Origin of the sequence: Pseudomonas sp. TMW22091, assembly GCF_022496705.1 — a bacterium.
GTDB lineage: Bacteria > Pseudomonadota > Gammaproteobacteria > Pseudomonadales > Pseudomonadaceae > Aquipseudomonas > Aquipseudomonas saxonica.
Window position 1 is genome coordinate 1 of sequence record NZ_SCFI01000010.1, and the last position, 57,671, is coordinate 57,671.

Genomic DNA, 57,671 nt, shown 5'->3' on the forward strand with positions numbered 1-57,671 from the left:
ACCTTGACCTTGACCTTGACCTTGACCTTGACCTTGACCTTGACCTTGACCTTGACCTTGACCTTGACCTTGACCTTGACCTTGACCTTGACCTTGACCTTGACCTTGACCTTGACCTTGACCTTGACCTTGATCTTGATCTGCAGCCCCGTCGGGAGGCCGAGTGGAGGTTCTGCGCAGTGGGTCGACCGGCATGGATGCCGGGAGAGCTGCGATCGGGCCATGGATGGCCCGTCGCAGCGTGCCCACGGAGCGGGACCGGAGCGAGGGAACTTGAGCGCAGCGAAAGCCGTACGCAGGGGCAAGGCCTTTTTGGGTACTTTTGTGGCTGTTTGACAAAAGTGCCTCGCTGTAAAAGCGAAACCTTTAGTTCAGCTAGACACATTTAATGGATATGTACTCGAAGCTTTTAATTGGCCTGCGTGCATATCCATTTGATGTATTAAATCTTTCTACGGGTTCCGCCCTTACGGCGGCTCACTTTTGGCAAACAGCCCCAAAAGTAAGCAAAAGGTCCTTGCCCCTGCGTACGGCCCTCGCTTCGCTCAGGTGTCCCTCACTCCGGTCCCGCTCCGTGGGCACGCTGCGACGGGCCATCCATGGCCCGATCGCAGCTCTCCCGGCATCCATGCCGGTCGACCCACTCCGCGAAACCTCCACTCGGCCTCCCGACGGGGCGGCAGATCAACATCAAAAGCCAGATCAAAAGCAGATCAAAAGCAGATCACAACCTTGCTGGCGAGGAACGAGGGTTGCGATCGGTTTGGTGCGCCACTGCTTAGTTGACCTGCATTTGCGGGCGGTGTTTGACACGACGTTTGATAAAGACAGCAATCACAATCAGCACCAATGCCAGCACTGTGAAGAAGATGGTATTGAACCAAGGGAACGGTTCTTCGCGGCTGGTGGTGGCTTCAATCGACGTCACGTTAGGGAACACCGAGAAAATCTTGATGCGCCAGCCGTAATAACGAATCAGCGCCAATTGCTCGGCATCACGGGAATAACCCTGAGCCTTGGCCTGAATGTCAGCCGAGTCGAACTTGAAGTACCAAGGGAACGACCAGCCCGTGTCTTCGTTGCGGTACACCATGACTTTTTTGGTCACCGGGTCTTCGGTGTTGATGAAGTACACATCCCGAGTCGGCCCGTCGGCCGGGTTTTCTGCGTTGATGACGCCATTGTGATCGACCCGTTTGACTTCAACTCCCGTCACCATCACGACATCGTGTTGAGGAAGAAAGTAAAACAGCCCAAGCCCGACAGCGCCCACTGCTAGCAGGACCACGCCCAGAATGATGCCCTTGAGCCATTTCATGCCATCACCACGTACATATCGAAATTTCCTGATTACTGATAATTGAACTCATCGCGCCGAATTCGGTAGCGGGCACTTTGCCCAACGCTGCGTTTGGACGCGCAGGGTGACCAGACGGCAGACCGCCCAAATCCCGGCGGATCTTATCGCAGCCTGTGCCAGCGACTACAAGTTCCGGGTATGTCTCCTACATAATTTGTATCAGTTTAGGGGGCTTTGGACGGTTCAGTGCACGATTTGCGCAAGAAACGCCTTGGCCCGCGGGCTTTTCGGTGCGTTGAAAAACGCTTCGGGGGGGGAGTCTTCGATAATCATGCCGCCATCAAGGAACAACACCCGCTCCGCCACTTGCCGGGCAAAGCCCATTTCGTGGGTCACGCACAACATGGTCATGCCGCTGCCAGCCAGTTTGACCATCACGTCCAGTACTTCGCTGACCATTTCCGGGTCCAGCGCCGAGGTCGGCTCGTCAAACAGCATGATTTTTGGCTCCATGCACAGGGCGCGGGCAATGGCCACGCGCTGTTGCTGGCCGCCAGAGAGCTGACTCGGGTACTTGTGTGCCTGGCTGGCAATACCGACTTTATTGAGAAAGTGATCAGCCAGTTCTATGGCCTTTTTGCGCGACAGCCCACGCACTGACATGGGCGCCAGGATGCAGTTGTCGAGCACGCTCATGTGGGGGAACAGGTTGAAGTGCTGAAACACCATGCCAATTTCGCTGCGCACGTGTGCCGCTTCACGGTTGGTCTGCGACAGATCCGTGTTGTTGACCAGAATGCGACCTTTTTCAGCAATTTCCAGCCGGTTGATACAGCGGATCAGTGTCGACTTACCCGACCCTGACGGGCCGCAGAGCACGATTCGTTCGCCTTCATGCACTTTAAGGTCGATGCCCTTAAGCACATGAAAGGCGCTGTAGTACTTGTTCAGGCCTGCAATATCCACCACGACCTTGCGGCTGTCAGTGACCAGAGACACGGGGTTATGAACGTAAGCGGGTTGAGCCTGCATGGTGCGTCTCCAATGATCAGTAAAAGCGCTCGGCGCTGTAAGGCGTCGGGTCAGTGAACGGGTATTCGCCGGTCATCATTTCGGCCAGCAGACGGCCACTTATCGGGCCCAGGGTCAAACCGTGGTGGGCGTGACCAAAGTTGAACCACAGGCCTTTATGCCGGCTGCCTGGGCCAATCACCGGGCACATGTCCGGCAGGCATGGACGGCGGCCCAGCCACGGTTGTGCATCCACGCGTTCGCCCAGCGGGTACAAGTGACGGGCCCGTTCTTCGCAGCGGCGCAGCTGGATTTCATTAATCGGGTCATCACTGTCGGCAAACTCGATCCCGGTGGTCAGGCGTATACCGCCCACCATCGGTGCCAGTACATATCCGCCGACCGAATCCAGAATCGGGTGCTGCATGCGCTGGCCGTCCTTGGCTGCGTAGTGCATGTGATAGCCGCGCTTGATCGCCAATGGTATGGAGTAACCCAGCGGCTCGAAGATGTCCCGGGCTTGTGGGCCGAGCGCGACCACCACTTCATTGCCGACTATCAGCCCTTTATCGCTTTCGACCTGCCATTGCCCGGCGGTCTGGCGCAGGCTGGCGGCATTGCCGATCACAAAGGTGCCACCGCGCTGCTTGAACAATTGGGCATAGCCACGGGTGAGACCGCCCGGGTCGCTGACGGTTTTGGGGTCGAGCCAGTGAATGGCGCCGATCACATCGCTGTGCAAACCGGGTTCCAGCGCGTGCACTTGCTGTTGATTGAGCACGCACCAGTTCAGGTCGAATTCGCTCAAGGCCTGTGCATCCGCCTGGGCCTTGTCGAAGTCGGCCTGGGTGCGATAGACCTCGATCCAGCCGCTGTCCTGAATCAAATGCGTCATCCCGGCCGGCTCTGCCAGCAGGTCATGCTCACTCACGCAGCGTTCAATCAGCGGCAGCATGGCGGCGGTGGCTTTGGCCAGTCCTCGGGGGGACGAGTGTTGCCAGTAGTTCATCAGCCAGGTTGCCGCTTTGGGCAGGTGCTTGAAGCTGTAGCGCACATCCGATTGCTGATTGAGGCCGTAGCGCAGCAGTCGTGTGATCTCTCGGGGGAACGAGTAGGGGATCACGCTGGCGCGTTCGATCAGCCCGGCATTGCCGTGACTGGTGCCGCTGCCCGGCTGTGCGCGGTCTAGCAAGACCACGTTACGGCCGCGCGCCTGCAGGTGCAGCGCGGTACTGACGCCCACGATGCCGGCGCCCAGAACGAGAGTGTCACAGTGCATAGTCACTTCCTTAAAACGGTGGGCCGACGAGGCAGCCAGGCTTACTGCAAGTGGCGGCCGAGGCGGCCTTCAATCAGTTTCAGGCTGCGCCGCACGACTTCCACGATCAGTAGGTAGAGCACGGCGGCCCACAGGTACACCTGAAAGTCGAAACTGCGCGAGAAGACCATTTTGGTCACGCCCATCAAATCGTAAATGGTGACCAGGGAGGCAATGGCACTGGCCTTGATCATCAAGATCAGTTCGTTGCCCAGTGGGCCGATGGCCACCAGCAGCGATTGCGGCAGGATGATTTTGCGAAAGGTAGTCCAGCGCGACAGGTTCAATGCCTTGCAGGCTTCGCGCTGGCCTTGGGCTACCGACAGAATGCTGCCGCGCAGAATTTCAGCCTGATACGCCGCTGTATTCAGGGTGAACGCCAGCAAGGTGCAGAACCACGCATCGCGGAAAAACCACCACAAGCCAATGTCTTGCCACAACCCTTTGAATGAGCCCAGCCCGTAATACAGCAGAAACAACTGCGCCAGCAGCGGCGAGCCACGGAAGAAATACACATAGGCGCCGGTAAAATTGCGCACAAATCGATTGCTCGACAAGCGCCCCAGGGCAATCAGCAACCCGAGCAGCGCCCCCAGGGTGAATGAAATCGCTACCAGCTTGAGGGTGACCAGCATGCCGTCGATAAAACGCGGGCCGTAGCGTTCGAGCAACTCGGGGCTGAGAAAGAGGTTTTGCAGTTCCGTCAGGCTCATGGCTGCACGCTCCGTACATGGCGGTTGAAATAGCGCTCAAGAAAGGCGAACAGACGCCCCGAAATCGCTGAGAAGAACAGGTAGATGAAGCACGCCACGCTATAAAACAGCATCGGGTCTTTGGTCACGCTAACGGCCAGATTGGTTTGGCGCATCAGGTCGACCAGCGCGATGGTGGACACCAGCGACGTGTCCTTGAGCAGCGACAGCCAGTTATTCGACAGGCCGGGCAGGGCGATACGGGCCAATTGCGGCAGCACCACCTTGCGAAAGGTCGTGAACTTCGACAGGCCCAGCGCCGAGGCCGCTTCAAACTGGCCCTTGGGAATGGTTTTGAATGCCCCCAGCCAGATTTCACTGGAGAAGGCGGCAAACACCAGACTGAACGCAATCATCGCTGCGACAAAGGTATTGATCGTGAACTGCGCGTCATAGCCCATGAGCGCAAGGATTTTCTGCGCGGCGATCTGGCAGCCGTAATAAATGATCAGCAGCGTCAACAGTTCCGGCAGGCCGCGAAAGACCGTGGAAAAGGTCGTCGCCCATGCGCGCATCCAGCGATTTTTAGAGCGTGCGGCGATGGCCACGATCAGCCCCAGCGGCAAACCGATGGGCAGGCAGCTCAACGCCAGCGCAATGGTCACCAACGAGCCGGCCAGCAACGCCGAGCCCCAACCGCCACTGGCAAAGGAGAGTAATGAGAGTTGATCGAGCATGCTCGAATCCCCGGGCAAAAATGGGCCGATTTCAGCCGCTGCGCACGGTGCGTGCGCAGGGCAGAGTGAGAGGCAGGCAAGCCCTCACGCGAGGGCGGGTGACTCAGTAAATGTCGAAGTCGAAGTACTGGCTGGAAATCTTTTTATAGGTGCCATCGGCCACGATTTCGTCCAGTGCCTTGTTGAAACGCTCGCGCAGCGCGTTGTCTTGTTGGCGCACGGCAATCGCTGCGTCGGCCATGGTGCCGTCGACGTCACCAATGATTTTGCAGCAGTCCTTGCCGGTTTTATTGACCCATTCCAGCAACGGGAATTTATCGGCAATCACCACGTCGACCCGCTCGTTGGCCAGCTCGCTATTGGCCTCATCCAGGGTCGGATAGAGCTTGAGGTCGGCATCCTTGTAATGCTCTTCGGCATAGATGCTTTGCGTTGCGGCACTTTGCGCGCCCACGGTTTTACCCTTGAAGTCGGACTGGGCATCGGTGATGGACGAGTCCTTGGGTACGGCGATGGACAGCGGCGTGCGGTAATAGTGGTTGGTGAAGGCGATTTTCTTTTTGCGTTCTTCGTTGACGATCATCGACGCGACAATGGCGTCATATTTCTTGGCCATCAGCCCGGCAATGATTCCGTCCCAGTCTTGAGCCACGATCGTGCACTCGGCGTTCATGCGCTGGCACACGGCCTTGGCAATGTCGACATCGAAGCCGTGCAGGTTGTTGTCTGAGTCAACGTAGTTGAAAGGAGGGTAGGCGCCTTCCGTGGCGATTGTCAGTTTCTCGGCCTGCGCGTTGGACGCGAAAGCAGCAACCATTGCACATGCACTGGCAAAGCGAATGACGTTGTTCATCTAGCACCTCGTTTTATTGTTTTGAGCCGGGTGAGGAGGTGTAGCCCACGAACTCGTTGTGCAAGGCCGCGGTTGCCTCAAGACGTTTTTCGACGTCCGGTCCCAGTTGTTTGCAGACTTCGTTGATCAGCAGGTGCACCAGCGACAGCATGGCTGCGGTGGATTCCCAGAACAGATTGAATTCGGTGGGCACGCGAAACACTTCATCGGCGTTTTGCTCGGCCCAGTCACAGAACGTGTCGGTAATCAGCGTGACGGCAATACCGGCCTCGCGCGCCTTGCGGCATAACAGCTGGGCGTGGCGCGAATAGCGGCGGGCTTCGAACACCACCAGTGCGCAGTCCTCGGGCGGGCATAGCAGCACATCGGCGTAATGCCCGGCGGCGCCATCTACCCGTTGCACGCCATCGCGCAGGTATTGCAGCAAATGCACCATGGCGTCGGCGATGCCGCGCTCGGTCTGAAAGCCTGCGACAAATACCCTGCGTCGTGTGGCCAGGCGCTGGCTGACGGTTTGCCATTGCGGGGTCAGGCTATATTCGTAGACCTTGACCAGCGCCGCCACTTCCAGCTCAAAGCTGCGCGGCAGACCTTGGGGGCCATGACTGGACTGCTGACGGAATTCCTGCAAGCGATCACCGACCAGCCAGGGGCCATCGCCGAGGTCATCTTTAAGGTCGTTTTTGAGGTCTTTGAAATGGCTGTAGCCCAACGCCCGGCAGAAACGCCCGACACTGGACTCGCTGACACCCAGTTTGGTGGCGATGTCGGCGGCGGTCTGAAAGGGCAGCTCGTAAAGATTGGCCAGCATATAACTGGCAATCGCCCGACCCGAAGGTGCGGCGGTTGACAGGCTGCTTTCAAGGCGTTGTTTAATCGACTGGCTCACGGCTGCTTCCTGTTGTTGTATCAGCGCGTTGCAGAAAGTGAAGGTTTTCTGTCATTAAGTCAACAATTGACAGATAACTGTCACAACAGGATAGTTGGCCTCGACGTTGCACCCCGATAAAAACAATTCCATTGGAGCGCCACCATGTCCCATCCCGCCACCTCATCGCTGACCCTTGGCGAACTGACTGCCCTGTTGCAAAAGATCTTTGAACGCCACGGTACCTCTGCTGCGGTGGCACAGGTGTTGGCGGACAACTGCGCACGGGCGCAGCGCGACGGCTCCTACAGTCATGGGGTATTCCGCATTCCCGGTTATTTGTCGTCTTTGGCCAGTCACTGGGTGGATGGTCAAGCGGTGCCGGTGGTTGAGGACGTGGCGAGTGGTTTTGTGCGGGTAGACGCGGCCAATGGTTTTGCCCAGCCTGCGTTGGCGGCGGCCCGAGGGTTGCTGGTGGAAAAGGCCCGCAGTGCCGGTATTGCCGTATTGGCGATACGCAACTCCCATCACTTCGCGGCGTTATGGCCCGACGTTGAGCCGTTCGCCGAAGAGGGGCTGGTGGCGTTGAGCGTGGTTAACAGCATGACCTGCGTGGTGCCCCATGGCGCCTCCAAACCGTTATTCGGGACCAACCCGATTGCTTTTGCCGCACCGCGTGCGGGCGGCTCGCCCATCGTTTTTGATTTGGCCACCAGTGCGATTGCCCACGGCGACGTGCAAATTGCTGCGCGCAAGGGCCATGCGTTGCCTGCAGGTATGGGTGTTGATAAACACGGCGCGGCGACTGAAAACCCCAAAGAAATCCTGGACGGCGGAGCCTTACTGCCATTTGGGGGGCACAAGGGCTCGGCGCTGTCGATGATGGTGGAACTGCTGGCGGCTGCGTTGACGGGCGGCAACTTCTCGTTTGAGTTTGACTGGTCGAAACACCCTGGGGCGCAGACGCCCTGGACGGGGCAATTATTAATTGTGATCGACCCGAGCAAATCCGCGGGCAACAACTTTGCCGAGCGCAGTGCTGAACTGGTGCGTCAGATGCAGGGTGTGGGGCTTGAGCGTATGCCGGGTGATCGACGCTTTATAGAGCGGGCCAAATCCTTGAGCGACGGCATTGTGTTGGGGGAAGAAGAACTGGCCAAGTTGCGTGCGTTGGCGTGACGAGCGGCGCGGGCGCTTTTTTGGTGCTTGCTGCACTGTAATTGAACAAAAGCCCACGTTAGTGGCCCTGTTTTTTGAGGGTCTTGGGGCCCTTGTCGCAGCCCCGCTCCTTAGAAGAGCAAGAGCGTAAGCGAGCGTTTGATCTGCTTTTGATCTGGCTTTTGATCTGCTTTTGATCTGCTTTTGATCTGGCTTTTGATCTGCCGCCCCTTCGGGAGGCCGAGAGGAGGTTTCGCGGAGTGGGTCGACCGGCATGGATGCCGGGAGAGCTGCGATCGGGCCATGGATGGCCCGTCGCAGCGTGCCCACGGAGCGGGACCGGAGCGAGGGGCACCTGAGCGCAGCGAGGGCCGTACGCGGGGGCAAGGCCTTTTTGCTTACTTTTGTGGCTGTTTGACAAAAGTGAGCCGCCGTAAGGGCGGAACCCGTAGAAAGCCGTGATACACCTAATGGATATGTACGCAGGCCAATTAAAAGCTACGAGTACATATCCATTACATGCTTTTAACTGGAATAAAGGTTTCGCCCTTACGGCGAGTTCCTTTTGGCAAACAGCCGAGTGTCGGACCATCCCAAAAGGAACCAAAAGGTCCTTGCCCTACCATACGGCCGAGCTCGCCTAGGCTCGCCCGGTGCCTTCACTCCGGCACTGTTATGGGGGCACGCCGCGACGGGCCATCCTTGGCCCGATCGCGGCTGGCTCGGCGTCCTGCCTCGCCACCCCCATAACAGCACCTGCGTTCAGCCTCCTGTGATGGGCCTCAGCGTTGGCTCCCACTGTTTCGGTGGCAGCAGTGAGATTGTTCTGAAGCTAAAAGCTAAAAGCTAAAAGCTAAATTGGCACGTCTCCTGCTAGCAAATAACCCGAGTAGAAGCGGTCAGCACACATCTCACACTGTGCCGGGCATTGCTCTTGTGACTTCGGTTACACACCCGTGATACGGGTGCCTGAACCTGGCGATCAGTCGGCTCGGGAGAGTGGTCCAGCGGCCGGTTTAAACCTTTCTCCGCACCACCCCTCAAGCCTCCTGCTTCCCGGTCTTATCCGTGTAGTGCTTTTGCAGGAGCAGTGCCCATGACCCGTGCTCGAACCTCATATTGGCAAGCCTTGCCTTTAACCTTGCTGCTCACCCCTCTGGCTCAGGCCAATGACTCAATCGTGCTGCTTACCTCTTGGTATGCCCAAGCCGAGCACGGCGGTTTTTATCAGGCTGTGGCCGAAGGCCTGTATGCCAAACAGGGCTTGGACGTGTCCATCCGCATGGGCGGCCCGCAAGTCAACGGCATGCAGTTGCTGCTCAGCAAGCAGGCCGATGTCATCCTCAATTACGATCTGCAAGTGCTCAAAAGCCAAGAGCAGCAATTGCCTGTGGTCGCTGTGGCCGCCGCTTTTCAGGGCGAGCCGCAAGGCTTGATGGCGCATGCCGATGTGCAGGATTTAACTCAGCTCAAGGGTAAGCACATTCTTGTTTCAACCTCGGGGCAGCAGACTTGGTGGCCTTGGCTAAAGCAAAAATACGGCCTGGAGGAGTCACAGGCCAAACCTTATACCTTCAACTTGCAACCATTTCTGAACGATCCCAATACCGCCCAGCAAGCCTACGCCAGCTCAGAGTTGTTTCAGGGGCGCCAAGCTGATCCGGGGGCTCACTTTCTATTATTTGCTGAGGCGGGCTATCCCCCCTATGGCTCAACACTGGTGACGCGTTCCGATGTAATCGAGCAACGGCCCGAGGTCTTGCAACGCTTTATTCAGGCCTCAATGCAAGGCTGGCGCAGTTACCTGGCCAACCCGGCACCGGGTAACGCGCTGATTAAACAGGCCAACCCGAATATGAGTGATGAGTTGCTCGACTGGGGGGTGGCCACGCTTAAGCAATACCGGCTGGTTGACGGCGGTGATGCGCAAACCCAAGGCATTGGTGTGATGACCGATGCACGCTGGCAGGCCACCCGCGATTTTATGGTCGAGGCCGGTTTACTCAAGGCAGACGTTGATTGGCGCAAAGCCTATGACACGCGCTTTGTCAAAGATCTCAACGTGCTGCCCATCAGTCAGACCCAGGCCAGCCAGTAACCGATTGCCCGTGATCCGGCCTCGCAGAAGGCCTTGCCTAACAATTGAGGATTTCCCATGCTCGTCACCCAACAACCGGTACTGCGTCGTTTCTGGTATGCCCTGATGCCCGTGTCGCAACTGAACAACGGGCCGCAACCTTTCACCTTGCTCGGCGAGCGAGTGGTGCTTTTTATGGGGCAGCAAGGCCCCGTGGCGCTGGCTGACCGCTGTTGCCATCGCACCGCGCAACTGTCAAAAGGCTGGGTCGAGGACGGTGTGATTGTGTGCGGCTATCACGGCTGGCGCTACGATCAGACAGGCGCTTGTGTGTGCATCCCGCAGCAGGCCGACAATGCCCCTATCCCCGCTGGCGCCAGGACCACAGCGTTTCACTGTCAGGAAAAATACGGCTATGTGTGGGTCTGCCTCGATGAACCCTTGCAACCCATTCCTGTATTTGCAGAGGATGGCGCGCCGGCTTACCGGCGCATCTTTCAGTTTTACGAGCAATGGAAGACCAGTGCGCTGCGATTTATGGAAAACTCCTTCGATAACTCGCACTTTTCTTTTGTGCACAAAGCCAACTTCGGCATGCTTAGCCAGCCCAAACCGTCCAAATACGAGTTTGTAAAGAAAGAGTGGGGCTTTGAAGCCGAAACCATCGTGCCGATCAACAACCCCCCGGCAGGCCATCGCATTACCGGCACCGATACACCGACCACCACCCGACACCTGTTCAATCGCTGGGATCTGCCGTTTGTCCGGCGTTTCGGTTGCACCTACCCGGACAGTGGTGTGCACCACATCATCTACAACTGCGCTACGCCTATTGACGACAAAACCATTCAGTTGGTGCAGTGGTTGTATCGCAATGACAGCGAGGCCGATTGCAGCAGTGAGCAGTTGATTGCCTGGGACGCGCCGATTACCCGTGAAGACCAGGATATTCTCGAAGCCACAGATTACGATGCCTGCGTTGATACACGGCGGCGTGTGGAGTTTCATATGGAGTCCGATAAACCGGGGCTGATCATGCGCAAGATGCTCTTTGATCTGTTGCAGGCTCATGGTGAAGAGGAGCAATTCCGTGCGGCGGGGGTGCCGTTATGAACGCCGCTCTGGACCTTAATCACTCGCAACCCCCTGTGTTGCTGGCTAACCAGGTCGAAAAAACCTACAGCAACGGCACTCATGCCTTGCAACGGCTGAAATTGAGCGTGGGGCGCGGGGAGTTTGTCTCACTCCTCGGTCCCTCCGGCTGTGGCAAAAGTACCTTGTTGAAGATGTTTGCCGGGCTTGAGCAACCCAGCGCCGGGCATGTGCGTTGGTGGGGCAAGGGGGCGATCGGTCAGGCCGAAGCGGAACAAAAAATGGCGATGGTGTTTCAAGAAGCCACATTGATGCCTTGGGCGACAATTGCCGCAAATGTCGGTTTACCTTTGGTACTGAGTGGCGTGCCCAAGGCTGGCCAGGTACGGCGGGTACAAACGGCGTTGAATCGGGTTGGGCTGAAGGACTTTGCTCATGCTTATCCGCGCGAATTGTCGGGGGGAATGCAGATGCGCGCCTCGATTGCCCGTGCGCTGGTCACCGAACCGAATCTGTTGCTGATGGACGAACCCTTCGGGGCGCTCGATGAATTTACCCGTAACCGGCTCGACAGCGACCTGCGCAAATTGTGGGCCGAGCGTGATCTGACCGTGGTGTTTGTAACCCACAGCATTTATGAGGCGGTGTTTCTGTCCTCGCGGGTAGTGGTAATGGGCGCCCGGCCGGGCCGGGTGCTGGCCGATGTGGCCATTGAGGGGCCGAGTCTGCGCGACGATGCCTTTCGCATGTCCTCCGGTTTTATTACTCAGTGCGGGCGTTTGTCGGCCTTGCTGGCGCAGGCAAACGGCCAGATGGATGCTGTGGGAGGCAGTGCATATGGATACTGAAAACCCGGCGTGGCTGGCGAATCCACGCGTGCAAAAAATCCTCGCACCCTTGCTGGTAGGTGCGCTGCTGCTGGGGCTTTGGCAAGGGCTGTGTGTTGCCCTGAAAGTCCCGGTGTACTTAGTGCCGAGCCCGCTGGCCATCGGTCAGACGCTGATTCAGGACGGGCCATTATTGATGAGCGCGCTGTGGGTCACGCTGAAAATCACCTTTCTGTCCTTTGCCCTGGCAGTGGTGCTGGGTGTGGCTGCGGCGTTTGTATTTGTACAAAGCCGATGGCTTGAAGCCAGCCTGTTTCCCTACGCAATACTCTTGCAAGTTACGCCCGTGGTGGCCATCGCGCCGCTGATCATTATCTGGGTCAGCAACACCACCCTGGCGTTGGTGATTTGCGCCACGCTGGTGACCGTTTTTCCGATTATCTCCAACACGGTGCTGGGCTTGCGCAGCGTCAATCCGGGTTTGCTCAATCTGTTCAAACTCAACCGGGCAGGGCGTTGGCAGACGCTCACACGGCTGCGCATACCGAGTGCCTTACCGTACTTTTTCGGTGGTTTACGCATTGCCAGCGGGTTGGCACTGATCGGTGCTGTGGTCGCTGAGTTTGTGGCGGGCACAGGCGGTACAGGTGCCGGGCTGGCGTATCAAATTCTGCAGGCAGGGTTCCAGTTGAATATCCCGCGTCTGTTTGCGGCACTGGTTCTAATCGCGCTCACCGGTATTTTATTGTTCAGCCTGATGGCCGCATCGGCGAAGTACAGCCTCGGGCATTGGCATGAAAGTGAGCAGGGCTAACTATGACCTCAAGTGGAAATCCAATGACTGACACCAACGCGTGTTTGATTCGCAATGCTCAGCATGTGCTCACTGGGCTTCGAGGCGTCGAGGCGCGCCATGCCGGGCCGGATATTCGCGTGCAGGCCGGGCGTATTGTTGCGATGGGCGCTTTGCAGCCCTTGCCGGGGGAAACCCTTATCGATGCGCGTGATTGTGTGGTCTATCCGGCGTGGATCAACACCCATCATCATTTGTTCCAATCACTGCTCAAGGGGGAGCCGCAGGGCCTGAATCAGAGCCTGACGTCTTGGCTGGCGGCCACACCGTACCGTTTTCGTGGGGCTTTTGATGAGCACAGCTTCAGGCTTGCGGCGCGTATCGGTCTGATCGAATTGTTACGCTCCGGCTGCGCCACGGTAGCCGACCACCATTACCTGTATTACCCCGGCATGCCTTACGACAGCGCGGCGATTCTGTTTGAAGAAGCTCAGGCGGTGGGTATGCGTTTTGTGTTGTGCCGGGGTGGCGCCACCCAGACAAGGCAGTTGGAGGCCGACTTGCCGCAGGCGCTGCGTGCGGAAAAACTCGACGACTATCTGGCAGACGTCGAGCGCCTGACCTGGCTTTATCACGACCCTGCACCGGATGCGTTTCGTCGGGTGGTCATGGCCCCCACCACGGCCTTGCATTCCACCACCCCCGAAGAACTACGAGAGACAGCGCGAGTAGCGCGTGCCTTGGGTGTGCGATTGCACACACATTTATCTGAAACGGTGGACTACCTGGATGCGGCCAAGGCTAAGTTTGGCATGAGCCCGGTGCAATTCTGCGCCGAGCATGAGTGGCTGGGTTCGGATGTATGGTTTGCGCACTTGGTCAAACTGCTGCCTGATGAAATTCGATTGTTGGGGCAAACCGCAACGGGCATCGCCCACTGTCCACAGAGCAATGGGCGATTGGGTAGCGGAATTGCCGACATTGTGGCACTGGAGGCGGCTGGGGTACCGATCTCCATTGGCGTTGATGGGGCTGCGTCCAACGAGGCCGCGGATATGCAATCGGAAACCCATGCCGCGTGGCTGATGCAGCGCGCCCGCAAGGGCGAGCAGGCCAAGCCGCGCTACGCCGGTGGCACTTTCGAAGGTGGTGCCGATGCGGCGACGGTTGAAGATGTCGTGCGCTGGGGTACCGCGGGTGGCGCTCAGGTGCTGGGCTTACCTGCATTAGGGAGTCTGGCGGTGGGGCAGGCGGCGGATATTGCCCTTTACCGGTTGGACGACCCGCGTTATTTCGGCCTGCACGATCCGGCGATTGGCCCAGTAGCTTGTGGAGGACGGGCGAGTCTTAAAGCCTTGCTGATTGGAGGTCGGCAAGTGGTGACTGATGACTGCATTCCCGGGTTGGATATGGCCCAGCTTGGTCGTGAGGCTGCGCAAGCGGTGCGCGACCTGCAACGTCGCGCGGGTGTCAGACGTTAAGGTCTAAACACTTTTGTAGCCGCTGCCGAAGGCTGCGTCCGGTTGCGAAGCAACCGTAAATACGCAGTGTCGGGTTCAACTGGCACACCGGAGTGTCTGATTTTACGGCGGCTGCGCCCCGGACGCAGCCTTCGGCAGCGGCTACGAAGGGCGATGTTTACACCCGCAAGAACTGCCGGATCAAATTCGGCGTACACCCCGTCCACCGCTTCAACGCTCGACGAAAATTAGCCGGGTCGTTGAAGTTCAGCTGTTGCGCCACCGCTTCGCTGCTCAATCCCTTGATCTGGTACAGGTACAACGCCACATGTTTGCGCGCCTGATCCTGCTGCGCCTGAAAGTGAGTGCCGTGTTTGCTCAGCTTGCGCTTGAGGGTGGCCTGGCTCATCGAAAACTGTGCGGCCGCTTGTTCAAGGCTGGGGCATTGGCGGGCATTGTCGCGCAGGTACACGTACAGCCGGTCAAGCAGGCTGGCGCTGAAGCCCACATCTTGTAACTGCACCTGGGTCTGTTGCAGCGCCACGTGTCGAGCAGTCGCCGAAGCGTTGGGCCAAGGCTGCGTCAGGTATTCACGGGGGATGCGCATCATGTCCAGCTGGCTACCAAACTCGGTGTGTTCACCCAGGTGCACCCAGTACTGTTCAACATAGCGTGGCTCGGGATGGCTGAAGCTGCAGGCCCACGGCAAGCGTTCACCGCTCAACCACTGAGTCATGCTTTTGATTGCGGTCATGCTGGCTTCCAGGACGAAACGTAGGTGCGCTTGTGCGCCGCAGCTGTCGAGCCAGTACAGATAGGCATAGTGCTCATCCAGCACTAAACGCGGCGTCAGCAAGGGGCTGAGCAGGGCACGGTTATGGATAACGGTGTCCAGCGCCTGATGCAGAGTTTGCGCTTGCTGCAGGGCATGACTGGCAGGCCCGTAATGCCCCGGTAACAGGCGTTGGCCAAACAAAAAGCTGCTGTCATCAGCCGCCAGCAAGCGATGGGCATTATCGATCAAACCAAAAAACTGCTGAGGGCTAAGCCGTGTGTGACCGGCGGCGATGTCGTCGTAAAACAAGCCTGTGCCACGTAGCAGCCGATGGCTGTCGATACCCCGCGACAAGGCCAGGTCGATCAACATCGCAGGCTGGTAATGGCCGGGGATAAAACGGCTGTCGGCCTCGTACCAGCGGTTATCCGGCTTCATGCTTGCTGCCTGCGCAAGGGTTTGGCACGGGCGAGGGTCAGGTTTAACCGCTTGAGCAGCGCTTCAGGCGTTTCATTGACCGCCATCACCACGGCGGTGCTGGCCGCCAAATACAACCGCTCCCCTTGCAAGCGGGTTTTGTGCGCCAGGCCTTGTACTGCTTGTTGCAGCTCCAGTGCCAGCAAACGCGCCTGGCTTTCGCCGGTATTGGGCAGGAGCACCACAAAGCGGTCGCCCGCCAGTCGGCAGAGCAGATCATGACGGCGCAGGTTGAGCAGCACCAATTGACTGAGGGCTTGCAACACGGCGTCACCTTCAGCGTGGCCGTACTGCTGATTGATCGCACTAAAGTCGTCAATATCCAGTGCCAGCAATGACAAGGGCTGTTGCTGCTCAAGGCTTTGGGTCAGGCAATCGCTGATTTGCCGTTTGAGGTAATCAGCGCCGCCCAGCGGAGTGAGTTTGTCGAACAGGCGATGCTCGCGAAACACCCGTTCACGCTTCTCCATCTGCTGATTGATGGCTTGTTGCTCGCGGTGCCAGTGGTACAGACCAATCGTCAGCAACACCATGCCGATGGGCATTGGTCCTGACTCCAGCCAGTGATCCCAACTGATGTGCTTGGGCAGGCGGATAAACTCATCGAGCACGTCCATCCACCATGACAAAAACATACAGCTCAGGCCGAGAGCGAGGTAGTTAGTGACCCGTCCGGTGGGCCGGCTTTTAAGCACCAGTACCAGCCAGAACACCATAAACAGCGCAGTACCGCCTTCGCCGACGATGTCCAGCCATTGCCATTCATGGAAGGATTTGGCCGTACCAAAGGCCAGGGTCAGCCATAGATCGATATTGGCTGCCAGCAACAGCAGACCGAGGGTCCAGCGATGGTGTTTAAGTATGTTGAGCCAGCTCATTTTTGTTCTACCCGAACGTGGTAACGGCCAGCAGAACAGAGGTGTGTGACAACGGTGTTACAAGATGTGTAGGTCAAATCAGCTCAAGGATCATGTCGAGAAATATTTATAAGCGCCCTAAAACCGGGCGTTTGATTCTGCCTTTGACCTTGCTTTTGATCTTGATCTTGATCTTGCTTTTGATCTTGCTTTTGATCTTGATCTTGATCTGCCGACCCTTCGGGAGGCCGAGAGGAGGTTTCGCGGAGTGGGTCGACCGGCATGGATGCCGGGAGAGCTGCGATCGGGCCATGGATGGCCCGTCGCAGCGTGCCCACGGAGCGGGACCGGAGTGAGGGACACCTGAGCGCAGCGAGGGCCGTACGCGGGGGCGGAAGCGTTTTGGTTACTTTGTCATGGTCCGACACTCGGCTTTTGCAAAGTGACACGCCGTAAGGGCGTAACCCGTAGAACGTCTTGATACACCTAATGGATATGTACCTAGGCCAATTAAAAGCTACGAGTACATATCCATTGGATGCTTTTAACTGGAAGAAAGGTTTCGCCCTTACGGCGAGGTACTTTTGTCAAACAGCCACAAAAGTACCCAAAAAGTCCTTGCCCTACCATACGGCCGAGCTCGCCTAGGCTCGCCCGGTGCCAGAACGAAGGCACTGTTATGGGGGCACGCCGCGACGGGCCATCCTTGGCCCGATCGCGGCTGGCTCGGCGTCCTGCCTCGCCACCCCCATAACAGCACCTGCGTTCAGCCTCCTGTGATGGGCCCCAGTGTCGTTCCCACTGTTTCGGTGGCAGCAGTGAGATGGTTTTTAAAACCAAAAGCTAAAAGCCAAAAGCCAAAAGCCAAAAGCCAAAAGCTAAAAGCTAAAAGCTAAAAGCTAAAAGCTAAAAACCAAGCGGGGTCAAATCAGCTCATTTACCTCCAAAATCCCTTTCAAAAGCCCATTTTCAACGGGCTTGGCCAACCACTGTCACAGCTTTGTCATTCACCGACCCTAGCGTTCGCTCCCAAGTTGTCGGGCCATTTGCCCGGCCTGTCGCGGGATTTCGGGGGGAGCAAACATGTACAAGTGTCGGAGCAGAACGCAGTGGGTCGGCTTTACGTTCAGTGCAGTGGCACTGGCCATCGCCAGCGAGCGCCTGAGCGCTGCCGAGACCGCCATCGGCGCCACTGAACACGTTGAAGTAGTAGGGCAAGCCGCCAGCCTGGACAAGGCGCTCAAGCAACAACGCAACTCGGACAACATCGAAAACGTCGTACACGCCGACGGCGTTGCGCAGCTGCCAGACGCCAACGTCGCCGAGGCTGTGCAACGCTTGCCAGGCATCAGCATCGAACGCGATCAGGGCGAAGGTCGCTTCGTCAGCGTGCGGGGCCTTGGCCCCGACCTCAACAGCGTGACCATCAACGGCACGCTGGTGCCGTCACCAGAAAGCACCCGCCGCGCGGTGGCTCTGGATGTGTTGCCCTCCGAACTGGTGCAGTCGCTGTCGGTCATCAAAACCCTGACCCCGGACATGGATGCCAACTCCCTCGGCGGCACGGTCGATGTGCAAAGCCTGTCGGCTTTCGACCATGAAGGCTTGTTTTACACCGGCACAACACAGGCCAGTTATAACGATAAAAGCGCGCAAACCAGCCCTAAAGTGTCAGGGGCCATCAGTGACCGCTTCAGCCTGGGCGACGGTATCGATAACTTTGGTGTCGCTGCCGCCCTGAGTTGGAATAAACGCGACTTTCGTTCAGATAACGTCGAGACCGCCGGTGACTGGGACTTTACCGATGGCGCCCGTTTGAACAGCTTTGAGCAACGGGTCTACGACATCAGCCGCGAACGCACCGGCGGGGGGCTTAATTTCGATTACAAGCCTGACGACGACACCAGCCTGTACCTGCGCACGCTGTACAGCCGCTTCAAGGACAGCGAGACCCGCAACTCCACGGCCCTCGAATTTGCTGACCCTCAGGCCGCAGGCGAGCTGGGCGATGCCAAGGCCAAGCGCAAGCTCAAACAGCGTGAAGAAACCCAGGAAATTCAGTCTTATGTGTTCGGCGGTGAACGCAGCATGGGCCTGTGGACGCTGAGCGGGCAGGCCGGCTACAGCAAGTCCAGCGAAGACAGCCCGGGGCATATCGCCGGGGCTACGTTTAAAGGCAATTCCCGCTTCGCCGACAGCGGTTTTTATGACACTGAAAAACCGCGTCCGATCATTGGTGCGGGTTTTTACGACCCCAATAATTTCAGCCTCGACAAGGTGGATTGGGAAGAGCAAAACACTAAGGACACCGAGAAGAACATTCGCCTCGATCTGGCGCGCGATTACGACGTGCAGGGTTACGCCTCGCAGGTCAAATTCGGCGGCAAGGTCAGCCGTCGCCACAAAGACAACGACCTCAACGCCTGGGTTTATGAAGACTTCTCTGATCTGGGCTACAGCGACGATCAGCTCAATCTCAATCAGTTCGCCAAAGGCTCGGTGCACTATTCATTGGGCCAGTTCGGCCCCGGCATCAGTGGCAGTGCCATCAAGGATTTGATCGGCGGGCTGAACCGTGATGACTTCTATGACGAGCAAGAGTCGCGGGCCAATGACTTCACCATGCGCGAAGACATCAACGCGGCGTATGTGATGAACACAGTCGATATCGATGATTGGCGCTTTATCGCAGGTCTGCGCTACGAAGGCACCGAGTTCGAGGCCAAAGGCACTGGCGTGCGCAATGGTGTGTTTGAGGACGAAGACACCCAGCGTGATTACCACCATTGGTTACCGGGGCTGCATGCCCGTTACCAGTTAGCCAAAAACACCCAGGTGCGCGCTGCCTGGACCAACACCGTGGTGCGTCCGACCTTCGGCCAACTGGCACCGGGTTTTGTCATCGACGATGACGTGGCCGAGTTCGGCAACCCAAACCTAAAACCCTTGGAGTCGAGCAACTTCGATTTGGGTATCGAACACTTTATGGGCCACGCGGGCACGGTGTCGGCGTTCCTGTTTTACAAAGACATCAAGAACTTCGTTTACAACACCGATCTGGCCGGCAGCGGGGAGTGGGCGGACTTTACCGAAGCCCACAGTTACGCCAATGGCGACAGCGCCAAGCTGTACGGTCTTGAACTGGCCTATTCGCAGAAATTCGACTGGCTGCCATCGCCGTGGAACGGCGTGATCCTGGGCGCCAACACCACCTTCAGCCGCTCCAGAGCCAGTGTTGAAGGCTTTGATGCGGTGTCCGGCACCACGATCAAGCGCGATATCGACTTGCCGAGCCAGTCCAAGACCGTTGGCAACCTGATGCTCGGCTGGGAAGACGACAAGCTCAGCGTGCGCCTGTCGGCCAACTACAAGTCGGCGTACCTCTATGAACTGGCTGGAATCAACGACAAGGCTCACGACAGCCATGTCGACGCCCAGACCTTCGTCGATTTCAGCGCCCGCTACTCGCTGACCAAAGACCTGCAGATCAGCTTCGATGCGCAAAACCTTACTGACCAACCTTACTTCGTCTACAGCGGTAACCGTCGCTACAACAACCAGTACGAAGAGTACGGCCCGACCTACTCGGTGGGGCTGACGTTTACGCACTTCTGACCACATTTCCGTATCCGTATCCGTAGCAGCTGACGAGCTCTGCGAGGCTGCGGTCGGCTGCGCAGCAGTCGTAAAACCATTCAACTCGGTTCCTCAGATTCACGAACGCTTCGCGTCCGATCGCAGCCTCGCACTACTCGTCAGCTGCTACGGGCAACGACGTTCTCTAAATAATTACCAAGGCTAAATTCATGACTTTTTCGTTCAAGCGCAACCCCCGATTGCTACCCTTGCTGGCCTGTCTGAGTGCAAGCAGTGTATATGCCGACATCACCCCGCCCGCGTTGCATTCGTGGTCGCCCAGTAAAGCCCAGGCACTGAGTTATGTGCCCGGTGGCCCGGGCGATCAACGACTGGCCGTGAGCCGGCGCGATGGGGTGTTATTGCTGGATAAGCAGGGCAAAACCCTGAGCCAGATCAAGGGTTCCTTTGCCGGCCTGGACAGCCGAACTCTGGGCGATCAGGTGCTGGTGGCCAGCCAGGACAAAACCCGTCAGCAAGTGGCCCTGTTCAGCCTCAACCCTGCGACTGGCAAGTGGCAAGCACCGATGTACTTGCCGACCCGCGACTACGCGGTTAACGGGGTGTGCCTGTACCGCGACGACGCGAGCAATATTTACCTGTTCACCGTAGGCGAAGAGGGCAAGGGCGAACAATGGCTGGTGGCCGCTGATCAGCAACGTTTGAAAACCCCGCGCTTGGTGCGCAGCCTGCCGCTGCCACCCAAGGCTGAGTTCTGTCAGGTCGAGGACGGCACGCAGCAACTGTTCGTCAACGAAGAGAATGTCGGCTGGTGGGCCTATCCCGCCCACGCCGAGGCGGATGTCTCACGCTTGCCGGTGGCCATGATTGAACCGTACGGCAACCTCAAAAAGTCCGCTGCGGCGATGGCGGTAATGCCGGGCGCGATGCTGGGGCTGGATGCTGAAGCAGCGCAGCTCAATCTGTATCAGCAACAAGGCAAGCGTTGGACGCCCGTGGCCAGCCTGGCGCTCAAGGGCGTCGTCGAGCCTGAGCACCTGGCGTTGCGCCAAACTGCGCAAGGTGTGCAAGTGCTGGTGCAGGACGCCAGCAATAATCAGCTGTTTGAAGGCATGCTCGACTGGAAGGCGACGCCAGCACCAGTGGCCCCTGTGTTGCCAGTCGTCAAACCGGCCGTACAAACCGATGGAGTGTTGAGCCAGGGCGATGCGGCGGATGACCCGGCCATCTGGGTCCACCCGCAAACCCCGGCTTTGAGCCGGGTACTGGGCACCAACAAGCAGCAGGGGCTTGAGGTGTATGACCTGCAGGGTAAGCGCGTGCAGCACCTGCCGGTCGGGCGCCTGAACAATGTCGATGTGCGACCTGAGTTCAAACTCTCGGGTCACACGGTGGACTTGGCCGTAGCGACTAACCGTGATCACAACAGCTTGAGCGTGTTCAGCATCGATCGCAGTACCGGCGAGGTTAAACCGGCGGGTGAGATTGCCACCGCACTGCCGGACATCTATGGCTTGTGCCTGTTCAAGTCTCCCTCGGGCGACATTTACAGCTTTGCCAACGATAAGGACGGCACCTTTGTGCAGCACCGTCTGTTTGCCAAGGGTGATCAGGTGCAGGGCGAGCAGGTGCGCCAGTTCAACGTTGCGACCCAACCTGAAGGCTGTGTTGCAGACGATAAACATCAGCGCCTGTTCCTCGGTGAAGAAGATGTGGCGGTGTGGGCCGTGGATGCGCGTCCCGACCAGCCGGCCGAGATGACGTCGGTGATCAAGGTCGGTGATCAAGTGCATGACGATATCGAAGGCATGGGCTTGTACCAGACCGAGCATGACAACTATCTGGTGATCTCCAGTCAGGGCAACGACAGCTACGTGGTGGTCGATGCCGAGCCGCCGTTTGCCGTGCGTGGCGCGTTTCGTGTGGGTGTGAATGCCGAGGCGGGCATTGACGGTGCCTCGGAAACCGACGGTCTGGAGGTGACTTCGGCCAATCTGGGCGGGCCATGGAGCCAAGGCATGCTGGTGGTGCAGGACGGTCGCAAGCGCATGCCCGAGCAGGCCCAGAACTACAAATACATCCCCTGGAGCGAAGTGGCCAAGGCGTTGCAGTTGCCTTAATCCGGTCATCTGAATCGGTTTCAATCGATATTCATTACGACTCACCCCGCAGGAGCAACGACATGCAAGCAACCATGGAACATATGACGATCTGGGGCCTGATTACCGACGCCAGCCTGTTGGTCAAAGGTGTGATGTTGATTTTGCTGCTGGCTTCAATGGCAAGCTGGTTTTTGATTGTGCGCCGCAGCGCTATTTTGCGTCGCAGCGAGCGAGACATAGACGCCTTCACCCAGCGCATTCGGGCACCCGGCGAGTTGGGCGCGCTGTACCGCCAAAGCCGGGACAATAGCCATGTCGACGCCGGGGCCGAGCAGGTATTCAGCGCGGCCTACAGCGAATACGCCCAGCTCAAACAGCAGCCGGGCGTAGAGGCCGAAGGCGTGATGCAGGGGGTTGAACGGGCCCTGTACGTAGCCATCAGCGAACAAGAAATCCGTTTGGAAAAAGGCCTGCAATTGCTCGCCACGGTGGGCTCGGTCAGCCCCTATATCGGCCTGTTCGGCACGGTGTGGGGGATCATGAATTCTTTTATCGGTTTGTCTCAGGTGCAACAGGCCACGTTATCGACAGTCGCACCGGGCATTGCCGAAGCGCTGATTGCCACGGCCATCGGCCTGTTTGCCGCCATCCCCGCGGTCATTGCCTATAACCGCTTTTCGGCCCGTGGCCAGACTTTGCTGACCCGGTATTACAGCCTTGGAAATGAAGTGCAAATGCGCCTCTACCGCAGCTTGCATGCCGGTGCGAGAAACATGGCGGCTGCCGCTTAACCACTGGGAGTGACGACATGCTTGTTCGACCACAGCGCAAACACGGGCCCAAGGCCGAAATGAACGTAGTGCCCTACATCGACGTGATGCTGGTGTTGCTGGTGATTTTTATGGTCACCGCGCCGATGTTGACCCAAGGGGTGAAGATCGAGTTGCCGAAGGTCGCCAGCGAAGCCCTGGTCAACGACAGCCAGCAGCAGATTCTGACCTTGTCGGTCAAGGCTGAGGGCGGCTACTACTGGAATCTGGGCAGCGAGCTGGACACTAAAAACCAGACGGACAGTGCGCTCAACCTGCAAGAGCTGCAAGCGAAGATAGGCGAAGTGGTGGCACGCAAGGGTGACACTCAGGTGTATATCCGTGCAGATAACGAGGCGGGTTATGGCAGCGTGGTTAAAGCGATGGCGGCCTTGCAGCAAGGGGGCGTCACGAACCTGGGACTGGTGACCGAGGCACCGCAATGAGTACCGCGCTGATGCAGAGGGTGCCGGGGGCTAGTCTGTGGCACAACAGTCAGGCGGCAGTGGTCACGGTGGCGTTGCACAGTGCCGTGATTGCTTTTCTGGTGCTGGGCTGGAGCATGAGTCAAGACATGCCCGAGCCTGTGGTCTCCACCTTGAAAACCCGCTTGGTGATGTTGCCGGCTGAACCTGTGGCGCCAGCGCCGGTGGTGCAGCCGCCACCGGTTGAGGTGCCGGCGCCGCGGGTGCAAACCCCACCTGAAACGGTTAAACCTGCGGTAGATCCACAGATTCAGGCGCGCAAACTGGAACAGGCGGCACTGGCGCGCAAACGCATAAAGGAAGAAAAACAGGCACAGGATGAGCAGCAAAAAATCGTGCGCGAGCGCGCCGAACAAGTCGAAACACAGCGTCAGCAAGCCGTGGCCGCAGCCGCCGCGCAGCAGGCTCGTGTGGTCGCCGACAACGCCAGACGCGCGCAACAAGCCGCAGCGGCCGCCGATGTGCGCCAGTATTTGCCCATCAGCAAAGTGGCACCGGACTACCCGCAGCGGGCATTGGATAAAGGCATTCAAGGGGACTGTACGGTGGAGTACTCAGTGACTCCGCAGGGCAAGGTCGACAATCCAAAAGTCGTCGGCAATTGCCACCCCGCGTTTATCCGTCCGTCATTGGTGGCCGCAGCCACCTTCCGTTACCAGCCGCGCATGGTCGATGGCCAGGCAGTGACGGTGCCGGGGGTGCGCAATACCTTTCATTACAAGATTGAATAATGCCAACGCTCCCGGCATTGCTGCCGGGCGCATCACGGTTTAACTGCGCCCGGGCAGCATGCGTAGCAGGGTGTTGTCCTTGATCAGGTAGTGGTGAACCAGCCCGGCCAGCGCGTGCAAGCCAATCAGCCAATAGCCAATGCTGCCGCCCAGCTCATGCCAACTTTTGATTTGCTTGGCGAAGTCCGGGTCTTTGCCGGTCAGTACGGGTAGATCGAAGCCATAAAAGAACACTGACTTGTCGTTGTAGCTCAACACCAGATAGCCCAAGACCGGCATGGCGATCATGAACAGGTACAGCGCCCAGTGCATCAAGGTGGCGAGAGCCGTCTGCCAGGCGGGCGGGGTGGGGGTGATTTTCGGCGCGACGCCCAGGGTTCTGGCCAGCAGGCGCAACCACACCAGCGTAAAAACGGTGAGCCCGAGCATAAAATGCGCGTCTTTCATCAAGTTCCGACCCTCGCTGTCTTTCGGGAAAATTCCGCGAAACTCAATCGAGGCGTAGATCAGTACAAACAACAGCACCATAAACCAGTGCAAGGCGATGGAGATACGACTGTAGTGGTCGGTGGAGCTTTTCCAGGACATGGTGTTTCCTCACGGTTCAGGTCTAAGCCACCGTTCTTGTGCGACGGCGTGCCATTACTTTAAACCTGTTGCGCCATGTTGCACGTGAGATGCGTCAGTTTTCAGGGGTGCCCGGCACATTTGGCCAAAGATCGGAGACTAAAAACAAGCGTTCAGCCTCTTCCCAGTCACCGTCGCCGTTTTGAATCAGACGCACCAACAGTTGCGCCGGGGCCTGAGGGTGCAATTCGGCCAGCCAGACCGCGAGCTGTTGCTCGCTCCACACGCCTTCGGCGCCATAACGCGCCGGTGCCAGCCAGGCATGCCGGGGCAAGGGCTGCCAGCACCCGGCGGCACTTTGCCGGGTAAACGCTGGCCAATCGCTCTGGTGCAACCAACGCCCGCGCAAGTGTTGCGGGTGGACGCCGGCAGGCGGCTGCGAATGGCCGGGCCACGGGTAGAGTAAATAGCCGCCCAGCCACATATGCGCGCTGAAGGCTTGAATATCCAGCCCGGCGAGGATTTCGCGGCTTTCTGGGCGGCTCGACATGGGCAGCTGGTGCTGTGTGAAGTGCTTAAGTTTGCGCTCCAGCCGGTCATTGCTGCCGGGGCCAAGCCACTGCGCCGGGTCGCGACCATCGCCCTGTTGCGGCCCAAGGTAGAGCTTTATGGCCATTTCCAGATGGTGCACACCGTCGCGGTCTCGCAGTAAAAAGTCCAGCTCACCCAAGGTATGCCCGCCCACGCGGATCGGCAGGTTGGCGGCAATCAGTTCAACCCCGGGGGCGTGTTGCAGTGCAAAGTGCCACAGGCGCTCGTAATAACGGCCCAGACGGCGCGTGGTGGCCAGCGCCAGCCATTGCTGGAGCGGCTCACTGTGTTGATCCAGCTCACGCAGCCAGCACTCAAGTTGCTGTGGCGCTTGCACCCAGTCGCTGCCCGTCAAGGGGTGACGCTGTGGCCAAGGGGTGTGTTCGAGCATTGGCGGGGCGAGTATCACCCACGCCAGATCACGCACCTCTGGGTGACGCAGTTGATGGGGCAGAGTGAGCAAGTCGGGAAATAGGATCATGATTCGAGCATAGCTGTTTGGCATCACCCTGAGAATGTGCCTGTCAATATGGCAGCATCCAGCGGGTTATGCCTGCCACTGCAATCAAACAGCAAGCGGTCACAGGGCTGAAAGGGTTTTGTCTATCGGCGCGTTTCGCCCATAATCGCTGTTTTCGCACGCCTAGAATCTTGCAGGAGCCTCATGGAGCAATTTCGTAATATCGGCATCATTGGTCGTTTGGGCAGTTCTCAGGTGCTCGATACGGTTCGCCGACTGAAAAAATTCCTGCTTGAACGGCACATGCACGTGATCCTTGAAGACACCATCGGTGAGGTGTTGCCCGGTCATGGCCTGCAAACTTCATCGCGCAAACTGCTGGGTGAAGTCTGTGACATGGTGATTGTCGTGGGCGGCGATGGCAGTTTACTGGGCGCGGCCCGGGCGCTGGCCCGCCACAACGTCCCGGTGCTGGGTATAAACCGTGGCAGCCTGGGCTTTTTGACTGACATTCGACCTGACGAACTGGAAGTCAAAGTCGCCGAAGTGCTCGACGGTCACTATCTGGTTGAAAGCCGCTTTTTGCTGCAAGCCGAAGTCCGCCGCCATGGCGAGGCCATCGGTCAGGGCGATGCGCTTAATGATGTGGTGCTGCACCCCGGTAAATCCACGCGCATGATCGAATTCGAACTGCATATCGACGGTCAGTTCGTGTGCAGCCAGAAAGCCGACGGCTTGATCGTGGCCACCCCGACCGGCTCAACGGCTTACGCCATGTCGGCGGGTGGCCCGATCATGCATCCCAAACTGGATGCCATCGTCATTGTGCCCATGTACCCGCACACCTTGAGCAGCCGGCCCATTGTGGTCGACGGCAACAGCGAGCTGAAAATAGTGGTAGCCAAAGACATGCAGATTTACCCGCAAGTCTCCTGCGACGGTCAGAACCACTTCACCTGCGCGCCGGGTGACACCATTACCGTGAGCAAAAAAGCGCAAAAGCTGCGTCTGATTCATCCTTTGGACCACAACTACTATGAAGTGTGTCGGACCAAGCTTGGCTGGGGTAGCCGACTGGGCGGCAGGGCTGACTGATGCTCGATCCAGCGCGCAGTTACGATCTGATCGGTGACGTGCATGGCTGTGCTCATACACTTGAGCACCTGCTGGAACGTCTGGGCTATCGAAAACTCGCCGGTGTCTGGCGACACCCGCAACGCATGGCGGTGTTCCTGGGCGACATCATTGATCGCGGCCCGCGCATTCGCGAGTCGTTGCACATCGTCTACGACATGGTTCAGGCCGGTCAGGCGCTGTGCCTGATGGGCAACCATGAATTCAACGCGCTGGGCTGGTGCACACCTGCACCCGCGGGCAGCGGCAAGCAGTTTGTGCGCGAACACAACCCGCGCCACGCCCGCCTTATTCACGAAACCCTTGAGCAGTTCGAGGCGTACCCGCACGAGTGGCGTGCGTTTGTGCAGTGGTTTTACGAGATGCCGCTGTTTGTCGATGCCGAACGCTTTCGCGTGGTACACGCCTGCTGGGACGCGGAGGTGATTGCCCCTCTGCGCCAGCAATACCCCGATGGCTGCATTGACGAGGCCTTCTTGCAGGCCGCGGCCCAGCCCGAAAGCTTCGCCAACCTGACCTTCAATCGGCTGTTGCGCGGCACCGACATGCGCTTGCCCGATGGCATGACCCTGACCGGTGGCGATGGCCTGACGCGGGCGTTCTTCCGTACCAAGTTCTGGGAAGACGACCCCAAGACCTACGGAGATATTGTGTTTCAACCTGACGCACTGCCCGAGCGCGTGGCGCAAAAACCGCTGTCTTCAACCGAGAAGAGCGCGTTGTTGCGCTATGGCAGCCATGAGCCTTTGTTGTTTGTCGGGCATTACTGGCGCAGCGGCAAACCCGCGCCTATCCGGCCCAACCTGGCTTGTCTCGATTACAGCGCCGTGCTGTACGGCAAGCTGGTGGCTTACCGCCTTGATCAGGAAACCCGCCTCGATCCCGGCAAGTTTGTGTGGGTCGACGTCGAACGCCCGGAGGCGATTCAATGAGTGTTGTACAGGTGTTACGTCTACCCTTGTCGGTCGATTTAAGCGGTTTTGTGGCCTTGCTCAAGCGCCTGCAAGTGCCCCATCGCGTCAGTGAAGAAGCGGGCGAGCAGGTACTGTGGGCGCCCGATAACATTGCCGAGGACGTCCGTAATCTGTATCAGCGCTTTCCTGCGGGTGATCCTGAACATGAGCTGCCGATTGTCGAACGCCCGGCGCCGATGGCCCGGCCTGGCTTCGTGCGGCAACTGCGCGACAGCCCGGCCACTGCGATTATTTTGCTGCTGTGCGTGATTGTGGCGGTCGTCACGCAACTGGGCGATAACCTCTCGGCCCTGAGCGGGCTGACCTTTGTCGATTACACCATTCGCGGTCAATACATCCAGTTTGCCCCGTTGTCCGAGACCCTTGGGTCGGGGCAATGGTGGCGCCTGTTTACCCCCATGCTGATTCACTTCGGTTTCCTGCACATCGCCATGAATGGCATGTGGTTTTGGGAACTGGGGCGTCGTATTGAAATGCGTCAGGGCAGCATCAACTTGATAGGGCTGAGCCTGTTATTCAGCCTGGTGTCCAACTTCGCCCAATACCTGTTTGGCGGCCCGAGTCTGTTTGGCGGGTTGTCGGGGGTGCTGTACGGCTTGCTGGGGCATATCTGGATTTACCAGTTGATGGCGCCCAACCCGATGTACTCCCTGCCTCGCGGCGTGCTGGTGATGATGCTGGTGTGGCTGGCGCTGTGCATGTCCGGGTTGGTGTCGATGATCGGATTTGGCGAGATTGCCAACGCGGCGCATGTGGGCGGGTTGGTGATCGGTTGCCTGACCGGCTTGCTGGGCGGGCTGTGGGCCCGTCGCAAAATTTCGATGTACCCGTAGCACTGCCGAAGGCGGCGTCCGATTGCGAAGCGATCGTAAACCTGAATACCGGGTTTAACCGGCATACCGAGCTGCCTGTTTTTACGACGGTTGCGCCATCGAACGCAGCCTTCGGCAGCTGCTACGAATCGTGTTGCGACCGTTACCTCACTATTTTTTAAAGAGCGGAACCAGAACCATGTCCTCTTTCAACGAAATGATTAAAAACATCACGCCCGAGATCTATCAGAGCCTCAAACTGGCCGTAGAAATCGGTAAATGGGCTGACGGTAACAAACTGACTCCTGAGCAACGCGAGCTGTCGTTGCAAGCCATGATCGCCTGGGAAGTCAACAACCTGCCCGAAGACCAGCGCACTGGCTACATGGGCCCGCAGGAGTGCAGCTCCAAGTCGGCACCGGTGCCGAACATCCTGTTCAAGTCGGATGCCATCCATTGATTGAGATTGGTCGCGGTGCAATCAGCAAAATGTCGGCACGTCTGGAAGGGCCGACCGTTCAGTACGCGTTTCGTTTGGGCGATACCGAGGTGCCGGTCAATCCATTGATCGGCACTAAACTGCGTCTGGAATTCCTGGGAGAGATTCACTGCTCCCACTGCGGGCGCAAAACCAAGAAGAGCTTCAGTCAGGGTTATTGCTACCCGTGCATGACCAAGCTGGCGCAATGTGATGTGTGCATCATGAGCCCGGAGCGTTGCCATTACGACGCAGGCACGTGCCGCGATCCGTCGTGGGGCGAGCAGTTCTGCATGACCGATCACGTGGTGTATCTGGCCAACTCCTCGGGCGTCAAGGTCGGTATTACCCGTGGCACACAGCTGCCTACTCGCTGGCTCGATCAGGGTGCCAGTCAGGCGTTGCCGATCGTGCGCGTCGCAACCCGTCAGCAGTCGGGTTTTGTCGAAGACCTGTTCCGCTCTCAAGTGGCTGACCGCACCAACTGGCGGGCACTGCTAAAGGGCAATGCCGAGCCGGTCGACCTCGCAGCGGTGCGTGATCAGCTGTTTGACAGCTGCGCCGAAGGTTTGAACAGCTTGCAGGAGCGTTTTGGCTTGCAAGCGGTCCAACCCTTGCATAGCGTCGAGCCCATCGAGATTTGTTACCCGGTTGAACAGTACCCAAGCAAGATTGTCAGCTTTAATCTGGACAAGGATCCGATCGTTGAAGGCACGCTGATGGGGATCAAGGGCCAATACCTGATCTTCGACACCGGCGTTATCAATATTCGCAAATACACGGCCTACCAGCTGGCCGTGCATCAGTAAAAGGACACCCGTATGCGCACCGAACAACCGCAAATGATCTACCTGAAGGACTATCAGGCGCCCGAGTATTTAATCGACGAGACGCACCTGACCTTTGAGTTGTTCGAGGATCACACGTTGGTCCATGCGCAATTGGTGATGCGCCGCAACCCTGCGCGCGGCGCAGGTTTACCGGCGCTGGCGCTGGACGGTCAGCAACTGCAGCTGTTGAGTGTGGCGATGGATGACGCCGAACTGACCGCAGCGGACTATCAACTGACCGACAGCCACTTGATCCTGCACCCGAGCAGTGAGCAGTTTGTGGTCGACACCAGCGTCAAGATCCACCCCGAATCCAATACCGCGCTGGAAGGTCTGTACAAGTCCGGCACGATGTTCTGCACCCAATGTGAAGCCGAGGGGTTTCGCAAGATCACCTATTACCTCGACCGCCCGGACGTGATGAGCAAGTTCACCACCACCGTGGTCGCGGAGCAGCATCGCTACCCGATCCTGCTGTCCAACGGCAACCCGATCGCCAGCGGCCCCGACGAAGACGGCCGGCACTGGGCGACCTGGGAAGACCCGTTCATGAAACCGGCTTATCTGTTTGCACTGGTGGCGGGCGATTTGTGGTGCGTTGAAGACACCTTCATCACCATGACCGACCGTAACGTCGCCCTGCGCATTTATGTCGAGCCGGAAAACATCGACAAGTGCCAGCACGCCATGACCAGCCTGAAAAAGTCGATGCGCTGGGACGAAGAAACCTACGGCCGTGAATACGATCTGGACATCTTTATGATCGTTGCCGTCAGTGACTTCAACATGGGCGCGATGGAGAACAAAGGTCTCAACATCTTCAACTCCAGCGCCGTTCTGGCCCGCGCCGAAACCGCCACCGACGCCGCGCATCAGCGCGTTGAAGCGATTGTCGCGCACGAATACTTCCACAACTGGTCGGGCAACCGCGTGACTTGCCGTGACTGGTTCCAGCTGTCGCTTAAAGAAGGCTTCACGGTGTTCCGTGACTCTCAATTCTCAGCCGACATGAACTCGCGGGTGGTCAAGCGTATTCAGGATGTGGCTTACCTGCGCACCCACCAGTTTGCCGAAGATGCCGGCCCTATGGCCCATGCCGTGCGCCCTGACAGCTTTATCGAAATCTCCAACTTCTACACCCTGACGGTCTACGAAAAGGGTTCGGAAGTGGTGCGCATGATCCACACCCTGCTGGGCGAGGTGGGCTTTCGAAAGGGCAGCGACTTGTACTTTGAGCGCCATGACGGTCAGGCCGTGACCTGTGATGACTTTATCAAGGCCATGGAAGACGCCAACGGCGCCGACCTGTCCCAGTTCAAGCGCTGGTACAGCCAGGCCGGTACACCGCGTCTGGCGGTCAGCGAGCACTATGATGCGGCGCAAAAAACCTACAGCCTGACCTTCGCTCAAAGCTGCCCGGCGACCCCGGACAAGGTTGAAAAACTGCCGTTCGTGATCCCGGTTGAACTGGCCCTGTTGAACGCCCAAGGCGTTGAACTGCCGCTGCAACTGACGGGCGAGACGAACGCTGCGGGCACCACGCGGGTGCTGTCGGTGACCGAAGCCGAGCAGACCTTTACCTTTGTAGGCGTGCCTGAAAAGCCGCTGCCTTCGCTGTTGCGCGGTTTCTCGGCGCCGGTCAAATTGCAGTTTGCCTACAGCCGTGACCAGTTGATGTTCCTCATGCAACACGACAGCGATGGTTTCAACCGCTGGGATGCGGGCCAGCAACTGTCTGTGCAGGTGTTGCAGGACTTGATCGCCCAGCATCAACGTGGCGAAGCACTGACGCTGGACCCGCGTCTGGTTGAAGCGCTGCGCAGCGTGCTCAACAATGCGAGCCTGGATCAGGCCATGGTGGCCGAGATGCTGTCGTTGCCGGGTGAGGCTTACCTCACTGAAATCAGCGAAGTGGCCGATGTCGACGCGATCCACACGGCCCGCGAGTTTGCCCGCAAGCAACTGGCTCAGAGCCTGTTCGATGATTTGTGGTCGCGTTATCAGGCCAATCGCGCGGTGTCCAAAGTCACGCCTTATGTGGCTGAAGCCGAGCATTTTGCCCGTCGCGCCCTGCAAAATATCGCACTGTCTTACTTGATGCTGACGGGTAAACCTGAGGTTTTGGCGGCGGCGCTGGAGCAGTTCGAGCACAGCGACAACATGACCGAGCGCCTGACGGCCCTGGCAGTGCTGGTCAACTCGCCTTTTGAGGCAGAGAAAGCCGCAGCGCTGGCCAGCTTCGCCGATCACTTCAAGGATGATCCGCTGGTCATGGACCAATGGTTCAGCGTACAGGCAGGCAGCACGCTGCCTGGCGGTTTGAAGCGCGTGCAGCAGTTGATGGAGCACCCGGCGTTTACCCTGAAAAACCCGAACAAGGTGCGCGCGCTGGTGGGCGCCTTTGCCGGCCAGAACCTGATCAACTTCCATGCAGCTGATGGTTCGGGTTATCGCTTCCTGGCCGATCTGGTGATCCAGCTGAACGCCTTGAATCCGCAGATTGCTTCGCGTCAATTGGCGCCATTGACCCGCTGGCGTAAATACGACAGCGCCCGTCAGGCGTTGATGAAGGCTGAGCTTGAGCGCATTCGCAACTCGGGCGACCTGTCCAGCGATGTGTTTGAAGTGGTCAGCAAAAGCCTGGCCTAACCGCTGATGTATAAAAGGCGCTACCCGAGCAATCGGATAGCGCCTTTTTTATGTCCGTCGGTTTAGTGTTGCAAGGTCACCAAGCGTGATACCGGCACCTTATTAATCTCTACGGTGTAATTGACGTTGCCATTGATGTCTTTCACGTCGTTATCGATGTATTCACCCTGATGATTGGGCACAGAGGCGATGTGCTGACCGTCACGGTAAATATGCACGGGTTTGCCACGCGGTTTGTCGCCTTGCCACGTCAACACCACTTGCGAGGTGGCCGGTAAAGCCTGAGCTGTGAGCTGTCTGACACCCAGCGCCCCGATCAAGGGCAGCCCGTCCATTGAATGCTGTGCCGCATCCGGTGTGACGCCAAAGTGCTTCAGTATTGTGGGCGTGATGTCTGCCTGGCTGGCAAAGCCATACAAACCGCTGTGCCCCGGGTTGGTTGGCGCGCTGACGGGGTCGGTCAGTTGCGCGTTAGCCGATTTGTTCATCGCAATAAAGGTGGTCTTTTCACTCAAGGTTTGTTGCCCATGGCTGTAGCCGTCCGGCAGACGGCGGCCGTGATCGGGCGAGACGATGATTAACCAGTCCTCTTTCGGGTGGGTGGCTTGACGACGTTCCAGCGCCGACAGCAACTGGCCGACTTGCGCATCTACACCCTGAATGGCTTGCTGATACTCAGTGGCAAAACCATGATCGTGACCCGCCAGGTCAGGCTCGTCGAAGTGGGCGAATACCAGGTCAGACTCGCCATGTTCAAGTTCGTAGCCGGCTTTATCGGCCACACACTGATCCACGTCCAGACATTTGGTGGCGCTGTCGATATAGCCTTGAGCGATGTCTTCGGCGAAGTTGTCGTTGATGGTGCCCCAACTGACAATGCTGGTGGTTTTGCGCTGTGGCGCTGCGCGCTTGAGTTGCTCGAACAGGCTGGGCGCCTGGTTGCGCAACGCCCCATTGTTGGCGTCGACCTGGTGCCGGTTCACCCAACTGCCGGTCAAAATAGTCGCCCATCCGGGGCCGCTGTTGGTCAATTGTTCAGTGGAGGTGCCGTCAATGCCTCCGATGTAACTCTTGGCCAGTTTTAGGCTGCCAATGTGCGGCGCCATATTCTGTGCAATGGCTTCCTGCAATTTTTCGTACTGCATGCCGTCGACACCAATCAACAAGGCTTTTTGAGTCTTGGATTTTTGGCTGTCAGCTGAAGAGGGCGTGAGTGCAAGAGCTGGCACACAGGCCAATGACAGGCTCAGGCAGGCGGCGATGGAAAGCGCAACAGTGGAATAACGCATGGCAGACCTCAGTGAAGGAACGGGACACCGGCGAGTATTCAGTCGGTGTATTTCACTGGGGTGAATCTGCTGAAGCATTTAAACCACGGGATGTTTCTGCGCCCCGTGGAGTTCACACGGTGACGGGTTCTTGGCTTAGTACTGTATCCAGCGCCGTGCGTGCATCATCCAGTTGCACCAGCGTGGCATGCCGCGCACCCAGGGCGTCGTGGTTTTCGATGGCCGTCAAAATGGCTTTGTGCCGAGGCAGCGCCAGTTCATGCAAATTGGGACGGCGATTTGAATGCTTTAATGCTTCACGCAACGCCAACGACAGCATATTGCACAGATTGGCAAGCAAGTCATTGTGAGTAGCATCGGCAATGCGCCTGTGAAAATCCAGGTCGGGCTGTAACAACGCTTCAGGTGTTTCGGCCTTTTCCATGCGCTCATAGGCGTCACGTATAGAGGCGACTTCTTCGTCGGTCGCGTGCTGAGCGGCGAGGGCGGCCACGGCGGGTTCGATAATGCTGCGCACACTGGTCAGCAAGGCAAAGAATTCGTTTTGCGGCGAACTCTGCATCAGCCAATGCAGCACATCGGGGTCCAGCATGTGCCACTCACGCCGTGGCTTGACCACCGTTCCTACGCGCGGTTTGGAATACACCAGACCTTTGGCAAGCAACACCCGCGTGGCTTCGCGCAGCACCGGACGGCTGACGGCATACTCTTCGCACAGCAAGGCTTCTGCGGGCAGTTTGTCATCGGGTTTAAAGCGCCCGGAGACAATTTGCATGCCCAGTTCCTGAACGATGCGCGCGTGCATGCTTTTGCGCTCGGAGGGCTGACGATAATCCATAGGGCGTAGGTCGATCCTGTGGCAGAAAGGCACCGATGATAACAGCCACGCGTGGCGTAAACCTCACAAAACCCGGATGCCGCACCGTTTTGTAGTTGCTGGTGAAGGCTGCGAATTGCCCGCCCGCTGATCACGTCGTAGCAGTTGACGAGTAATGCGAGGCTACGTTCGACGATGCAATCGTCGCAACGCTATGACCACGATGTTTCTGATTCATCGGGTTATTTGGGTTTACGACGGCTTTGCCGCCGATCGCAGCCTCGCAGAGCTCGTCAGCTGCTACGGGTTTTTTGCCACCTTGCGACTACAGGTGTTGCTCGATCAATGAGAATGCCGCGGTACTTCTGATCCGCGGCAACCGACCAGGAAGTCAAAGTCGCAGCCCTGATCGGCCTGCATCACGTGGTCGATGTACAGCTGGCGATAGCCGCCAATCAGCAGGTTTTTCGGTGGTTCGATGTCGGCCAGTCGGGCAGCCAGTTCCGCTTCGCTGATGTCCAGGTGCAAACGCCCGCTGGCGCAGTCCAGTTCGATCCAGTCACCTTCTTGCACGGCAGCCAATGGCCCGCCCGCCGCAGCTTCGGGTGCCACATGCAAGACCACGGTGCCATAGGCCGTGCCGCTCATGCGCGCATCGGAAATACGCACCATGTCGGTCACGCCCTGGGCCAGCAGCTTGGCCGGCAAGCCCATGTTGCCGACTTCGGCCATGCCCGGATAACCCTTGGGCCCACAGTTCTTCATCACCAGTATCGAATCGGCGGTGACGTCCAGTTCAGGGTCGTTGATGCGCGCTTTGTACATGTCGAAGTTTTCAAACACCACGGCTTGCCCGCGGTGTTTCATCAGCGCCGGGGTGGCAGCAGAGGGTTTCAGTACGGCACCCAGAGGCGCCAGGTTGCCGCGTAATACGCAAATGCCACCGTCCGCCACCAGCGGGTTTTCAATGGCGCGGATCACTTCGTCGTCGCCGTAAATAGGCGAGTTTTTCACGTTTTCCCAAAGACTCTGACCATTGACGGTCAGTGCATTGGGGTGCGGAATCAAGTTGTTTTCACCCATCCGGCGCAGTACAGCAGGCAGACCGCCCGCGTAGTAGAACTCTTCCATCAGGAAGCGTCCGGAAGGCTGCAAGTCCACCAGCGTCGGGGTGCCGCGACCGATACGGGTCCAGTCATCCAGTTCCAGGTCGACGCCAATGCGCCCGGCGATGGCTTTCAAGTGGATCACCGCATTGGTCGAGCCGCCGATGGCTGCATTGACCCGAATCGCATTTTCAAAGGCTTCTTTGGTCAGCACTTTCGACAGGCGCAGGTCTTCACGCACCATTTGTACGGCACGCATGCCGGACATGTGCGCCAGAACGTAACGGCGCGAATCCACTGCCGGAATCGCAGCGTTGTGCGGCAACGAAGTGCCTAATGCTTCGGCCATGCACGCCATGGTCGAGGCGGTGCCCATGGTGTTGCAGGTGCCCGCCGAACGTGACATGCCGGCTTCTGCCGAGAGGAATTCGTCAAGGCTGATGGCGCCCGCTTTATAAGACTCGTGCATCTGCCAGACGATAGTGCCGGCGCCGATGTCTTTGCCCTTGTGCTTGCCGTTAAGCATCGGCCCACCGGTCACCACAATAGCGGGGACGTCGCAGCTGGCGGCACCCATCAACAGGGCCGGGGTGGTTTTGTCGCAGCCGGTCAGCAGCACAACGCCGTCAATCGGGTTGCCGCGAATCGCTTCCTCCACGTCCATGCTGGCCAGGTTGCGGGTCAGCATGGCGGTCGGGCGCAGGTTCGATTCGCCATTGGAGAACACCGGGAACTCTACCGGGAAGCCCCCGGCTTCGATGACACCACGCTTGACGTGCTCGGCAATGGTTCGAAAGTGAGCGTTGCACGGAGTCAGTTCTGACCACGTGTTGCAGATACCGATGATTGGTTTGCCCTGGAACTGATGGTCGGCAATGCCCTGATTCTTCATCCAGCTGCGGTACATGAAGCCGTTTTTGTCCGCGCTGCCAAACCATTGGGCGGAGCGCAGGGGAGGCGTTTTATCAGACATGGCGGACTCTCTTATTGTATGACTAATTGATTTTTATGCTCCTAAAGTAGCTGGAAAAATGCCGTCTTGGAAGTGTTGTTGGGTAAATAGTATTACTATATAGTCCGTTTTAACTGAGAGCTGATCCTGGCATTTTCCCGCCTGAGGCCACTCCAGAGGTGCCATAACAAAAACAATGGGAGACCTTCATATGAGCCAGGAACTCGGGCTTATTCGCCGCATTACGTTAAAACTCATTCCATTTCTGATCCTGCTCTACCTCATTGCCTATGTAGACCGCTCTGCCGTGGGGTTTGCCAAGCTGCACATGGGCGCTGACGTTGGCATTGGCGACGCGGCGTACGGGTTAGGCGCGGGCTTGTTCTTTATCGGTTATTTCCTGATGGAGATTCCCAGTAACCTGATGCTGGAGCGCTTCGGCGCCCGGCGCTGGTTTGCCCGCATCATGTTGACCTGGGGCGCCATCACGATTGGCATGGCGTTTGTGCAGGGGCCGCACAGTTTCTATGTGATGCGCTTTTTACTCGGGGTCGCCGAAGCGGGGTTCTTTCCGGGCGTTCTGTACTACATCACTCAGTGGTTCCCGGTGCGCCATCGCGGCAAAATCCTGGGCCTGTTCATCCTCTCGCAACCCATCGCCATGATGATTACCGGGCCCATATCGGGCGGTTTGCTTGGGATGGAAGGCGTGTTCGGCCTGCACGGCTGGCAATGGCTGTTTATCGTGATTGGCATGCCGGCCATTCTGCTCACCTGGCCTGTACTGCGTTACCTGCCGGATGGCCCGAAACAGGTCAAATGGATGACTCAGCCCGAGAAGGACTGGCTGGTGGGTGAGCTGGAAAAGGACTTGCAGGAGTACGGTCAGACCCGTCACGGCAATCCGTTGCATGCACTCAAAGACAAGCGTGTGTTGTTGCTTGCGCTGTTCTATCTGCCCGTGACCTTGAGCATCTACGGTCTGGGCCTGTGGTTGCCCACGCTGATCAAACAGTTTGGCGGCAGTGACCTGACCACCGGCTTTGTGTCCTCTGTGCCGTACATCTTCGGCATCATCGGCCTGCTGATCATTCCGCGCAGTTCTGACCGTCTGAATGACCGTTACGGGCATCTGGCCGGGCTGTATGTCGTGGGCGCGATTGGCTTGTTTTTCAGCGCATGGCTGACGGTTCCAGTGTTGCAACTGGGGGCTCTGTGCCTGGTGGCGTTCTCGCTGTTTTCCTGCACGGCGATTTTCTGGACCTTGCCGGGGCGCTTTTTTGCAGGCGCCAGTGCGGCGGCCGGGATTGCCTTGATCAACTCAGTCGGCAACCTCGGCGGCTATATAGGCCCGTTCGTGATTGGTGCACTCAAGGAATACACCGGCAATCTGGCCTCGGGCCTGTATTTCCTCTCGGGCGTGATGGTGTTCGGGTTATTCCTGACGGTTGTCGTGTACCGCGTACTGGAGCGCAAACACGTGCTCAAACCCACTGAATTCGCGGCCAGCGCACGTGCGGCCACTCATCCTTAAGGAAGCTTGTTATGCGTTTAGTACAGTTTGAATTGAACAACGGTGAGCGCCGCGTCGGGTTGGTAGACGGTGGCCTGGTGCGTGAGGTGCAGGATGCCAGCAGCGTACGCGAGTTGGCCCTGGCCGCGATTGAAGCAGGCATCGGCCTCGCTCAACAAGTCGACCAACAGGGTTTGGGCAAGAGCCATGATTACCCGGAATTATTGGCGCAGTTGAGAATTCTGCCGCCGCTGGACCACCCTGATCCTGCGCATATGCTGATCAGCGGCACGGGCTTGACCCATCTGGGCAGTGCTTCGGCGCGGGACAAAATGCACCAGCAGGCGGGCGATGAGTCGACCTTGACCGACACCATGCGCATCTTCAAATGGGGTGTGGAGGGCGGCAAGCCAGCTGCGGGTCAGGCCGGTGTGCAACCTGAGTGGTTCTACAAAGGCGACGGCAGTATTGTCGTACGCCCCGGCCAGCCGTTCCCCTTGCCGCCGTTTGCCGAAGATGCGGGCGAAGAGCCGGAAATCGGTGGCCTGTATGTCATCGGTCATGACGGCAAGCCTTATCGACTGGGCTTCGCCGTAGGTAACGAATTTTCTGACCATGTAATGGAACGTAAAAACTACCTGTATCTGGCCCATTCAAAACTGCGCAGCTGTTCGTACGGGCCTGAACTGCGGGTCGGCGAACTGCCCCAGCATTTGGCGGGTCGCAGCCGGATTCTGCGTAACGGCCAAGTGCTGTGGGAGAACGAGTTTCTCAGCGGCGAAGCCAATATGTGCCACAGCCTGGAAAACCTCGAATATCACCATTTCAAATACAGCCAGTTTCTGCGGCCGGGAGATGTACATATTCACTTTTTCGGCACGGCGACCCTGTCGTTCGGTGATGGCATTCGCACACAGCCCGGCGATATTTTCGAAATCAGTCAAGCCGAGTTCGGCGCACCCCTGGTCAACGGTATTGCCCCGGTGGACGCGGTATTCGAACCCGGCAGCATCGGCACACTTTAAAAGGAAACCCCATGACGCAGATTCTCGGACACAACTACATCGGCGGCCAACGCAGTGCTGAAGGCAGCACCCTGGTCAAGAGTGTCGATGCCATCACGGGCGAAACACTGGCCTACGATTTTTATCAGGCCACGGCGCAGGAAGTTGATCGCGCCGCGACCGCCGCTGCCAGCGCCTACCCGGCATTTCGGGCCTTGAGCGCCGAACGCCGTGCTGAATTTCTCGACGCGATCGCTGATGAACTGGATGCACTGGGCGATGAGTTTGTCGCCATAGTGTGCCGCGAGACGGCATTGCCGGCGGGTCGTATTCAGGGCGAGCGAGGGCGTACCAGCGGGCAAATGCGTTTGTTTGCCAAGGTGCTGCGCCGTGGCGATTTTTATGGAGCTCGCATTGATCAGGCGCTGCCGGATCGTACGCCACTCCCGCGTCCTGATTTGCGCCAGTACCGCTTGGGTGTTGGGCCCGTTGCGGTGTTTGGCGCGAGTAATTTTCCGTTGGCTTTTTCCACAGCTGGCGGTGATACCGCATCGGCGCTGGCGGCCGGTTGCCCGGTGGTGTTCAAGGCTCACAGCGGGCACATGGCTACCGCCGAGTGGGTGGCGGACGCGCTGATTCGTGCTGCTGAGCGTACGGGCATGCCGGCAGGGGTGTTCAACATGATTTATGGCTCGGGCGTCGGTGAAGCATTGGTCAAGCACCCGGCCATTCAAGCGGTCGGTTTCACCGGTTCGCTGCACGGCGGTCGCGCGCTGTGCGACATGGCGGCAGCACGCCCGCAGCCGATCCCGGTGTTCGCCGAGATGTCCAGCATCAACCCGGTGATTATCCTGCCGCAGGCCTTGGCGGCGCGTAGCGCAACCATTGCCCGCGAACTGGCAGCCTCTGTGGTGCAAGGGTGCGGGCAGTTCTGCACCAATCCCGGTCTGGTCATCGGGATTCGCTCACCGGCCTTTACCGCATTCATCGAACAATTGGCCGGACAAATCAGCGAGCAACCGGCACAGACCATGCTCAACGCAGGCACCTTGCGCAGTTATGGCAAAGGTCTGGACGCCTTGCTCAGCCATGCTCGTATCGAGCACGTGGCCGGTCAGATGCAGCAAGGCCGTCAGGCCCAACCGCAACTGTTCAAGGCGGATGTCAGCTTGTTGCTGGAGGGCGACGAGGTGTTGCAGGAGGAGGTCTTTGGCCCGACTACAGTGGTCATTGAAGTCGCCGATCAAGCCCAGCTCAGTGCTGCAATCAACGGCCTGCGCGGTCAACTGACGGCCACGCTGATAGGTGAAACAACTGACTTTGAGCAGTTCGGCGAATTGACCGGGTTACTGGAGCAAAAAGTCGGCCGTATTCTGCTTAATGGCTACCCGACTGGCGTTGAGGTGTGCGATTCGATGGTCCACGGTGGGCCGTATCCGGCGACCTCCGATGCTCGCGGCACGTCGGTGGGCACCTTGGCCATCGACCGCTTTCTGCGTCCGGTGTGCTTGCAGAATTACCCTGACAGCTTGCTGCCGGATGTGTTGAAAAATGCCAACCCTCTGGGCATTCAACGCTTGGTGGATGGCCAGTTCTCGAACCGGGCCATCGGCTGATTTGATCCTGGCTGGCAACCGCCTGCCAGGTGGTTCAATGCTACGGGCCTCTGCGCCTCGCTGATAAAACCCCCGCTAGAGGTATTGGGCTGGGGCTTTCAATGACACGTCGTCAGGCATCGCTAATGCGGTGTTTGACGGCGCTCCATAACCGGATACCGCAGCCGTGGTGACGGGGTGTTTTTAAATGCGATGTATCGCGGGTTGAACCGCACATCTCATTGGAACACGGTCTCTATGACAACTACCTCCGATACCCCACCGGTTTTGGGCCGCTATCGTTTGCTGACACATGCGCTGGCCCGACATTTCTCTGACCGCCCCACACTGCACAGTGTGGTGAGTGGTTTGCTTGTTGATGCCTTACAAAAAAAACGCGACCCCTGGTCATCTCCGATCAACCTCGATCATTTGAAAATAATCTGGACTGTCGATGCAACAGAGCGCGTTCTGGACGTGGCGCGACAACAACCCTTGCTCGAGGCCGTACTTGAGCACATAGCCCTGGGTCGCCCGATCAATTACACCTTCTACGAGGAGGAACAATGTTATTTGGCAGAACTTGGCGAGGGCTCGGTGCTCAACGAGCAAACCAGGCCCTTCCTGCCCATGCTCTCTGCAGAGCAGGCGATTCGCCAGGTTGTGCTCGATTGGGTGAGGGGCTACCAACAGGCGTTGGTGGATTACTGGAACGAACCTGTCGAAGGGTATCGCAGTCGCCAGCATTGGCTTGGGGCCTTTTTCGGTGAGTTGATAGTGTCATCTGCCAATAGCACCCCAGGGCTCAGTGACCAGCAGATCAATGCAGTGCGCCAGGTGATCAAGTACCCGGTACATGCCGATCGCATCCACCTGTTGGGGCGCACGCGGCCACGGGTGTACTTTGCTCAGGTGCAATCCGGGGAGGCCGGCGACCGGGTTGAGGATCTATTGCCCGATCTGTTGGTGGTGCATTCGGTAGACGGGGCTGAGCAATTGCTGGTGTGCATGCCTTCAGGTCAAATCGAGTCATTTGCAACACTCGACGCCTATGGACGATTTCTAGGCCGCACCCTCAGCCTGAGCGGCCCTGTTGATTCACGGGTATGGAAGCGTTACGAAGCCGACGGCGATTGCCTGCAAACGCAAGCAATGATCGAGCTCAATACCCAACTTGCAGCGATCAGAACCTTGCAAGAAGCTGGGCCGCAGCCTTTTGCGAGTATCGAAAAGCTTGCACGACAGCTGCAGCGGATTACTGATCCCGCACAGGTCTTCAGCCTTGAAGAAGACCTCATGTCTGAACCGTTGGGTCGGGTTTTTCAGGCTTTGCCCGACTGGTTGAAAAACGCCACCGTCGATGACCGATTTTCTTACCGCTCGCACATGATCGACCTGGGCAATGTCATGCGCAAAGCCAATGGCCGCGTGTTTGACGAGGGTATCGAAGACTTGCACGGTTATGCGTCACGGGTTTTACATGAGCAGATGCTCAAAGATCAGCCGCTGGCTCCCGGGTATTGGCCAGATGATCTGCTGCTTGACTTCACCGTGGCCACAGGCCCTCTCGGAACTGCCGGTCTGGTTGAAACTGTGCGCTACACCCTGACCGAATTGGCCCTGCAAAACCTGATTGCCGTGCCCAGCGGGCACATGACCATCAGTCATAAGCACAACCAGTTGATTCAGGACTGGTGGATGACCCCGGCGTATATAAAGACGTTGATACACAAGGTCGATGTAGGCGCGCAGTATCCGGCTCTTATCAAGCGCCTGCTGGTGGATGACCCCGTTGAAGCGACCCGGCGCGAGGTGCTTTTTACCGGGCATTTGCAGGTTGCCTTGCCCATGCTGGCACTGGAATGGATGCTCAAGGGGCAGGGCATGCTTACCCGGTTTGGCTATCGATGTATTGCAGCCTTGATGCAAAACGATGCCCGTGCCAGAACGGTCGACGGGGAGTCGGTCAGTATTTTTCCATTGGCACTTCTCAGTGGTCCCAGAGCGATCCCTGATTTTGTGCGGGCGATGTTTGTCATTGGCCTGACTGACAAGCCCTTTGGGCGTTGTGTTCTGTATCGGCCTTTATTCAAGGATGTGCTGGTGGAATATTCATCAGCCCAAGCAATGCTTGATGCCCTGTGCCGTGCGGGCTTGCTGCGCGATAGCGTGCTGGACTGGCTGTCTGATTCCCCGCGCGCGGTTCATGCGTCGGGTGGTTTGAGTACGGCCCACCCCCGAGTCGATGCCCACAGCTTTTTTTATCTGCGCCCAATGAGAAATGATTTTCTGCACGATGTGTTCCGTGAAGCTGCCACGGCCCTGGTGTTACAAGCAGATCGGCAATCGGTATCCAACGCAGAAAGTCGCTGGGCCAGCCTGAAGGAAGGCGGGTGGTTGCTGCTCAATACGGTGTTGCCGTTAATGCGGGGGCCTGTGGCTGTGGCGGGCTGGCTGTTGTTGACCGTGGCTGCGGTCCAGCAGGACTTTACCGCGCTCGCCAGCGATGAGGAAAAAACCAAGGCCCCAGCCATCATTGATTTGCTGTTCAATATTGCGCTGGTCTTGCTGCACATCTCACAGCCTGCAACTCAAGGGGAGCCTCAAGATCCAACTCAGGTCGTCTTGGCTGAGCCGGCTCTGTCTTCCATCGCCGGAGCAGAAGCGGAGCCAGCTCCGGTCAATGTGCGCCAAGGGCAGGTTTACTTTTCTGATGTCCCTGTGGGCAACAACCGCAGTGAGCTGAACTTTGCCTGGTTTAACAACCCGATGATTCACTTCACTCAAGTGCAACTTGGCTGGTTGGAGCTTAATCGCGTAACAGCCCCAGAAAGTCGGAAACCCATCGAGCAGGGCCCGTTAAAAGGCCTGTACTTGATAGGCAACAAATGGCATGCCGTGGTCCGGGGTTTTAGTTACGAAGTTGCGCTGAAAACTGAAGGCGTGGTGGTGGTCAGCCCTGCCAACCCTCTGGAGACAGGCCCTTGGCTCAAATCAGACGCTGCGGGTGTCTGGGACTTTGATACGGGGTTGCATTTACGCGGTGGCGGCCCTAAAAAAAGCCCGGTGAGGGCCTCCAGCGCTAAATCCGTTAGCCAGCAGGTTCGCGAGCTGAACGAAAAATATGAGGCGTTGGGGCTCAGAGAGCCCACGCTCAACAACGAACTCAATGCTGCTCGTGCACGGGTCAAGGAAATCCATATTGGCGAAACGCTCCACTCCCTGACTTATCTGGAGAAGACCGTACGGATCAAACATTTCAGATCATTGCTGGAAAAGGCCCATGCTGAATACACCCTGGAACATGGGTATTTCAAGACGCGGCATGCATTGTTCAAGCAACCAAAAGATCATTTAAAAGAGGGGAATTTCAACCGTACCCTTTTCAACATTGCTTCAGATATTGCCTACAGCCAGCATGTCTTCATCACGGTGTTTATCGAACTGTATCCCGAGTTTCTGGAGTCTACTTTTGAGACCCTGTCCGTCCATGACACGGAGCGTTTTATTAGTATGCGCCGCGAATTATTCAAGGCTCAGTCCAAGCATTTAGAGGATTTCAGGCTGCAAGTGCGCAGTCTTCAGGCGCTTCGTGAATCCCCCCGGGTCGGGTTTGGCTATGCTCGGGAAAGTGCCCTTAAAGCCATGCCCAAAGTGAGTCAGGCAGATGGCACGTCCCGCCCGGCCACAGAGCTGGATTTTCTGACGACGCATCTGCTGACATTGGTTGATATTGTTCCTAAAACGCCTTTCGATGCGCAGTGGCACCATCTGGGAGAAATCATCTGGCCTCTGACATTCACCGTACAGGCACAAGCACAACTGGCCGAGCCTGATTCGTTCAGTCATCAAGAACGCGTAGAGGTGTTGCGCGATATCCATGAGCGCTATGCCCGAGCGTATGACGCGTTAGCCATCTTGCATCTGGAAGTCGGCGATCAATTCAATCTGGTTGACTACAACCGCCTGGTAGAAATGGTTCAAGAACTGAGTGTTGCGTGTGAGGAGCAGCTGACAGAGGAATTACGACGGGAGAATGAATGGCTACCTGCGCAACCGGGGCCTTCGCGAACCGCCCAGCAGACTTCAAGAATCATCAGAACCCGAAAGCATGGCATCCTGATTGGCGCCGCCCGCTCAGCTCATGGAGCCCAAGTGGTGGAGGTGGGCGAATCTGTCTCCGATCCTTTGCAACGGGCCACCAGTCCGGGAGGGCGTCGATCCACGTTAACCTTTCGTGAATCGTCGCCCAATCAATGGGAGGAGGTGGAACCTGTCGTCGCACAGCCTGTGACGCGTACCCTGGGTGCCATACGCAGTCAGTGCAATCAGTTGCTGGATCGTGTCGACCCGCAAATAAACCGGGTCAAGGTATATGCCAAAAACTCAAGATTCCCTTTGGAACTTGAGGAGATTCTGGAGCGGGATGCACTGAAGCTTGACGGTCTGATCCGGGAGATCGAACGAGACTTTCCATCCCAAGCTGTCGAAAAACCCAAACCCGGAACGGCTCAGTCGCTGCTTAAACGTCTACGGGAGGGGGCTGCAAAACTGCGCCAACAAGCCATCTGGGTGCTCAAGTCTTTGCCACCAACGGAACCTGTGGTTGATTATTTGCTGAAAAAAAATGAGGTGCAGCTGATTAAAGAGGGCGAGCGAGTGAAGATGTTCGGCCCTCGCAATGATTACGTGCAGGAGTATCAGGTGCTTAACAAGAACAATCAGGTGTTGTGGTATGCCCACTTGCATTATTCGCAATTGAACTCAGCCACCAATACCCCGACGGCTGCGCACTTCAAGTTGAAACAGCAACGCAAAGTCAGCAAGCAAAGTCTGGAGGCCAAGGCCAAACCCGGTGAAAGAGTGGCGGAAGTCTATTATGGAAAAATCAGTAAAAAGATGATCAACGAGTATTTTATCCCGCTTGCACAGTAAGCACGTCGCTGGGCGTAGGTTCGTTCGTATATTTGGCCTATCATTACGCCTTTCCAACAGGTGAATGATTAATGAGCGAATCCAACCAGACCTTGCGTGCGACCCTTGAAACCAGCGATATGGTGGTGATCGATGGTCTGTACGCCTTTGATTTCTCTATGGACGAGAAAGGTCTGTTCATTATAGCCATGGAAGGTCGAGTAGAAAAACGCTGGAACTTCACAGCCGCTCAAATCGAGGCGGCTGTTTTTAACGATCAATTGCAAAGCTGGTTACTCAACGGTGATGCTGGTGAGCACCGGCTGGTCTGCTCAAACGCCTTTACGGGCAACAATAATGATGAAGAGTCCGAGGTTGCTGATGAAGCTTAAATGGTTGCCCTTGTTGCTGGCGTCGAGTGTAGGTGCAATGTCGGCGCAAGCCGCCTCCGAGAATGAAGTGGAACTATTGGTCGGCTCCTATACCCAGGGCAAAAGCCAAGGTATCTACCGCTTGCAGTTCAACAGCGACAGTGGCCGCATCACGCCTGAACCCCTGCAAGTATTCAAAACCGCCAATCCATCCTGGTTGACCTTGTCCAAAGACCAGCAACGCCTGTTTGTGGTTAATGAAAACGGCAAAGGTCAAACAGATGTAGTAGGGCGCGTCAGCAGTCTGGCGATTGATCCGAAAACCAATGAGCTGACCCTGATCAATCAGGTCAAGTCGTTGGGCGAAGAGCCTACGCATTCCAGCCTCAGCGCTGATGAGCGCTACTTGTTCGTGGCCAACTACGGCGTACATGAAGACCCGGGTGGCAGCCTTGCCGTGGTGCCCATCAATGCCCAGGGCCAATTACAGCCCGTGACGCAAATGAGCAGCCATCAGGCCAGTCGGGTCAACCCTGAGCGTCAGATGTCTGCTCACGTCCACTCAGTCGTGTCATCACCGGATGGCAAGTTTGTATTTGCCAATGACTTGGGCGCGGACAAGATCTTTGTTTATCAATACGACCCTGCTGCCAATGCGGAACATCCGCTGGTGGCCGCCACCCCTGCTGCCGTTGAACTGCCTGCCGGTAGCGGCCCTCGGCATCTGTTGTTCTCCAAAGATGGCAAGCACGCCTACCTGACTACTGAAATGAGTGCTCAGGTGTTTGTGTTTGATTACGCAGACGGTCAACTGAAGCAGCGTCAGGTTGTGGATCTGGCCCACGGCCAGCCTCAGGAAAAACGTGCCGCAGGTGCTTTGCACACCAGTGCCGATGGCAAATTCCTGTACGTCAGCAACCGTGGCAAGGCCAATGAGTTGTTGGTGTTCGCGATTGACCCGGCGACCGGCGAGCTGAGTGAAATTCAGCGTCGTTCAGTTGAAGGTGATCATCCTCGCGAGTTCACCCTGAGCCCCAATGGCAAGTTCCTGCTGGTAGCCAACCAGATGAGCAACGCCATCGTGGTCATTGAACGCGATGCTAAAACCGGCAAGCTCGGCAAGACTGTGCAAACCTTGCCGATGGACGCACCGTCTGATGTGAAATTCATCAACCGCCCGTAAACACGGGGCGTCGGCCTTCTATCAATCCGGCTGATAGAGCCAAGTGGTGAAATGAATTTCTGTGCAATAGCCCTCGGCGGTAAGTTGGTTTCACGGCCTTAAACGGCACGCAAGCCAACTGAATCGTCGAGGGTTATTACCATGAACTTCAATCTGTTCTCCGTCATCGCTGCTTCTGCCATCTCCGCCACTGTGGTGCTGCCGGCCAGCGCCAACACCGTGGTCAGCGACAAGAAATCCATGGCGTATACGCAAAAATATTTGCAGCAAAGCGCTAACTTCCATGCTGCGTTAGCTCCTAAAACCCAGTTGTGAACACCCCCTTTTTTCGTGAGCGAGCACGTATAAAGCGGCACTGGGCCTTGAAACCTCTGCTTGAAGAGAATGGCCGGATAGTTTGCTATTGGGCGTTTCAAGGGGCAAAAGCAGGATTTAACCGTGCCTGGGAGGCGTGCTCGTAGCTGTAGGCCAGCCCCAAAATACGTGCTTCGCTCCAGCGCGCCCCATAGATGTAAAGCCCTTTCAATGTGCCTTGATCATCAATGCCTGAAGGTACAGTTATGCCTGGATACCCCGCGACGGGAACAATCGTTGAGGCAAAGCCTTCAGAACTGTCAACCAGTGCGTCAAGGGAATGTTCGGCCAATAAGTTATCAATTATCTGACGACTGCTGGTATTGAGGGTTGTCCAAAGTTCGTTGTACTGGGTTTCGTTGTAAGGTGTATTGATGAAAGACAAGACAGAACTTTGCCCATACGCAGGACTGCCGGGCGAGTGTTGATTAAAGTTGACGAGTTCTTCAATTGAATTTACCGGCATCGACTGTCGGGAACTGAACCAGTTGGGTGCTTCACGGTTCAGGTCCATGAATAAAAACTCTTGGTAGCGCTCCATGTAGCTTGAATTTTCGTAGCTGGGTTCTTCGACGGGAATAAGCGTTGCTCCAGCATTAGTCATTACTTCTAATGCGTGTGCAAAGTTGGCATCACGTTCGACTTCCGTGCTTCCAGGCGCGTAGCGGCTGGGATAGCCGATTCGTTTACCACTCAGTTCTGCAGTATTGAGCCGGGAGGTGTAGTCAGTGGGTACACCTGTGTGCGGGCGCTGTACGTTATCAGTGGGATCATTTCCCATCATGGCGTTCAGGAGTAGGGCCGCGTCACGTACCGTGCGTGTAATCGGCCCAGGGGTGTCCTGATTTCGCGACACAAGGATGATGCCGGATCTGCTCAAAAGACCAAGACTAGGCTTTAACCCCACAACCCCATTCATGAACGAGGGGCAGTGAATGGAGCCATTGGTTTCAGTGCCAACGGTCAATGGGGCGAAGCCAGCAGCGGCTGCGGCGGCTGAACCCGTGCTGGAACCACAAGGGTCCGCAGATAATTTATGAGGGTTTTTGGTTTGCCCGCCTCGTGCGCTCCAGCCGCTTGGAATATCGGGGTCACGAAAGCCCGCCAGTTCGGTCAGGTTGGTTTTACCAAGAATGACCGCACCTGCCTCACGTAATTGTTGGATGATAAATGCATCCTCAGTGGCGGGCTGACCGACCAGTGCCAGAGAGCCAGCGCTGGTCTGCATGTTATCGGAGGTCTGAATGTTGTCTTTGATGAGAACGGGGATGCCATGCAGCGGTCCCCGAAGTTGCCCTGAGAGGCGTTCCTGGTCTCTTGCAGCAGCAATGTCCAGTGCGTTTGGATTGAGTTCAATGATGGCGTTTATAGCGGGGCCATTTGTATCCAGCGAATGAATGCGATTGAGCAGATGCTTAACCAGTATTACGGAGCTATAACGCTCGCTGTTCAAGTTTTCTGTCAGTTCTGCGACGCTTGCATACTCCGCGCCTGTCAATAATGCCAACTGTTGCGGTTCGATGGTGTGCAAGAGCGTTTCGGCAGTATTAGCCCTCGCTCCCTGGCTACACAACAGTGCTGCGCTTAATAGTAACGATATTGCACATGTGGACGATCCCTGTCCTTTTATCTTGTTCATGATCAGCCTTGCGAAGTTGCTTTTGTGAGTAGTTACGCAAGGATAGTTCGATTGAATTCCTGAGAGGCTTAATATTGTTCTAAGTGTGTAAGTATGTAATACAGCGAGGGAGGGCCACAGGATGAGCCGATCGACGCTCGATTGTTCGTGATCATTTGATTGTTAAAAGATCACGAACAAACTCGCTCCTACGGTGCTTTTTTAAAGTCCTACCGTGTTCAGCAACTGCGCAGCCGGACCTTCTGCCGGCCCTACCATGGCGTAGTTGTAGCCGGGGCCTGACCAGTAATCGGCCTGCAAGTCGCCGTCGCGTCGACTTCCGCGAGGCAGCAAGGTGTTCTGAGGCCCAGGCGGGCGAATGTAAAAGCTGATTTGCAGTCCTTGCGTATTTTCGTAGAGCACCATGGCTGCGCCACCCTGATCGGTGGTGAGCAAACGGCAACTGACCGGTTTAAATCCCGCATGACTCAAGTCTGGCAAGCGCTCTGCGTGGTTGAAGTAACGGTCCATCCAGGCTTGCAGATCGCTGCTCTGTTCAACGTGATAGTCGGCGGGCAGAAAACCTTGCTCAGCAAACATGCGGTGTGCGGCCAGTGCATCGGTCATGGGTAATTGGCTGGGACTCAATGTCATCTGTCTGGCCTGCCAGCCGCCCAACCCACCCACGCTCACTGCAATCAACAGCACCGCAGCCGTGGCCCAGTGACGCGCGGATTGTCGACGCAGACGCTGGCGAATGGCCGCAGGATCGAGTGCTGGATTGGCCGGTTGCAGCAAGGTTTGTTGCAACGCGGTACGCAGGTTGTGCGCGTCGTGCTGCCAGGCGTGCACCTTTGCTGCAACTTCGGGATGGGCCTCTAGATACAGTTCAACCTGCTGACGTTCTGACTCGCTGAGCGCGTGATCAACGTAAGCATGCAAGTCGCGCTCACTGGGAGGGGTGGTGATCATTTAAGTCTCCGCAAAACAGGGCGGGTGATTTCGCCTTCGCTGAGCAGGCGCAACGCCTGGCGCGCGCGTGACAGGCGTGACATCACGGTGCCGATCGGTACCTCAAGAATGTCCGCGACTTGCTGGTAGCTCAAGCCCTCAACGGATACCCATAGCAACAGGGCGCGCTGCTCGGTGCTCAGCCGATCGAATGCTTGCAGCGTCGATTGTGCGATGACCGTGCGTTCGGTGGAGGGCTGTGAGTCGTCGCGACCGGTAAAGAACTCGAGCATGCGTGCGTAGCGTCGAGAGCGCCGATGGTTGTCGACAAACTGGCGATACAGGATGGTAAACAACCACGCCCGCAAATCCCCTTCGGGGCGTTTGCTGGCCACACTGCCGAGTGCCCGCTCCAGACAGGTCTGCACCAGGTCGTCAGCATTGCTGGAGTGACGCGTCAACGACAGCGCAAAACGCCTTAGACGCGGCATAAGTTCGCGCAGTTGCTCGTCAAATGGGGGCATGGAGTCCTGCACGGCATTGGTCTGTTAGTCGGGTTGGAACCCTGCAGACGACTAGGGTTAAGGATTATTCCCGACGCGTAAAAATAAAGTACTTAAAAATATTCGCGGCTCTGCGGGAATAAGCCTGATTGGCCTGCGTCTCATAGGCCATCCACCTGACGGTCTCGTGGCCTCGGAGTTCTAACATGGTAGATCAATTGCCGCCTGCGCGGCCTGTCAAGCCTGCGTTGAGCCCGGCCAGTGTGATGTTGCGACTGGCGGGTATCGGTGCAGTCGTGGCAGTCATCGCTGGCACGTTTTTTTACGTTAATGGCACTTTTGACTCACAGCGCCTGCGCCCCAAAACCCTGGTAAATGCCTTGGAGCACAACAACGGTGTGCATCCGGGTTATCGACGCAATCATGCCAAGGGGATGTGCGTGATCGGCTACTTCGAGAGCAATGGCAATGCACAGCCGCTCTCCAGTGCCCAGGTGTTTCAGGCAGGGCGCACGCCGGTAGTCGGGCGCTTTGCTTTACCCAGCGGCAACCCTTACGCGCCTGACAGCAGTGTGCCGATTCGCAGTCTGGCGTTGCGTTTCACTGAGGCCAATGGTCAACAATGGCGGACCGGTATGAACAGCATGCCGGTATTCCCGGTGGGCACGCCCGAGGCGTTCTATGCCATGTTGCAAGCCGGGGCCCCAGACCCAGCCACAGGTAAGCCCAAGCCAGAGGCCATGCCCGCGTTCTTTGCCGCCCACCCGGAAGCAGGGCCCTTTTTGCAGTGGGTCAAAACGGCAAAGCCGTCTGCCAGTTTCGCCACCGAAACGTACAACGGTATGAATGCCTTCTATCTGGTCAATGCCGCCGGCCAGCGCCAGGCTGTGCGCTGGGGTGTAGTGCCTGAAGGTCAGGACGCCCCTGGTGCGACTGCGCCCAATGAAGCGGACTATCTGGAAACAGATCTCGCGCAACGCTTGTCGGTGGGGCCATTGAAGTGGCAGTTCAACCTGACATTGGCCGAGGCGGGCGACCCCGTCAATGATGCGAGCAAACCCTGGCCAACCGAACGCAAGGTGGTGAATGCCGGGACCTTGGTGCTGCAAAGCGCAGAGCCGCAAAACAATGGCGAGTGCCGCGATATCAACTATGACCCGCTGATTTTGCCCAGTGGCATCGAAGGCTCGGCAGATCCCTTGCTCGCCGCGCGCTCAGCCGCGTATGCCAGTTCCTATCTGCGCCGCACCAGTGAAGTTGACCAGCTCTCCCAGGAGAAACGTCCATGAGCACACCTACCTCGCATTTCGCGCCCCTGGCACGCCTGCTGCATTGGCTGATGGCGCTGATGATCATTGCCATGTTGTTTATTGGCGCGGGTATGGCGGCGTCAGTCTCCGAGCGCCATGCATGGCTGCTCAACCTGCACAAACCCTTGGGCATCGCCATTTTGCTGCTGGTGGTGGTGCGCCTGTTTGTGCGCTTCTCGACTCGGCAACCGCCATTGCCTGCCGACTTGCCCGACGTACAAGTGCTGGCAGCCAAACTCTCCCATGTATTGCTCTACGCATTGATGTTCATCTTGCCCATTGTGGGTTGGGCGATGATCTCAGCGGCGGGCGATCCGGTAATGCTCAGCAGCTCATTGCAACTGCCATCGATTTTGCCGGCTAATCCCTCGACTTTTGCCTTTCTGCGCAAAGCTCATACGTACCTGGCGTATCTGCTGTTTTTTACCGTGTTGCTGCATCTGGCGGCGGCGCTGTACCACGGTTGGATCCGCCGTGACGGGGTATTGCAGAGCATGCTGAACGGCAAATAGTGTCGCCGCTACGAGGAACGCGGGCTGCGATCGGAGGCGTAGCCTTCGTAAGGCTGACTACTCGGTCTATCAGGTAAATCGAGTTCGCTGGTTTTACGACGGCTGCGCCGCCGATCGCAGCCTTCGTTCCTCGTCAGCGGCTACAAGTTTATTGCGTTTTAGCCATCACCGAGGTGAACAACGCTGACGTTAAAAACCGTTCCAGCCAAACCCGCAGGTGCGGGTAGGGCGCCTGCTCGAACCACTCACGATCAACATGCGCGAACTGCCGTACAAACGGCGCCAATGCCACGTCTGCCAAACTCAACATGTCGCCTGCAAGGTACGGCGCATGCCCGAGCAGATCTTCCAGGTGTTGCAGAAATTGCTCTCCTTGAGCCCGGTAATGTTCCATGGGCTGCTCCGGGTAGCGAATCGCGTACTTGTAGCGATCCAGATTGGCCTTGAATACCTGGTCGTTTTCTTCAATCAGCGCTGTACGGTCCGGGCCCAGCCAGTTATCCGGATCATTGCGGGCCAAAGCCCAGCGCATGATATCCAGGCTCTGATCGATCACCCGCCCATCGGCACATACCAACACGGGCACCGTGCCTTTGGGCGACAGGGCCAGCATTTCGGCTGGCTTGGCCTTCAGGCTGACTTCAACCGTGGTCAAGGGCACACCGCTGTAGCGCAACGCCATGCGCGCACGCATGGCATACGGGCAGCGGCGGAAGGAATACAACACGTGTGCGGTCATTTGACCTCCACAGAGCTCAAGCCATTGCCCTGTCGGCGGACCTGGATTTGCACCGGTATGCGTTCGTGCATTTCCTGCACGTGGGAAATTACCCCGACTTTGCGGCCCTGAGCTTGCAGACCGTCGAGTGCATCCATTGCCAGCTGCAACGATTCGGGGTCGAGGCTGCCGAAGCCTTCGTCGATAAACAGCGACTCGATTTTCAGTGTGCTGGAGGCCATCGAGGCCAGACCCAGCGCCAAGGCCAGCGACACAAGAAAGGTTTCGCCGCCGGACAATGAATGCACTGAGCGCAGTTCGTCGCCCATTTCGGTGTCCATCACCAGCAGCCCCAGCATGCTGCCGCCGCGTTTGAGACGGTAGCGTTTCACCAGTTGCCGTAACTGGGCGTTAGCGTGATGCACGAGTAAATCGAGGTTATAAGCCTGGGCGATTTTGCGGAAGGTATCGCCTGTTGCCGAGCCGATCAGGGCGTTCAGACGGGCCCAACGCTGCCATTCGTCATAGGCTTGGGCGATGCGTTGGGCCAAGGCCTGATTAGCCTCTTTGCGGCGCTGGTCTTCGGCTTGCCGGGCGCGCAGTTCAGCCAGTTGTTGATCGCTGGCCGCAAGCAATGCATTGAGTTCATTGAGGGCGTTATCGAGCGCTTCGGCGTCGAGGTTGCCATTGGCCTGGGCCTGATGTTGGCTTAAACGTTGCTCGCGCTCTTGCAGCAGGACGCGGGCTTGTTCCACGGCTTTTTCGCTGGCTTGCAGTTGCTGGCGCAAATCACGCACATACGCGTCATCGAAGGCCAGCAACTGTTGCAGACGAGCGTTGTCGAGTGCGGTGTGCTGCGCACGCCATTGCGCAACCTGTGCGCTTAAGGTGCTGTGTTCCTGTTGCAGTGCCTGCAAACGCTCTTGCTGGGCTTTGAGTTCGGCCGCCAGTTGCACCAACTGTTTGGCAGTGGTTTGTAACGCTTCGCTGGCCTGGGTCTGGGTGCTGCGCGCTTGCTCAACGGCCTGTTCAAGCTGTTGCTGCCATTGTTCGACACTGCTTTGTTCGCCCAACAGATCCTTGAGATTCTGCTGGCTGGATTGTTGCTGTTCGTGCAACTCGGCCACGCTACGTTGCAGGTTCTCCAGTTCTTTGGTGTGGCTAGCCTGTTGATACTGTTCGCGCTCGATTCGGCTCGTGCGCTCTGCCTGTTCGCCCAGTTCGTCACGTTGCTGATCGAGTTGTTCCAGGCGCTGCGTCACCTGCTGATCAAGGGCCATGAAGCTGGCAGCTGCGTTGTCACGCAATGCAGCCACTGTGGTCTGGGGCAGAACGCTGGCAAACCCGCCCAGTTCTTCCTCAAAGCGCGCGCTGTCGGCTTTGAGGTGCTGTTGCTGGTCGCTCAACTGCTGTTTGGCGAGTTGGCTGCTTTCGCTGCAACGCTGAAGTTGCTGCTGCAACTTGGCAGCTTCTTTTTGCAAGGTGAGCAGGGTGTTTTGGCGCTCCTCGTCCTGGGCGATGCTGTGTTGCAACTGGCTCAGGCGCAGCGTCAGCCAGGTATCGCGCTTGGCCGGGTCTTGTGCCTGCCATTGTGTGTACAGCGGGTGCGCTTCCAGGCTTGGGGCCAGGGCCTGCAGTTCGTCGTTAATCTGCTGGTGCTGTTGCAAAAACTCGCGATGCTGAGCGTTCACGCCACCGACTTTCTCACGCAACTGAATCAGCGTTTCTTTGAGTGCATCCACTGCTTTGCGAGCATTGGCTTGCTCTTGCTCATCAAAACGCGACAGGCTCTGCAACAACGCTTCTGGCTGGTGATAGGGGTGTTCATGGCTGCCACAGACCGGGCAGGCCTGGTCGTCTTGCAGTTGCGCGCGCAATTCTTCGACACTGGCGCTGCGGGCCAAACGCTGGCGCTCAAGCAGTTGCTGCGTCACCTGGAGTGCCTGTTCAGCGGCCTCAAACTGTTTTTTGGTCTGCGTGCCTTGCTCGATCAGGTGTTCGCGCTCGGTTTGCAAGGTTTGCAACTTGAGCTGCACCGCTTGCAAGCGTGTTTCAAGGGCTGACTGGCCGCTGCACAGGCGCTGCAAGTCTTCAAAGGCCCGCTGTTGCTGACGATTCTCAGCCAACAGGCTGCTCAAGGTCTGGATTTGCTCGTTGACGGCATGCGGTTCGGCTTTGGCTTCCTGAAACAGTATTTCCAGGGTGCTGTTCAGTTCGTTGAGCTGTTGGCCAGCTTCGCTGGCGCGTTGCTCAAGCGCCGGTAGTTCTTCGCGGCCTTTGCTGAGGGTGTTGCTTAGGCGCACCAGCTGTTGCAGCCCGCGACGATGGCCGTCCCAAGCGCTGGCCAACGGTGCAAGCTCAGTGCTTTGTTCAAGTTGCACGGCTATCAACGCCAGGCGTTCAGTGCTGTGTTGCTGGCGTTCAAGCAACGCGTCCAGGGCCTTTTGCCCGTCGGCGCAGGCCACTTCAGCCTGCTGTTTAAGTGTCTGTTGCGCGTTGAGTGTGTGTGTCAGGCGGTTGAGGTTGGCGTGTTCTAAATGCGCTTTTTGCAAATGCGGCGCCGCATCACGTTGTTCGGCCTGTGCTCGGCTGGCGGCGTGTTGCGCGTCCTGGAGTGTTTGCTCAAGACGGGTTTGATCTTGGCCAAGATCAGTTTGCTGTTGCAGATGCGCAGCGATCTGCTCGGCCAGCGGGCTCAACTGTGCGTCCAGCTCGGCCAAACGGGCAAATTGATGACGTTGAGGCGCGAGTTGTTCCAGCCACTCCAAGGTCTGGCGTTGCTCGGCTTGGCCCTCCCACAGGGTTTGCGCCTGCTGCAATTGTTCGCCAGCGCTATGGTGCTGTTCTTTCAGTTCACCCAGGGCTTTAAGCCATGAGTGTTGCAGTTCGAGCTGCTTGAGCTGGCTCTGCCGAGTTTTGAGTTGCTGTTGGGCGTCGCTGAAGTGTTGGTCCAGTTCAGCGCGGGCATCTGGCTCCATCGGTGTCACGCCAACCGCCTGATCCTGCAATTGCTTGTGTACGTCGCGGGCCTCTTTGGCCTTGTCGAAGGCGCGCTTGCCGAGCTGGGTGTACAACGCGGTGTCAGTGAGCTTTTCGAGCAACTCGCTGCGTTCGTTGTCGTCGGCTTTGAGGAAGGCGCTGAACTCGCTCTGGGCCAGCATCACGGCGCGGGTGAACTGTTCGAAGTTCAGCCCCAGACGTGATTCAAGCTGCACCTTGTAATCGCCTTTTTGGCTGGCCAACAGTTGGTCGCTGTCCAAATCGCGCAGGCTCTGGCGGCTGGCTTGCAGTTTGCCGGTGGCTTTTTCGCGGGCGCGATTAGCTTCCCAGCGGGCACGATAACGGCGCCCGTCAATGCCGACGAAATCGACTTCGGCATAGCCTTCGCCCGTGCCTCTGCGCAGCAGGGTCCGTGGGTCACCGGTGGCAATCTCGCCGTCGGCATCCGGGACCTTGGCATCGCGGCCTGTGTTGTTGAGGCGCGGCACAGCACCAAACAGGGCCAGGCACAGGGCGTCGAGCAAGGTACTCTTGCCTGCACCGGTGGGGCCTGTGATCGCGAACAGCCCGGCACTGGCCAAGGGTTCGGCAGTAAAGTCCAACTCAAACGGCCCAGCCAGAGAGGCCAGGTTTTTCAGGCGAATGGCGAGAATTTTCATGGCTGTTCACCTTGCAGCTGTACTTCTTGCAGCAGCACTGCAAAGTCTTTGAGGGTCTGCTCGTCTGCCTCGCTGCCATAGCTGTCTTGCCAAGCCCGGCTGAACAGTTCCTGCGGGGTCAGTTGGTCGAGTTCAATCAGCTGCGTGGCGTCGTCATCCCCCGAGCGACTGCCGCTGCCCGCGTATTCGGCAGCAATGCGCACTAAACGCACGGCCTTGCCTTGCAGGGCGGTTTCGATTTGCTGACGCAAATCGGGCTGCGGCTCGTCGAGTTTGACCCGCACTTCGAGCCAGGGCTGGCGCTGGGTGTCGGCCAGCAAATCAGTGTCCGGCAGTTCGGCCAGTTGGCTGAGAATCTCTGCCAGGGGCGCCGGGCCTATGCGTTGCAGGTTAACGGCCCGTGGGATGAGGCGCGGTTCAACGCTGATCAGGTTTTCGCCCTCCAGCACGACATCGAGAATCTGATGCTGGTAGCCGATTTCTGAGAACGACAGCGGAATCGGAGAGCCGCAGTAGCGAATGCGCTCTTCGCTGTTGACCCGTTGAGGCTTGTGCAGATGGCCCAGCGCGACATAGCTGATGCTGGGGCCAAACAGGCTGGCTGGCAGCGCTTCGGCGTTACCGATGATCAGGCTGCGCTCGGAGTCTTCAGAGACCGAACCGCCCGCCATGTGCGCGTGGCTGATGGCGATCAGCGCTTGCCCCGGCTGACGTTTGGCGTTGGCGGCGGCAATCAGCCATTCATGCACCTGACCAATGCCGCGCAGGTAGTTGTCGCCCAGTTGTGC

46 protein-coding genes and 1 pseudogene (1 of these 47 running past the window's edge) are annotated in these 57,671 nt (G+C 57.7%); 26 read left to right on the forward strand and 21 right to left on the reverse strand.

Annotated features, from left to right (window positions below):
- The 8 genes and pseudogenes from EQV93_RS17525 to EQV93_RS17560 all read right to left on the reverse strand — a co-directional run.
- Window positions 1-224, reverse strand: a pseudogene (locus EQV93_RS17525) (hypothetical protein); the annotation flags it as partial.
- A gap of 554 nt (window positions 225-778) precedes the next feature.
- Window positions 779-1,318, reverse strand: coding sequence for a DUF1523 family protein (locus EQV93_RS17530; protein ID WP_240892053.1), 540 nt, complete (start codon window positions 1,316-1,318; stop codon window positions 779-781).
- 225 nt (window positions 1,319-1,543) lie between these two features.
- Complete coding sequence (locus tag EQV93_RS17535) at window positions 1,544-2,332, reverse strand: amino acid ABC transporter ATP-binding protein (protein ID WP_272492687.1); 789 nt, start codon at window positions 2,330-2,332, stop codon at window positions 1,544-1,546.
- A 16-nt stretch (window positions 2,333-2,348) separates the two neighbouring features.
- Window positions 2,349-3,590 carry an NAD(P)/FAD-dependent oxidoreductase gene (locus EQV93_RS17540; protein WP_240892054.1) on the reverse strand — a complete coding sequence of 414 codons (1,242 nt, stop codon included), beginning with the start codon at window positions 3,588-3,590 and terminating at the stop codon, window positions 2,349-2,351.
- 41 nt (window positions 3,591-3,631) lie between these two features.
- Window positions 3,632-4,342: an ABC transporter permease gene (locus EQV93_RS17545; protein ID WP_240892055.1), complete on the reverse strand. Its 711-nt coding sequence runs from the start codon at window positions 4,340-4,342 to the stop codon at window positions 3,632-3,634.
- Window positions 4,339-5,058, reverse strand: a complete 720-nt coding sequence (locus tag EQV93_RS17550; RefSeq protein WP_240892056.1) for an ABC transporter permease — start codon at window positions 5,056-5,058, stop codon at window positions 4,339-4,341. Before EQV93_RS17550 ends, EQV93_RS17545 begins: the two co-directional genes overlap by 4 nt.
- A 103-nt stretch (window positions 5,059-5,161) precedes the next feature.
- Window positions 5,162-5,911 carry a transporter substrate-binding domain-containing protein gene (locus EQV93_RS17555; protein WP_122785549.1) on the reverse strand — a complete coding sequence of 250 codons (750 nt, stop codon included), beginning with the start codon at window positions 5,909-5,911 and terminating at the stop codon, window positions 5,162-5,164.
- Between the two features lie 13 nt (window positions 5,912-5,924).
- On the reverse strand, window positions 5,925-6,800 hold the full coding sequence (locus EQV93_RS17560) for a MurR/RpiR family transcriptional regulator (RefSeq protein WP_122785548.1): 876 nt from the start codon (window positions 6,798-6,800) through the stop codon (window positions 5,925-5,927).
- 144 nt (window positions 6,801-6,944) lie between these two features.
- Here EQV93_RS17560 and EQV93_RS17565 point away from each other — a divergent pair, with 144 nt between their 5' ends.
- The 6 genes from EQV93_RS17565 to EQV93_RS17590 all read left to right on the forward strand — a co-directional run bounded on the left by EQV93_RS17565 (window position 6,945) and on the right by EQV93_RS17590 (window position 14,207).
- Window positions 6,945-7,958: an Ldh family oxidoreductase gene (locus EQV93_RS17565; RefSeq protein WP_240892057.1), complete on the forward strand. Its 1,014-nt coding sequence runs from the start codon at window positions 6,945-6,947 to the stop codon at window positions 7,956-7,958.
- A 1,075-nt stretch (window positions 7,959-9,033) separates the two neighbouring features.
- Entirely contained in the window at window positions 9,034-10,035 is a 1,002-nt protein-coding gene (locus tag EQV93_RS17570) for an ABC transporter substrate-binding protein (protein WP_122784268.1), read from the forward strand.
- 57 nt (window positions 10,036-10,092) lie between these two features.
- Window positions 10,093-11,127, forward strand: a complete 1,035-nt coding sequence (locus EQV93_RS17575; RefSeq protein ID WP_240892058.1) for an aromatic ring-hydroxylating dioxygenase subunit alpha — start codon at window positions 10,093-10,095, stop codon at window positions 11,125-11,127.
- Window positions 11,124-11,954, forward strand: coding sequence for an ABC transporter ATP-binding protein (locus EQV93_RS17580; RefSeq protein ID WP_240892059.1), 831 nt, complete (start codon window positions 11,124-11,126; stop codon window positions 11,952-11,954). The genes EQV93_RS17575 and EQV93_RS17580 overlap by 4 nt, the downstream gene beginning before the upstream one ends.
- A 64-nt stretch (window positions 11,955-12,018) precedes the next feature.
- The gene (locus EQV93_RS17585; protein ID WP_336247129.1) at window positions 12,019-12,747 is read left to right on the forward strand and encodes an ABC transporter permease; all 729 of its coding nucleotides are present in this window, start codon (window positions 12,019-12,021) and stop codon (window positions 12,745-12,747) included.
- A 23-nt stretch (window positions 12,748-12,770) separates the two neighbouring features.
- Window positions 12,771-14,207, forward strand: a complete 1,437-nt coding sequence (locus EQV93_RS17590; RefSeq protein ID WP_240892061.1) for an amidohydrolase family protein — start codon at window positions 12,771-12,773, stop codon at window positions 14,205-14,207.
- Between the two features lie 157 nt (window positions 14,208-14,364).
- On the opposite strand, the gene EQV93_RS17595 is transcribed toward EQV93_RS17590, so the two are convergent.
- The gene (locus EQV93_RS17595; RefSeq protein ID WP_146387395.1) at window positions 14,365-15,399 is read right to left on the reverse strand and encodes an AraC family transcriptional regulator; all 1,035 of its coding nucleotides are present in this window, start codon (window positions 15,397-15,399) and stop codon (window positions 14,365-14,367) included.
- Window positions 15,396-16,316, reverse strand: a complete 921-nt coding sequence (locus tag EQV93_RS17600; protein ID WP_146387396.1) for a GGDEF domain-containing protein — start codon at window positions 16,314-16,316, stop codon at window positions 15,396-15,398. The genes EQV93_RS17595 and EQV93_RS17600 overlap by 4 nt, the downstream gene beginning before the upstream one ends.
- Before the next feature lie 1,062 nt (window positions 16,317-17,378).
- Between EQV93_RS17600 and EQV93_RS17605 the strand changes: the two genes are divergently transcribed.
- The 5 genes from EQV93_RS17605 (at window position 17,379) to EQV93_RS17625 (ending at window position 24,019) form a co-directional block, all read left to right on the forward strand.
- Window positions 17,379-19,910, forward strand: a complete 2,532-nt coding sequence (locus EQV93_RS17605; protein WP_240892062.1) for a TonB-dependent receptor — start codon at window positions 17,379-17,381, stop codon at window positions 19,908-19,910.
- Window positions 19,911-20,101: 191 nt separating this feature from the next.
- Window positions 20,102-22,012, forward strand: a complete 1,911-nt coding sequence (locus tag EQV93_RS17610) for a phytase (RefSeq protein WP_240892063.1) — start codon at window positions 20,102-20,104, stop codon at window positions 22,010-22,012.
- Window positions 22,013-22,074: 62 nt separating this feature from the next.
- A complete protein-coding gene (gene tolQ / locus EQV93_RS17615; RefSeq protein WP_122782375.1) occupies window positions 22,075-22,785 on the forward strand; it encodes a protein TolQ in 711 nt (236 codons plus the stop codon).
- Between the two features lie 17 nt (window positions 22,786-22,802).
- Window positions 22,803-23,249 (forward strand): protein TolR, encoded by a 447-nt coding sequence (gene tolR, locus EQV93_RS17620; protein WP_240892064.1) that lies wholly within the window; start codon window positions 22,803-22,805, stop codon window positions 23,247-23,249.
- Window positions 23,246-24,019, forward strand: a complete 774-nt coding sequence (locus EQV93_RS17625) for an energy transducer TonB (RefSeq protein ID WP_240892065.1) — start codon at window positions 23,246-23,248, stop codon at window positions 24,017-24,019. The genes tolR and EQV93_RS17625 overlap by 4 nt, the downstream gene beginning before the upstream one ends.
- Window positions 24,020-24,058: 39 nt before the next feature.
- Here EQV93_RS17625 and EQV93_RS17630 read toward each other — a convergent pair whose 3' ends face one another.
- On the reverse strand, window positions 24,059-24,607 hold the full coding sequence (locus tag EQV93_RS17630) for a cytochrome b (protein WP_122782378.1): 549 nt from the start codon (window positions 24,605-24,607) through the stop codon (window positions 24,059-24,061).
- Between the two features lie 94 nt (window positions 24,608-24,701).
- Window positions 24,702-25,658: a DUF1853 family protein gene (locus tag EQV93_RS17635; protein ID WP_240892066.1), complete on the reverse strand. Its 957-nt coding sequence runs from the start codon at window positions 25,656-25,658 to the stop codon at window positions 24,702-24,704.
- A gap of 183 nt (window positions 25,659-25,841) precedes the next feature.
- On the opposite strand from EQV93_RS17635, the gene EQV93_RS17640 reads away from it, so the two are divergent.
- The 6 genes from EQV93_RS17640 (at window position 25,842) to pepN (ending at window position 32,514) form a co-directional block, all read left to right on the forward strand.
- Window positions 25,842-26,732: an NAD(+) kinase gene (locus EQV93_RS17640; RefSeq protein ID WP_122782379.1), complete on the forward strand. Its 891-nt coding sequence runs from the start codon at window positions 25,842-25,844 to the stop codon at window positions 26,730-26,732.
- Window positions 26,732-27,703: a metallophosphoesterase gene (locus EQV93_RS17645; RefSeq protein WP_122782380.1), complete on the forward strand. Its 972-nt coding sequence runs from the start codon at window positions 26,732-26,734 to the stop codon at window positions 27,701-27,703. Before EQV93_RS17640 ends, EQV93_RS17645 begins: the two co-directional genes overlap by 1 nt.
- On the forward strand, window positions 27,700-28,578 hold the full coding sequence (locus tag EQV93_RS17650) for a rhomboid family intramembrane serine protease (protein WP_122782381.1): 879 nt from the start codon (window positions 27,700-27,702) through the stop codon (window positions 28,576-28,578). The genes EQV93_RS17645 and EQV93_RS17650 overlap by 4 nt, the downstream gene beginning before the upstream one ends.
- Before the next feature lie 178 nt (window positions 28,579-28,756).
- A complete protein-coding gene (locus EQV93_RS17655; protein ID WP_122782382.1) occupies window positions 28,757-29,017 on the forward strand; it encodes a YeaC family protein in 261 nt (86 codons plus the stop codon).
- The gene (locus EQV93_RS17660) at window positions 29,014-29,844 is read left to right on the forward strand and encodes a DUF2797 domain-containing protein (RefSeq protein WP_122782383.1); all 831 of its coding nucleotides are present in this window, start codon (window positions 29,014-29,016) and stop codon (window positions 29,842-29,844) included. The genes EQV93_RS17655 and EQV93_RS17660 overlap by 4 nt, the downstream gene beginning before the upstream one ends.
- Window positions 29,845-29,856: 12 nt before the next feature.
- The gene (pepN, locus tag EQV93_RS17665) at window positions 29,857-32,514 is read left to right on the forward strand and encodes an aminopeptidase N (protein ID WP_240892067.1); all 2,658 of its coding nucleotides are present in this window, start codon (window positions 29,857-29,859) and stop codon (window positions 32,512-32,514) included.
- A gap of 62 nt (window positions 32,515-32,576) precedes the next feature.
- On the opposite strand, the gene EQV93_RS17670 is transcribed toward pepN, so the two are convergent.
- The 3 genes from EQV93_RS17670 to EQV93_RS17680 all read right to left on the reverse strand — a co-directional run bounded on the left by EQV93_RS17670 (window position 32,577) and on the right by EQV93_RS17680 (window position 36,699).
- Entirely contained in the window at window positions 32,577-33,803 is a 1,227-nt protein-coding gene (locus EQV93_RS17670) for an alkaline phosphatase family protein (protein ID WP_122782385.1), read from the reverse strand.
- Window positions 33,804-33,915: 112 nt separating this feature from the next.
- Window positions 33,916-34,641: a FadR/GntR family transcriptional regulator gene (locus tag EQV93_RS17675; protein ID WP_240892068.1), complete on the reverse strand. Its 726-nt coding sequence runs from the start codon at window positions 34,639-34,641 to the stop codon at window positions 33,916-33,918.
- 321 nt (window positions 34,642-34,962) lie between these two features.
- Window positions 34,963-36,699, reverse strand: coding sequence for an IlvD/Edd family dehydratase (locus tag EQV93_RS17680; RefSeq protein WP_240892069.1), 1,737 nt, complete (start codon window positions 36,697-36,699; stop codon window positions 34,963-34,965).
- Window positions 36,700-36,889: 190 nt separating this feature from the next.
- On the opposite strand from EQV93_RS17680, the gene EQV93_RS17685 reads away from it, so the two are divergent.
- The 7 genes from EQV93_RS17685 (at window position 36,890) to EQV93_RS17715 (ending at window position 47,573) form a co-directional block, all read left to right on the forward strand.
- Window positions 36,890-38,212: an MFS transporter gene (locus tag EQV93_RS17685; protein ID WP_122784284.1), complete on the forward strand. Its 1,323-nt coding sequence runs from the start codon at window positions 36,890-36,892 to the stop codon at window positions 38,210-38,212.
- Between the two features lie 11 nt (window positions 38,213-38,223).
- Complete coding sequence (araD1, locus tag EQV93_RS17690; RefSeq protein WP_240892070.1) at window positions 38,224-39,216, forward strand: AraD1 family protein; 993 nt, start codon at window positions 38,224-38,226, stop codon at window positions 39,214-39,216.
- A gap of 11 nt (window positions 39,217-39,227) precedes the next feature.
- Window positions 39,228-40,811 carry an aldehyde dehydrogenase (NADP(+)) gene (locus EQV93_RS17695; protein WP_240892071.1) on the forward strand — a complete coding sequence of 528 codons (1,584 nt, stop codon included), beginning with the start codon at window positions 39,228-39,230 and terminating at the stop codon, window positions 40,809-40,811.
- 237 nt (window positions 40,812-41,048) lie between these two features.
- Window positions 41,049-45,725 carry a dermonecrotic toxin domain-containing protein gene (locus tag EQV93_RS17700; RefSeq protein ID WP_240892072.1) on the forward strand — a complete coding sequence of 1,559 codons (4,677 nt, stop codon included), beginning with the start codon at window positions 41,049-41,051 and terminating at the stop codon, window positions 45,723-45,725.
- 71 nt (window positions 45,726-45,796) lie between these two features.
- On the forward strand, window positions 45,797-46,096 hold the full coding sequence (locus EQV93_RS17705; RefSeq protein ID WP_146427777.1) for a DUF5629 family protein: 300 nt from the start codon (window positions 45,797-45,799) through the stop codon (window positions 46,094-46,096).
- Window positions 46,086-47,258 (forward strand): lactonase family protein, encoded by a 1,173-nt coding sequence (locus EQV93_RS17710; protein WP_240892073.1) that lies wholly within the window; start codon window positions 46,086-46,088, stop codon window positions 47,256-47,258. Before EQV93_RS17705 ends, EQV93_RS17710 begins: the two co-directional genes overlap by 11 nt.
- A 141-nt stretch (window positions 47,259-47,399) precedes the next feature.
- Entirely contained in the window at window positions 47,400-47,573 is a 174-nt protein-coding gene (locus tag EQV93_RS17715) for a hypothetical protein (RefSeq protein WP_167654295.1), read from the forward strand.
- A gap of 97 nt (window positions 47,574-47,670) precedes the next feature.
- On the opposite strand, the gene EQV93_RS17720 is transcribed toward EQV93_RS17715, so the two are convergent.
- The 3 genes from EQV93_RS17720 to EQV93_RS17730 form a co-directional block, all read right to left on the reverse strand.
- Window positions 47,671-49,251, reverse strand: a complete 1,581-nt coding sequence (locus EQV93_RS17720; RefSeq protein WP_240892074.1) for an amidase family protein — start codon at window positions 49,249-49,251, stop codon at window positions 47,671-47,673.
- Window positions 49,252-49,452: 201 nt separating this feature from the next.
- Window positions 49,453-50,202, reverse strand: a complete 750-nt coding sequence (locus EQV93_RS17725; protein WP_240892075.1) for an anti-sigma factor family protein — start codon at window positions 50,200-50,202, stop codon at window positions 49,453-49,455.
- Window positions 50,199-50,705: a sigma-70 family RNA polymerase sigma factor gene (locus tag EQV93_RS17730; protein ID WP_122784293.1), complete on the reverse strand. Its 507-nt coding sequence runs from the start codon at window positions 50,703-50,705 to the stop codon at window positions 50,199-50,201. The genes EQV93_RS17725 and EQV93_RS17730 overlap by 4 nt, the downstream gene beginning before the upstream one ends.
- A 185-nt stretch (window positions 50,706-50,890) precedes the next feature.
- Here EQV93_RS17730 and EQV93_RS17735 point away from each other — a divergent pair, with 185 nt between their 5' ends.
- Entirely contained in the window at window positions 50,891-51,973 is a 1,083-nt protein-coding gene (locus EQV93_RS17735; RefSeq protein WP_240892076.1) for a catalase family peroxidase, read from the forward strand.
- On the forward strand, window positions 51,970-52,506 hold the full coding sequence (locus EQV93_RS17740; RefSeq protein WP_146387434.1) for a cytochrome b: 537 nt from the start codon (window positions 51,970-51,972) through the stop codon (window positions 52,504-52,506). The genes EQV93_RS17735 and EQV93_RS17740 overlap by 4 nt, the downstream gene beginning before the upstream one ends.
- 148 nt (window positions 52,507-52,654) lie before the next feature.
- Here the strand turns inward: EQV93_RS17740 and EQV93_RS17745 are convergent, their stop codons facing one another.
- The 3 genes in view from EQV93_RS17745 to EQV93_RS17755 are tightly spaced (each overlapping or abutting the next) and all read right to left on the reverse strand, a layout consistent with a single transcriptional unit that may run on beyond the window.
- Window positions 52,655-53,245, reverse strand: a complete 591-nt coding sequence (locus EQV93_RS17745; protein ID WP_240892077.1) for a glutathione S-transferase — start codon at window positions 53,243-53,245, stop codon at window positions 52,655-52,657.
- Window positions 53,242-56,883 (reverse strand): AAA family ATPase, encoded by a 3,642-nt coding sequence (locus EQV93_RS17750; protein WP_240892078.1) that lies wholly within the window; start codon window positions 56,881-56,883, stop codon window positions 53,242-53,244. Before EQV93_RS17750 ends, EQV93_RS17745 begins: the two co-directional genes overlap by 4 nt.
- A protein-coding gene (locus EQV93_RS17755; protein WP_122784298.1) for an exonuclease SbcCD subunit D C-terminal domain-containing protein crosses the window boundary here: on the reverse strand, window positions 56,880-57,671 show its 3' portion. Its footprint extends 453 nt past the window's final position; the window shows 792 of its 1,245 coding nt (coding positions 454-1,245); its start codon lies off the right edge, out of view — the gene reads right to left on this strand; its stop codon occupies window positions 56,880-56,882. The genes EQV93_RS17750 and EQV93_RS17755 overlap by 4 nt, the downstream gene beginning before the upstream one ends.

Bases quoted from the DNA above. Each gene is read 5' to 3' on its own strand.
- EQV93_RS17625 (WP_240892065.1), top strand. From the start codon at position 23,246: ATGAGTACCGCGCTGATGCAGAGGGTGCCGGGGGCTAGTCTGTGGCAC.
- EQV93_RS17715 (WP_167654295.1), top strand. From the start codon at position 47,400: ATGAACTTCAATCTGTTCTCCGTCATCGCTGCTTCTGCCATCTCCGCC.
- EQV93_RS17600 (WP_146387396.1), bottom strand. From the start codon at position 16,316: ATGAGCTGGCTCAACATACTTAAACACCATCGCTGGACCCTCGGTCTG.
- EQV93_RS17580 (WP_240892059.1), top strand. From the start codon at position 11,124: ATGAACGCCGCTCTGGACCTTAATCACTCGCAACCCCCTGTGTTGCTG.
- araD1 (WP_240892070.1), top strand. From the start codon at position 38,224: ATGCGTTTAGTACAGTTTGAATTGAACAACGGTGAGCGCCGCGTCGGG.
- EQV93_RS17700 (WP_240892072.1), top strand. From the start codon at position 41,049: ATGACAACTACCTCCGATACCCCACCGGTTTTGGGCCGCTATCGTTTG.
- EQV93_RS17575 (WP_240892058.1), top strand. From the start codon at position 10,093: ATGCTCGTCACCCAACAACCGGTACTGCGTCGTTTCTGGTATGCCCTG.
- tolR (WP_240892064.1), top strand. From the start codon at position 22,803: ATGCTTGTTCGACCACAGCGCAAACACGGGCCCAAGGCCGAAATGAAC.
- EQV93_RS17675 (WP_240892068.1), bottom strand. From the start codon at position 34,641: ATGGATTATCGTCAGCCCTCCGAGCGCAAAAGCATGCACGCGCGCATC.
- EQV93_RS17730 (WP_122784293.1), bottom strand. From the start codon at position 50,705: ATGCCCCCATTTGACGAGCAACTGCGCGAACTTATGCCGCGTCTAAGG.
- EQV93_RS17740 (WP_146387434.1), top strand. From the start codon at position 51,970: ATGAGCACACCTACCTCGCATTTCGCGCCCCTGGCACGCCTGCTGCAT.
- EQV93_RS17725 (WP_240892075.1), bottom strand. From the start codon at position 50,202: ATGATCACCACCCCTCCCAGTGAGCGCGACTTGCATGCTTACGTTGAT.
- EQV93_RS17720 (WP_240892074.1), bottom strand. From the start codon at position 49,251: ATGAACAAGATAAAAGGACAGGGATCGTCCACATGTGCAATATCGTTA.
- EQV93_RS17630 (WP_122782378.1), bottom strand. From the start codon at position 24,607: ATGTCCTGGAAAAGCTCCACCGACCACTACAGTCGTATCTCCATCGCC.
- EQV93_RS17555 (WP_122785549.1), bottom strand. From the start codon at position 5,911: ATGAACAACGTCATTCGCTTTGCCAGTGCATGTGCAATGGTTGCTGCT.
- EQV93_RS17550 (WP_240892056.1), bottom strand. From the start codon at position 5,058: ATGCTCGATCAACTCTCATTACTCTCCTTTGCCAGTGGCGGTTGGGGC.
- EQV93_RS17530 (WP_240892053.1), bottom strand. From the start codon at position 1,318: ATGAAATGGCTCAAGGGCATCATTCTGGGCGTGGTCCTGCTAGCAGTG.
- pepN (WP_240892067.1), top strand. From the start codon at position 29,857: ATGCGCACCGAACAACCGCAAATGATCTACCTGAAGGACTATCAGGCG.
- EQV93_RS17705 (WP_146427777.1), top strand. From the start codon at position 45,797: ATGAGCGAATCCAACCAGACCTTGCGTGCGACCCTTGAAACCAGCGAT.
- EQV93_RS17545 (WP_240892055.1), bottom strand. From the start codon at position 4,342: ATGAGCCTGACGGAACTGCAAAACCTCTTTCTCAGCCCCGAGTTGCTC.
- EQV93_RS17735 (WP_240892076.1), top strand. From the start codon at position 50,891: ATGGTAGATCAATTGCCGCCTGCGCGGCCTGTCAAGCCTGCGTTGAGC.
- EQV93_RS17745 (WP_240892077.1), bottom strand. From the start codon at position 53,245: ATGACCGCACACGTGTTGTATTCCTTCCGCCGCTGCCCGTATGCCATG.
- tolQ (WP_122782375.1), top strand. From the start codon at position 22,075: ATGCAAGCAACCATGGAACATATGACGATCTGGGGCCTGATTACCGAC.
- EQV93_RS17640 (WP_122782379.1), top strand. From the start codon at position 25,842: ATGGAGCAATTTCGTAATATCGGCATCATTGGTCGTTTGGGCAGTTCT.
- EQV93_RS17540 (WP_240892054.1), bottom strand. From the start codon at position 3,590: ATGCACTGTGACACTCTCGTTCTGGGCGCCGGCATCGTGGGCGTCAGT.
- EQV93_RS17710 (WP_240892073.1), top strand. From the start codon at position 46,086: ATGAAGCTTAAATGGTTGCCCTTGTTGCTGGCGTCGAGTGTAGGTGCA.
- EQV93_RS17595 (WP_146387395.1), bottom strand. From the start codon at position 15,399: ATGAAGCCGGATAACCGCTGGTACGAGGCCGACAGCCGTTTTATCCCC.
- EQV93_RS17670 (WP_122782385.1), bottom strand. From the start codon at position 33,803: ATGCGTTATTCCACTGTTGCGCTTTCCATCGCCGCCTGCCTGAGCCTG.
- EQV93_RS17695 (WP_240892071.1), top strand. From the start codon at position 39,228: ATGACGCAGATTCTCGGACACAACTACATCGGCGGCCAACGCAGTGCT.
- EQV93_RS17535 (WP_272492687.1), bottom strand. From the start codon at position 2,332: ATGCAGGCTCAACCCGCTTACGTTCATAACCCCGTGTCTCTGGTCACT.
- EQV93_RS17645 (WP_122782380.1), top strand. From the start codon at position 26,732: ATGCTCGATCCAGCGCGCAGTTACGATCTGATCGGTGACGTGCATGGC.
- EQV93_RS17605 (WP_240892062.1), top strand. From the start codon at position 17,379: ATGTACAAGTGTCGGAGCAGAACGCAGTGGGTCGGCTTTACGTTCAGT.
- EQV93_RS17685 (WP_122784284.1), top strand. From the start codon at position 36,890: ATGAGCCAGGAACTCGGGCTTATTCGCCGCATTACGTTAAAACTCATT.
- EQV93_RS17650 (WP_122782381.1), top strand. From the start codon at position 27,700: ATGAGTGTTGTACAGGTGTTACGTCTACCCTTGTCGGTCGATTTAAGC.
- EQV93_RS17570 (WP_122784268.1), top strand. From the start codon at position 9,034: ATGACCCGTGCTCGAACCTCATATTGGCAAGCCTTGCCTTTAACCTTG.
- EQV93_RS17635 (WP_240892066.1), bottom strand. From the start codon at position 25,658: ATGATCCTATTTCCCGACTTGCTCACTCTGCCCCATCAACTGCGTCAC.
- EQV93_RS17610 (WP_240892063.1), top strand. From the start codon at position 20,102: ATGACTTTTTCGTTCAAGCGCAACCCCCGATTGCTACCCTTGCTGGCC.
- EQV93_RS17680 (WP_240892069.1), bottom strand. From the start codon at position 36,699: ATGTCTGATAAAACGCCTCCCCTGCGCTCCGCCCAATGGTTTGGCAGC.
- EQV93_RS17655 (WP_122782382.1), top strand. From the start codon at position 28,757: ATGTCCTCTTTCAACGAAATGATTAAAAACATCACGCCCGAGATCTAT.
- EQV93_RS17750 (WP_240892078.1), bottom strand. From the start codon at position 56,883: ATGAAAATTCTCGCCATTCGCCTGAAAAACCTGGCCTCTCTGGCTGGG.
- EQV93_RS17565 (WP_240892057.1), top strand. From the start codon at position 6,945: ATGTCCCATCCCGCCACCTCATCGCTGACCCTTGGCGAACTGACTGCC.
- EQV93_RS17590 (WP_240892061.1), top strand. From the start codon at position 12,771: ATGACTGACACCAACGCGTGTTTGATTCGCAATGCTCAGCATGTGCTC.